The organism is Nocardia harenae NBRC 108248, from assembly GCF_001612885.1.
GTDB lineage: Bacteria > Actinomycetota > Actinomycetes > Mycobacteriales > Mycobacteriaceae > Nocardia > Nocardia harenae.
The window spans coordinates 283989-341659 of sequence record NZ_BDBH01000001.1 but is presented as its reverse complement, the minus strand read 5'-3'; the positions used below and the strand labels follow the sequence as shown (position 1 = coordinate 341659).

At 72.2% G+C, this 57671-nt stretch carries 42 protein-coding genes and 2 pseudogenes (2 of these 44 cut by a window edge); 28 read left to right on the top strand and 16 right to left on the bottom strand.

What is annotated here, in order from left to right; genetic code table 11:
- From NH2_RS01470 to NH2_RS28510, 8 genes are all read left to right on the top strand, one after another.
- Positions 1–3798 carry the 3' portion of a non-ribosomal peptide synthetase gene (locus tag NH2_RS01470; protein WP_067647632.1) on the top strand. It extends 2280 nt beyond the left edge of the window, so 3798 of the gene's 6078 nt are visible here — the last part of the coding sequence; its start codon lies beyond the left edge, outside the window; it ends in the stop codon at positions 3796–3798.
- Between the two features lie 17 nt (positions 3799–3815).
- Positions 3816–4571: a thioesterase II family protein gene (locus NH2_RS01465; protein WP_067646891.1), complete on the top strand. Its 756-nt coding sequence runs from the start codon at positions 3816–3818 to the stop codon at positions 4569–4571.
- Positions 4568–5884 (top strand): beta-ketoacyl [acyl carrier protein] synthase domain-containing protein, encoded by a 1317-nt coding sequence (locus tag NH2_RS01460; protein WP_067646889.1) that lies wholly within the window; start codon positions 4568–4570, stop codon positions 5882–5884. Before NH2_RS01465 ends, NH2_RS01460 begins: the two co-directional genes overlap by 4 nt.
- The gene (nbtC, locus tag NH2_RS01455) at positions 5877–9044 is read left to right on the top strand and encodes a nocobactin polyketide synthase NbtC (protein WP_084505126.1); all 3168 of its coding nucleotides are present in this window, start codon (positions 5877–5879) and stop codon (positions 9042–9044) included. The genes NH2_RS01460 and nbtC overlap by 8 nt, the downstream gene beginning before the upstream one ends.
- 50 nt (positions 9045–9094) lie before the next feature.
- On the top strand, positions 9095–10057 hold the full coding sequence (locus tag NH2_RS01450; protein ID WP_067646887.1) for a daunorubicin/doxorubicin resistance ABC transporter ATP-binding protein DrrA: 963 nt from the start codon (positions 9095–9097) through the stop codon (positions 10055–10057).
- A complete protein-coding gene (locus NH2_RS01445; RefSeq protein ID WP_067646884.1) occupies positions 10054–10824 on the top strand; it encodes an ABC transporter permease in 771 nt (256 codons plus the stop codon). Before NH2_RS01450 ends, NH2_RS01445 begins: the two co-directional genes overlap by 4 nt.
- On the top strand, positions 10821–11585 hold the full coding sequence (locus NH2_RS01440; protein WP_067646881.1) for an ABC transporter permease: 765 nt from the start codon (positions 10821–10823) through the stop codon (positions 11583–11585). The genes NH2_RS01445 and NH2_RS01440 overlap by 4 nt, the downstream gene beginning before the upstream one ends.
- A gap of 184 nt (positions 11586–11769) precedes the next feature.
- Complete coding sequence (locus NH2_RS28510; protein ID WP_157103554.1) at positions 11770–11940, top strand: hypothetical protein; 171 nt, start codon at positions 11770–11772, stop codon at positions 11938–11940.
- Between the two features lie 12 nt (positions 11941–11952).
- Here the strand turns inward: NH2_RS28510 and NH2_RS01435 are convergent, their stop codons facing one another.
- The gene (locus NH2_RS01435; protein ID WP_067646879.1) at positions 11953–12852 is read right to left on the bottom strand and encodes an ABC transporter substrate-binding protein; all 900 of its coding nucleotides are present in this window, start codon (positions 12850–12852) and stop codon (positions 11953–11955) included.
- 69 nt (positions 12853–12921) lie between these two features.
- Between NH2_RS01435 and NH2_RS01430 the strand changes: the two genes are divergently transcribed.
- Entirely contained in the window at positions 12922–13674 is a 753-nt protein-coding gene (locus tag NH2_RS01430) for a class I SAM-dependent methyltransferase (protein ID WP_067646878.1), read from the top strand.
- Here the strand turns inward: NH2_RS01430 and NH2_RS01425 are convergent.
- Positions 13661–15691 (bottom strand): M13 family metallopeptidase, encoded by a 2031-nt coding sequence (locus tag NH2_RS01425; RefSeq protein ID WP_369690020.1) that lies wholly within the window; start codon positions 15689–15691, stop codon positions 13661–13663. The genes NH2_RS01430 and NH2_RS01425 overlap by 14 nt on opposite strands.
- A gap of 363 nt (positions 15692–16054) precedes the next feature.
- On the opposite strand from NH2_RS01425, the gene rplN reads away from it, so the two are divergent.
- The 4 genes from rplN to NH2_RS01405 all read left to right on the top strand — a co-directional run bounded on the left by rplN (position 16055) and on the right by NH2_RS01405 (position 17575).
- Positions 16055–16423: a 50S ribosomal protein L14 gene (gene rplN / locus NH2_RS01420; protein WP_067646869.1), complete on the top strand. Its 369-nt coding sequence runs from the start codon at positions 16055–16057 to the stop codon at positions 16421–16423.
- A 78-nt stretch (positions 16424–16501) separates the two neighbouring features.
- A complete protein-coding gene (gene rplX, locus NH2_RS01415) occupies positions 16502–16819 on the top strand; it encodes a 50S ribosomal protein L24 (RefSeq protein ID WP_067646868.1) in 318 nt (105 codons plus the stop codon).
- Between the two features lie 2 nt (positions 16820–16821).
- Entirely contained in the window at positions 16822–17385 is a 564-nt protein-coding gene (gene rplE / locus NH2_RS01410; protein WP_067646867.1) for a 50S ribosomal protein L5, read from the top strand.
- A 4-nt stretch (positions 17386–17389) separates the two neighbouring features.
- Entirely contained in the window at positions 17390–17575 is a 186-nt protein-coding gene (locus NH2_RS01405; RefSeq protein WP_067646866.1) for a type Z 30S ribosomal protein S14, read from the top strand.
- A gap of 67 nt (positions 17576–17642) precedes the next feature.
- Here NH2_RS01405 and NH2_RS01400 read toward each other — a convergent pair whose 3' ends face one another.
- From NH2_RS01400 to NH2_RS01335, 11 genes and pseudogenes are all read right to left on the bottom strand, one after another.
- The gene (locus tag NH2_RS01400) at positions 17643–17927 is read right to left on the bottom strand and encodes a hypothetical protein (protein ID WP_157103553.1); all 285 of its coding nucleotides are present in this window, start codon (positions 17925–17927) and stop codon (positions 17643–17645) included.
- A 796-nt stretch (positions 17928–18723) separates the two neighbouring features.
- A complete protein-coding gene (locus tag NH2_RS30435; protein ID WP_067646861.1) occupies positions 18724–19251 on the bottom strand; it encodes an SUKH-4 family immunity protein in 528 nt (175 codons plus the stop codon).
- Positions 19252–19354: 103 nt separating this feature from the next.
- Positions 19355–20128, bottom strand: a pseudogene (locus NH2_RS30430) (toxin glutamine deamidase domain-containing protein); the annotation flags it as partial.
- Positions 20129–20640: 512 nt separating this feature from the next.
- Positions 20641–21168 carry an SUKH-4 family immunity protein gene (locus NH2_RS30425; protein ID WP_067646856.1) on the bottom strand — a complete coding sequence of 176 codons (528 nt, stop codon included), beginning with the start codon at positions 21166–21168 and terminating at the stop codon, positions 20641–20643.
- A 100-nt stretch (positions 21169–21268) separates the two neighbouring features.
- Positions 21269–24586: pseudogene (locus NH2_RS30060) on the bottom strand (toxin glutamine deamidase domain-containing protein); the annotation flags it as partial.
- Positions 24587–24589: 3 nt separating this feature from the next.
- A complete protein-coding gene (locus NH2_RS01360; protein ID WP_067646847.1) occupies positions 24590–24907 on the bottom strand; it encodes a hypothetical protein in 318 nt (105 codons plus the stop codon).
- Positions 24904–25374, bottom strand: a complete 471-nt coding sequence (locus NH2_RS01355) for a YbaB/EbfC family nucleoid-associated protein (RefSeq protein ID WP_067646840.1) — start codon at positions 25372–25374, stop codon at positions 24904–24906. Before NH2_RS01355 ends, NH2_RS01360 begins: the two co-directional genes overlap by 4 nt.
- A gap of 65 nt (positions 25375–25439) precedes the next feature.
- The gene (locus NH2_RS01350) at positions 25440–26204 is read right to left on the bottom strand and encodes an ESX secretion-associated protein EspG (RefSeq protein ID WP_067646837.1); all 765 of its coding nucleotides are present in this window, start codon (positions 26202–26204) and stop codon (positions 25440–25442) included.
- Positions 26201–27574: a hypothetical protein gene (locus NH2_RS01345; RefSeq protein ID WP_067646833.1), complete on the bottom strand. Its 1374-nt coding sequence runs from the start codon at positions 27572–27574 to the stop codon at positions 26201–26203. The genes NH2_RS01350 and NH2_RS01345 overlap by 4 nt, the downstream gene beginning before the upstream one ends.
- A complete protein-coding gene (locus NH2_RS01340; protein ID WP_067646830.1) occupies positions 27574–27960 on the bottom strand; it encodes a hypothetical protein in 387 nt (128 codons plus the stop codon). The genes NH2_RS01345 and NH2_RS01340 overlap by 1 nt, the downstream gene beginning before the upstream one ends.
- Before the next feature lie 6 nt (positions 27961–27966).
- Complete coding sequence (locus NH2_RS01335; RefSeq protein WP_169811434.1) at positions 27967–28482, bottom strand: DUF3558 domain-containing protein; 516 nt, start codon at positions 28480–28482, stop codon at positions 27967–27969.
- Between the two features lie 387 nt (positions 28483–28869).
- On the opposite strand from NH2_RS01335, the gene NH2_RS01330 reads away from it, so the two are divergent.
- Complete coding sequence (locus NH2_RS01330; protein ID WP_067646824.1) at positions 28870–30045, top strand: aminotransferase class I/II-fold pyridoxal phosphate-dependent enzyme; 1176 nt, start codon at positions 28870–28872, stop codon at positions 30043–30045.
- A gap of 10 nt (positions 30046–30055) precedes the next feature.
- On the opposite strand, the gene NH2_RS01325 is transcribed toward NH2_RS01330, so the two are convergent.
- Entirely contained in the window at positions 30056–30709 is a 654-nt protein-coding gene (locus tag NH2_RS01325) for a Uma2 family endonuclease (RefSeq protein WP_067646821.1), read from the bottom strand.
- Between the two features lie 225 nt (positions 30710–30934).
- Between NH2_RS01325 and rpsH the strand changes: the two genes are divergently transcribed.
- The 11 genes from rpsH to NH2_RS01270 all read left to right on the top strand — a co-directional run bounded on the left by rpsH (position 30935) and on the right by NH2_RS01270 (position 39474).
- Positions 30935–31333, top strand: coding sequence for a 30S ribosomal protein S8 (gene rpsH / locus NH2_RS01320; RefSeq protein ID WP_067646818.1), 399 nt, complete (start codon positions 30935–30937; stop codon positions 31331–31333).
- A 13-nt stretch (positions 31334–31346) separates the two neighbouring features.
- Positions 31347–31886 carry a 50S ribosomal protein L6 gene (gene rplF / locus NH2_RS01315; RefSeq protein WP_067646816.1) on the top strand — a complete coding sequence of 180 codons (540 nt, stop codon included), beginning with the start codon at positions 31347–31349 and terminating at the stop codon, positions 31884–31886.
- Positions 31887–31888: 2 nt separating this feature from the next.
- The gene (gene rplR, locus NH2_RS01310) at positions 31889–32308 is read left to right on the top strand and encodes a 50S ribosomal protein L18 (RefSeq protein WP_067647626.1); all 420 of its coding nucleotides are present in this window, start codon (positions 31889–31891) and stop codon (positions 32306–32308) included.
- Positions 32309–32378: 70 nt separating this feature from the next.
- The gene (gene rpsE / locus NH2_RS01305) at positions 32379–33044 is read left to right on the top strand and encodes a 30S ribosomal protein S5 (protein ID WP_067646813.1); all 666 of its coding nucleotides are present in this window, start codon (positions 32379–32381) and stop codon (positions 33042–33044) included.
- Positions 33044–33238, top strand: a complete 195-nt coding sequence (gene rpmD, locus NH2_RS01300) for a 50S ribosomal protein L30 (RefSeq protein WP_067646809.1) — start codon at positions 33044–33046, stop codon at positions 33236–33238. The genes rpsE and rpmD overlap by 1 nt, the downstream gene beginning before the upstream one ends.
- Entirely contained in the window at positions 33235–33678 is a 444-nt protein-coding gene (gene rplO / locus NH2_RS01295) for a 50S ribosomal protein L15 (protein WP_067646807.1), read from the top strand. Before rpmD ends, rplO begins: the two co-directional genes overlap by 4 nt.
- Before the next feature lie 165 nt (positions 33679–33843).
- Complete coding sequence (secY, locus tag NH2_RS01290; RefSeq protein ID WP_067646805.1) at positions 33844–35172, top strand: preprotein translocase subunit SecY; 1329 nt, start codon at positions 33844–33846, stop codon at positions 35170–35172.
- On the top strand, positions 35169–35714 hold the full coding sequence (locus tag NH2_RS01285; protein ID WP_067646802.1) for an adenylate kinase: 546 nt from the start codon (positions 35169–35171) through the stop codon (positions 35712–35714). The genes secY and NH2_RS01285 overlap by 4 nt, the downstream gene beginning before the upstream one ends.
- Positions 35714–36514 carry a type I methionyl aminopeptidase gene (gene map, locus NH2_RS01280; RefSeq protein WP_067646799.1) on the top strand — a complete coding sequence of 267 codons (801 nt, stop codon included), beginning with the start codon at positions 35714–35716 and terminating at the stop codon, positions 36512–36514. Before NH2_RS01285 ends, map begins: the two co-directional genes overlap by 1 nt.
- Before the next feature lie 108 nt (positions 36515–36622).
- The gene (locus NH2_RS01275; RefSeq protein WP_067646796.1) at positions 36623–38683 is read left to right on the top strand and encodes a PPE domain-containing protein; all 2061 of its coding nucleotides are present in this window, start codon (positions 36623–36625) and stop codon (positions 38681–38683) included.
- Entirely contained in the window at positions 38680–39474 is a 795-nt protein-coding gene (locus NH2_RS01270; RefSeq protein ID WP_067646793.1) for an ESX secretion-associated protein EspG, read from the top strand. Before NH2_RS01275 ends, NH2_RS01270 begins: the two co-directional genes overlap by 4 nt.
- A gap of 1 nt (position 39475) precedes the next feature.
- Here the strand turns inward: NH2_RS01270 and dtd are convergent, their stop codons facing one another.
- Complete coding sequence (dtd, locus tag NH2_RS01265) at positions 39476–39907, bottom strand: D-aminoacyl-tRNA deacylase (protein WP_067646791.1); 432 nt, start codon at positions 39905–39907, stop codon at positions 39476–39478.
- Between the two features lie 13 nt (positions 39908–39920).
- Positions 39921–41414, bottom strand: a complete 1494-nt coding sequence (locus NH2_RS01260) for a hypothetical protein (protein WP_067646788.1) — start codon at positions 41412–41414, stop codon at positions 39921–39923.
- 320 nt (positions 41415–41734) lie between these two features.
- On the opposite strand from NH2_RS01260, the gene NH2_RS01255 reads away from it, so the two are divergent.
- The 3 genes in view from NH2_RS01255 to NH2_RS01245 are tightly spaced (at most 14 nt apart) and all read left to right on the top strand, a layout consistent with a single transcriptional unit that may run on beyond the window.
- On the top strand, positions 41735–42049 hold the full coding sequence (locus tag NH2_RS01255; RefSeq protein ID WP_067646785.1) for a hypothetical protein: 315 nt from the start codon (positions 41735–41737) through the stop codon (positions 42047–42049).
- Between the two features lie 5 nt (positions 42050–42054).
- A complete protein-coding gene (locus NH2_RS01250) occupies positions 42055–42564 on the top strand; it encodes a YbaB/EbfC family nucleoid-associated protein (protein ID WP_067646782.1) in 510 nt (169 codons plus the stop codon).
- Positions 42565–42578: 14 nt separating this feature from the next.
- Positions 42579–57671, top strand: the 5' portion of a protein-coding gene (locus NH2_RS01245) for a WXG100-like domain-containing protein (protein WP_067646780.1). The gene runs 7041 nt beyond the window's last position; the window shows 15093 of its 22134 coding nt (coding positions 1–15093); its start codon is at positions 42579–42581; the stop codon falls past the right edge of the window.

Genomic DNA, 57671 nt, shown 5'->3' with positions numbered 1-57671 from the left:
CTGGGCGGCGAGGCGGTGCCGCCGACGCTGGTGGCCGAGGCGAGCCGGGTCTTCGGCGGCCGGGTGCTGGGGCTGTACGGCCCCACCGAGGCGTCGATGGACATCATGCACGAGGACTTCGCGGGCGCGCTGGCCCGGCCGGAGTGGTTCCGCTCGGCGCTCATCGGGCAGCCGGAGTGGAACTCCGACGTGCACGTGCTGGACGACCGGCTGCGGCCCGCGCCGATCGGGGTCGCGGGCGAGCTGTACCTGGCCGGGCCGCAGCTGGCGCAGGGGTACCACCATCGGCCGGGGCTGACCGCGGGCACCTTCGTGGCCTGCCCGTTCGCCGACGAGCCCGGTGCGCGGATGTACCGGACCGGCGATGTGGTGCGCTGGCATCCCAGCGGCAGCCTGGAGTACCTGGGCCGCGCCGACGACCAGGTGAAGATCCGCGGGCACCGGATCGAGCTCGGTGAGGTGGGGTCGGTGCTGCGGCAGGTGCCCGGCATCGGCTCGGCGGCCGCGGTGGCGCACCGCTGGGACGCCGACGTGGCGCTGGTCGCCTACTACGTGGCGGAGCCGGGGTCGGCGTACGCCGCCGGTGACGGCGCGGCGCACGCCGCCGCGCTCCGCGCCGAGCTGGCGCTGCGGCTGCCGGAGTACATGATCCCGGCCGCGCTGGTGCGGCTGGACGCACTGCCGCTCACCGCCAACGGCAAGCTGGACAAGCGCGCGCTGCCCGAGCCCGACCTGGGCGCGAGCAGCGGGCGGGGGCGCGAGCTGCGCGGCGCCGCCGAGCAGGCGGTGGCCGCGGTGCTGCGGCAGGTGCTCGGCATCGCCGATGCGGTCCCGCTCGCCGCCGAGGACGACTTCCTCGCGCTCGGCGGTGATTCCATCAGCGCGATCCGGATGGCGTCGGCGCTCAAGAAGCGTGGGCTCGCCATCACCACCAGCGCGCTCTTCGAGGCGCGGACCATCGCCGCCATCGCGGCCGCCACCGGCGCGATCGCCGAGTCCGGCGGGGCCGCGCTGGTCGAGGTGGGGGACGGGACCGGCTGGATCCCGCTGCAGCCGATCGCCGCGCTGCTCACCGAGCAGTCCGCGGCGTACGCCGGGTACAGCCAGGGAACCGCCGTCGTCACCCCCGCCGACGCCGATCTCGACCGGCTCACCGCCGCCTGGCACCGGGTCCTGCGCGCGCATCCGCTGCTCCGCGCCCGCCTCACGCCCGCCTCGCCCTCGGGGACCGACCCGCTCGGGTACCTGATCGCGGCCGCTGACCCCGAGCTCCCCCCGGTCCTCGACATCACGATCCCCGCCGCCGAGTGGGACGCCACCGCGGGCGCGACCCTGCACGCGCAACTCCGCACGCTGAGCGCCGATTTCGCGCCGGCCGACGGCCGGATGGCAGCCGCCGCCTGGGTGCACCCGGACGACGGCGGCGCCGGGCGGTTGCTGCTGGTCCTGCACCACCTGGTGGTGGACGGCGTCTCCTGGCGCATCCTGCACGACGACCTGCGCACCGCCTGGCAGGGCGACCCGGTCGATCCCGAGATCACCTCGGTGCAGACCTGGAACGCCGCCCTGCACCGGCTCGCCGTGCGCGAAACGGTCACCGGGCAACTCCCGTTCTGGCGCACAGTGCTCGAGCCGGAGCCGCCGCTCGGCAGCCGCCCCTTCGACCCGGCGGCGGACCGGGTCGAGACGGTCCGCGAGGTCACCGCCGAGCTGGACGCCGACGACACCACCTTCCTCATGACCACCGCCGCCACCGCTTTCGGCTGCGACTTCCTCGACATCCAGGTCGCCGCGCTCGCCGTCGCCACCGACCGCTTCCGCCGCGCCAGGAACCGCGGCACCGGCGCCATGCGCCTCACCATGGAGCGGCACGGCCGGGCCGAATCGCTCTTCGCCGGCGCCGATCTGGCGAACACCGTCGGCTGGTTCACCACCACCTACCCGGTGACGCTGCGCACCGGCGGCGACATGGTGGACGCGGTGCGCGCGGTCAAGGAGCAGCTGCTCGCGGTGCCGGACAGCGGCATCGGCTGGGGCCTGCTGCGCAGGCTCAACCCGGCGACCAGGGCCGAACTGACCGGCCCCGAACCGCAGATCGGCTTCAACTACATGGGCCGCTTCGAGGTGCCTGCCACCGCGCGGGACTGGGACGCCGCCCCTGAGTTCGGCTACCTCGGCGGCCATGCCGACCCGGCCATGCCCGCCCCCGCGCTGCTCGACGTGAACACCGTCGCGCTGGTCGACGACGCGGGCCCCGCGCTGCGCGGCTCCTTCCGCTACGCCTCCGGCGCGCTCACCGAGCCGGAGGCGCGCGAGCTCGCCGACCGCTGGGCGGGCGCGCTGCGCGAACTGGCCAAGACGGTGCGCGAGGACCCGCGGCGCAGGCTCACCCCGAGCGATGTGCTCGCCACCGAGGTCACCCAGGCCGACCTGGACCGCTGGCGGGCCGGGTACGGCGACTTCGCCGACGTCTACCCGCTGGCCCCGCTGCAGGCCGGGCTGTACCTGACCGCCGTCAGCACCGCGGGCCGGGATGCCTACACCGTGCAGACCACCATCGGGGTGCGCGGCGCGCTCGACGTCCCTCGGCTCGGCGCCGCGCTGAACCGGGTGCTCAACCGCTACCCGAACCTGCGCGTCTCGTTCGCGGTCTCGGCGGCGGGCGAGCCGTACGCCATCGTGGCCGACCGGATGGAGTTCCCGGTCGCCGAGCTCGACCTCACCGGCAGGCCGGAGCTCATGCCGACCTTCCTCGACGCCGACCAGGCGGGGGTCTTCGACCTCGCCCGCGGCCCGCTCATGCGCGCCACCGTGGTGCACCTGCCCGGCGACGAGCACACCCTGGTGCTCACCTCGCACCACATCCTCACCGACGGCTGGTCCGGGCAGCTGCTGCCGCGTGAGATCTTCGACGAGTACGCCCGCCCCGGCGAAGCCGAGCCGCTCGGCAACCCGGGCACCTTCGCCGAGTTCCTCACCCTCACCAGGGCCCGCGAGGCCGCGACCGAGGCGGCGTGGGAGCGCTACCTGGAGCCGGTGCGGCCGTGCCTGGTCGCCCCGGCGCGGGTACCGGGCGGGAGCGCGCCGGTCATGCACCGCTTCCCGGTGGAGCCGGAGGTCGCGGACGGGCTGGCGGCGCTGGCCGCCGAGGCGGGCAGCACCGTGAGCGCGCTCTGCCAGCTGGCCTGGTCGAGCGTGCTGCGCGAGGTCACCGGCGAGCCGGGCACCGTCTTCGGCGAGGTGGTCTCCGGCCGCCCGGCCGACCTGGACGAGGTGGACAGCGCCGTCGGCTGCTTCGTGAACACCGTCCCGGTAGCGCTCCGGCTGGACGCCGAGCGCACGTGGCGCGAGCTGCTCACCGGGCTGCAGCGCAGCCGCATGGAGCTCATGGAGTACCAGCAGTACCGGCTGACCAGCGCGAACAAGGCCGCGGGGGCGCGCAGGCTGTTCGACAGCATGTTCGTCTTCCAGTCCTACCCGTCGGGCCGCGAGGAGCTGGTCCGGCTGCTCGCCGAGCGGCAGCTGGAGCTGGTCTCGTTCGAGGGCCGCGGCGCGACCGACAACGCGCTGCTCGTCATGGTCTTCCCGGCCGACCTGCTGTTCCCCGGCGAGCCGCTGCAGGTCGTCGTCTTCTACGCGGAGGACTCCTTCGACGCCGGCGACGCCGAGATCATCGAAACCGCTTATCGCAACACGCTGCGCGCCATCGCCACCACGCCGGACCGCACGGTCGGCGACACCGAGGTCCTCGACGACGAGGACCGCGCGGTGCTGGTGATGCGGCGGATGTGGCAGTGAGGCAAGGGAGAGAACCAATGGCAACCGCACCCGGATGGATCCGGAAGTTCCACAGGCCGCGCAGCGCGGACGCCACGCCGCTGGTGATCTGCCCGCACGCGGGCGGCGGCGCCTCCACCTACCGCCCGTTCTCCAAGGCGCTGAGCGCCAACTTCGACGTCGGGCTGCTGCAGTACCCGGGCAGGCAGGACCGCGGCCACGAGCCGGTGGCGACCTCGATCGAGGAGCTCGCCGCGGGCGCCTTCGCCGAGTACACGACCTCGCCGCTGAACACCGGCGCCCCGCTCACCGTGTTCGGGCACAGCATGGGCACCATGGTGGCCTTCGAGTTCACCCGGCTGGCCGAGCGGGCCGGGCTGCCGGTGCGGCTGCTCGGGGTCTCCGGCGCGGTGGCGCCGTGGCAGGTCGCCGATATGCCGCCGCACCCCACCGAGGACGAGGAGCTGCTCGACCACCTCAGCGGGCTGCAGGGCACCGGCGCCGAGGTGCTCGGCAACCGCGAACTCATGCGGATGTCGCTGCCCGCGCTCAAGGCCGACTACGCCGCCTTCGACGCCTACACCTGCGACAAGGACGTCACCGTCGGCAGCCACCTGCACGCCATGGGCGGCAGCGACGACGAGTTCGTCACCATCGGCCACCTGTACTCCTGGCAGCAGCACAGCGACCGGGAGATCGAGGTCTCGCTCTTCGACGGCGGCCACTTCTACCTGCACGACCACGTCGCCGATATCGCCGAGGCGCTCACCGCCGAGCCGGGTGACCCGAGATGACCGAGCAGGATCCGGTCGTGGTGGCCGGCATGGCGGTCGCGGCGCCGGGCGGCGTCGACACCCTCGGCGGCTACTGGGCCGCGCTCGCCGAATCGCGCGACCTCACCGGCCCGTTCCCGCGTGACCGCGGCTGGAAGATCGGCGAGCTGCTGCGGCTCGGCGAGCGCGAGGGGTGGGGAAATGTGGCCGACGCGGGCGGGTTCCTCGCCGACGCAGGCGATTTCGACCCCGCCTTCTTCGGGCTGACCCCGCGCGAGGCGGTGGCCATGGACCCGCAGCAGCGGGTCGGGCTGCGGGTGGCCTGGCGGGCGCTGGAGAACGCCGGGATCGATCCGGCGAGCCTGGCGGGCGCCGAGGTCGGCGTCTACATGGGCGCCTCGCACACCGACTACGGGCCGCACGGCGCCGAGGTCAACGAGTACACCGGCTACCGGGCCACCGGCTCCGCCTACGGCGCCATCCCCGGCCGGATCTCGCACGCGCTCGGGCTGATCGGGCCCTCCATCCACACCGACACCGCCTGCGCCTCGTCGCTCACCGCGGTGCACCTGGCCGCGAGCGCCATCCGCGCGGGGGAGTGCGAATGGGCGCTGGCGGGCGCGGTCTGCGTGCTCGGCTCGCCCGCCGGGTTCTACGAGTTCTCCAAGGCCAACGCGCTCACCCCGGACGGCCGCTGCATGCCGTATTCGGCCGAGGCCAACGGCACACTCTGGGGCGAGGGCGCGGGCGTACTGGTGCTGGAGCGGGAATCCAGGGCCCGCGCCGAGGGGCACCGGATCTACGGCCGGGTGCTCGCCACCCGGGTCAATCACAATGGCGGCGGCGCCCCGATCGCGGTGCCGAGCAGCGCCGCGCAGGAGCGGCTGATCCGGAGCACGCTGGCGGCGGCCGGAATTCCGGCCGAGTACGTCGCCATGATCGAGGGCCACGGCACCGGCACCGCCGTCGGCGACCCGCTCGAGCTCGAGGCGCTGACCGCCGTCTACGGCGCCGGAGGGTCGGCCGAGGACGGGCCGCTGCTCGGCTCGGTGAAGTCCAACGCCGGGCACGCGCAGGCCGCGGCAGGCATGCTCGGGCTGATCAAGGTGCTGCTCAGCGGCCTGCACGGCGCGATAGCGCCGACCCGCTACGCCGAGAACCCGACGCCGGACGTGGACTGGGACGCCACCAGCCTGCGGCTCGCCGCGAAGCTCCGGCCCTGGACCCCGATCGACGGCGTGCGCTACGCCGCCGTCTCCTCGTTCGGGGTCGCGGGCACCAACGCACACGCGATCGTGGCCATGCCCGCGCTCCAGGAGGACCCCCGTGGCTGACTACCGGCTCCCCGACGGCAGCACCCCCGTGCTGCTCTCCTCCGACGGCGCGGAGACGCTGCGCGCCGAGGCCGCCGCGCTGCGCGGCTACCTGCTCGCGCACCCCGAGGTCACCCCGGACGCGGTGGCGGACATGCTCTTCCGCACCAGGACGCCGAGGCGGCACCGGGCGCTGGCCATGGCCACCGGCCGCGACGAGCTGCTGGCCGCGCTGGACGCGGTGGCGGCGGGCAGCGCGCACCCGGCGGTGGTCGCGGGCGGCAAGCCGGCGATCGCGCGCCGGGTCGGGTACACCTTCCCCGGCCAGGGCAGCCAGCGCGCGGGCATGGGGCGGATGTACTACGAGCTCTCGCCGGTCTTCAAGGCGGCGGTGGAGGAGGCCGAGGAGGTCTTCAACCGGCTCTTCGACATCTCCCCGCTCACCTACCTGCTGGACGAGAGCCAGGACGGCGAGGAGCGGCTGCGGGTGGTGCAGCCCGCGCTCATGATGCAGATGCTCGGGCTGGCCGCCATGTGGCGGGCCGCCGGGGTGGAGCCCGCCGCGACGGTCGGGCACAGCCAGGGCGAGATCGCGGCGGGCGTCATCTCGGACAGCTTCACGCTCGCCGACGCCGTCCGGGTGGTCACCCTGCGCGGCACCCTGGTCGACGGGCTCGGCGTGCGCTTCCGTGAACAGCGGCAGTGCTACTCCATGGCGGTGCTCGGCGTGGACCGGGACACCTGCGAGGCGCTGCTCGCCCGCACCACCGGCTTCGCCGAGCTCTCGGTGATCAACTCGGCGCACGTGCTGGTGATCGGCGGCGACCAGCCGGTACTGGCCGAGATCGTCGCGAAGCTCAATGCCGAGGGCACTTTCGCCAAGGAGATCCGGGTCGCTTACCCAGCGCACACCTCGGTGGTCAGCGAGTTCCGCTCGACCTTCTGTGATCCCGCGCTGGTGGCCGAGTTCGACCGGCCGTCCTTCACCGAGGGGCCGGTCGAGTGCATCGGCGCCACCCTCGGCGCCGCGCTCACCGCGGACCTGCCGGTCGGCGACTACTGGTACTGGAACCTGCGCAATACCGTGCGCTTCGACCAGGCCGTTCGGCTCGCCGTCGAGCGCGGCATCGACACCTTCGTCGAGATCTCCGAGCACCCCACCCTGGCGCTGGCCATGATGGAGAACCTCGGCACCGCCGCGGTGCAGCGCGACTTCCAGGTGCTCGGCACCTCCCGGCGCACCGCCACCGACCTCGGCGAGTTCACCCGCGCGGTGGCGCAGGTCGCCGTCTCCGACACCGGGTACCGCTGGGACGCGCTGCGCGTCGACGGCCCGAAGCGGCTGCCGCTGCTCGACTTCCCGCACACCGTCACCGGGGGCAGGCACCTGTGGGCGGTGCACGGCTACAGCGCCGAGCCCGCCGCGCCGGAGCCCGCAGGCGCGCCGGTGCACCGGCTGGTGGAGCGCTGGCAGCCGCTCGGCAAGCGGAAGCTGGTGCCGCCGCGCACCATCGCGGTGCTCGACTACAGCGGGCGCTGCGGTGACCTGGTCGCCGCGCTCGAATCCGCCGCGCCCCGGCACGGCGCGACCGTGGTCGATCGCGCCGCGAGCGCGTACGACACGCTGGTCGTGCTCGTCCCGCCCGCGGAACTCGCCGCGGACGCGAAGGCCGCCGCGAACGCGGGTGCCGCGACCGGGAGCGCCGCCGGCAGTGCGGCCGTCGAGGCGCTCGCCGAGTTCACGGCGCTCCCGGGGCTGCTCGCCGAGCGCGGCCCGGCCACGGACATCTGGCTGGTCACCGCCGAGGGCGAGGCCGTCCTGGACGGCGAGACCCCTGACCCGTTCCACGCCGCCGCGCAGGCCGCCTTCCGCTGCCTCGCCGCCGAGCACATCGGCACCGCGCTGCGCCACCTCGACCTGCCCGCAGCGGGCACCGCGGCCGAGCAGGCGAAGGCGATGGTCGGCGCGGTGCACGCGGCCGGTGAGCCGGAGCTCGCGGTGCGCGCGGGCAAGGTGTACGCCAAGCGCCTCGTCGCCGCGGACGCCGCCGAGCCGCTCGACCTCACCGCCCGCACCGAGGTCGTGATCATCGGCGGCACCGGCAAACTCGGCCTCGACTTCGCCGAGCGGTTCGCCGGCGCGGGCGCGAAGCGGGTCACCCTGGTGAGCCGCTCCGGCGGCTCGCCGCAGGCCAGGGCCAGGGTCGAGGAGCTGCGCGGACTCGGCGCCACCGAGATCGCGATCCGCGCCTGCGACGTCACCGACGAGCGCGCGGTGCGCGAGTTCGCCGCCGAATTCGACGGCAGGCCGGTCGATCTCGTGGTGCACGCCGCCGTCGACTACGACGCCGCCGCCACCGCCCCGACCCCCGCGGCGATGCGCGCCGCCGCACTCCCGAAGAGCGCCGCGCTCGTGCACCTGGTGCGGCACCTGCCGCGCACGGCGGACGCGCGCTTCGTGCTCTGCTCCTCGCTCTCCGCCACCATCGGCGGCCGCGGCCACTTCGTCTACGCCGCGGTGAACCGGCTGCTCGACGCCGCCGCCGCGGGGTACCGCGCCGATGGCATCGCGGTCGGCTCGGTGCAGTGGGGGCTGTGGCGCGCGGTCGGCGCCGACCGGGCCGACGCGCTCGCCGCCATCACCGGCACCGGGCTGCTGCCCATGGACCCGGCCGCCGCCACCGCGGCGGGCTTCACCGCCGACCCCGGCAATGCCCTGGTCGCCGCCGCCGACTGGCACCGCATCGGCGAACTCTTCGGCCTCTTCGGCATGGCCCCGCTCTTCGCCGAGCTCGAGATCGACGACCCGGCCCCGGCCGGACCGGATTCCGGCGCGTCCGGGGCCGCGCCCGGCGGTCCAGGAGCCGCGCCCGGCGGCCCGGCGGCCGTGTCCGGCGTCCCGGGCGGCGTGGCCGGTGCGGCTGCGCCGCACGGCGCAGCCGGAACAGCCGACGCCCCCGCCGACACGGCGGAGACCGTGCGCATCGCCCTGCGCACGGTCATGGGCATGGAAGCGAACGACGACATCGACGGCACCACCCCGCTGGTCGCGCTCGGCCTCGACTCACTGCAGGCACTCGACCTGCGCAAACGTATCGAAGCCGACCTGAGCCGCGACCTCCCGGTGACCGCCATCCTCGGCGGCGCCTCGCTCGACGAGGTGGTCGCCCTGCTCGGCTGAGCAGCCCCCGGCCGGAGCGGCCGGGACATTTCCGACAAGGGGAGCACGACGTGACAGCAAGGAGCCAGAGCGACCCGGCCATCGTGGTCGACTCGGTGCAGAAGCGCTTCGGCGACGTCCACGCGCTACGCGGGATCAGCTTCAGTGTCCCGGCGGGCACCGTGCTCGGCGTGCTCGGGCCGAACGGCGCGGGCAAGACCACCACCGTCTCGGTGCTCTCCACCCTGGTCGTCCCGGACTCCGGCCACGCCACCGTCGCCGGGTACGACGTGGTGCGCGAGGCCGACGCGGTGCGCAACTCGATCATGCTCACCGGCCAGTACGCCGCGCTGGACGAGATGCTCACCGGCCGGGAGAACCTGGTGCTCTTCGGCAGGCTCATGGGGCTGCGCCGCAAGGCCGCCCGCGCGAAAGCGGACGAGCTGCTGGCCCGCTTCGACCTGGCGGAGGCCGCGGACCGGCGGGTCGGGCAGTACTCCGGCGGCATGCGCAGGCGGATCGATATCGCCTGCGGCCTGGTGCGCCCGCCCAAGGTGGTGTTCCTCGACGAGCCGACCACCGGTCTGGACCCCGTCTCCAGGCAGAGCCTGTGGACGCTGGTGCGCGAGCTCAAGGAGCAGGGCATCACCATCCTGCTCACCACCCAGTACCTGGAGGAGGCGGACGTGCTGAGCGACCGCATCATCGTGGTCGACAAGGGCACCGTGATCGCCGAGGGCACCGCCGACCAGCTCAAGGCGCGCTCCGGCGCCAGCCTCTGCGAGGTGGTCCCGGAGGACATCACCCAGCTCGCCGCGGCCACCGAGGTACTCGCCGGGCTCGGCACCCCGACCGTCGCCGAGACCGCCGACCGGGTCTCCATCCCGGCCCCGGATGGCGCCGCCACCCTCTCCGAGGCGCTGCGCAGGCTGGAGGCCGCCGGCATCCCGCTCATCGATATCGCCCTGCGCCGCCCCTCGCTGGACGAGGTCTTCATCGAACTCACGAAGAAGCCCGCCGAGGTGCCCGCGTGACGGCCGCGCTGCAGCGGGTGCCCGCAAGCCTGCAGTGGACCGCGCTCAGCGAGCGCGGCATCAGGGCCGCGCTGCGCGAGGGCGACCTGATCCTCGCCTTCGCCTCCCCGCTCACCTTCTTCGTCTGCATCTACGTGCCGCTGCGCCGCTCCATGGAGGCGGGCGGCATCGACTACGCGCAGTACCTGGCGCCGCTCATCGTGGTGCAGGCCATGTTCTTCACCGCCATGTTCGCCGGCGACCGTGCGGCCCGCGAGGTGCAGGGCGGCATGGGCACCCGGCTGCGGGCCATGCCGGTGCGCGCCTGGGTGCCGCCCGCCGCGCGCATCTCCGCCAACCTGGTGCGCGCGATCGCCGCGCTGGCCGGGGCGCTCGTGGTCGGCTCGCTCTTCGGGTTCCGCTTCCACGGACTCGGCCACACGCTCGCCTTCGTGCTGCTCACGCTGGCCTTCGGCACCGCCGTCATCCTGGCCGCCGACGCGCTCGGCACCGCGACCGCCAATCCCGAGCTGGGCGCAACGGTGCTCTTCGCGCCGCAGCTGCTGCTGCTCATGATGTCGACGGGGTTCGTCCCGGCGGAGGGGTTCCCCGGCTGGATCCAGCCCTTCGTGCGCAACCAGCCGGTCTCGCAGGTGGCCGGTGCGCTGCGCGAGCTGGCCGCCGGCAGCGCCACCGCGACCACCGCGGTGGCGGTGGCCTGGGTGGCCGGGCTGGTGGTGCCCGCCGCCGTCGCGGCGGTCCGAGTGGAGCGGAGGCGCGGGCGATGACCACCCTGATCGATCAGAGCCTGATCGAGACCGGCAGGCTGCTGCGGCGCTGGAGCAGGCAGCAGGAGGTGCTCACCACCACGCTGCTGCTGCCGATCCTGCTGCTGCTCATGTTCGAGCTGGTGCTCGGCAAGTCGCTCACCCCGCCCGGCGGCGCCGAGCCGATCTACGGCTTCGTGCCGATGATCGCGGTGGCGGGCGCCATGTACGGCGCCACCGGCACCGGGCTCTCGCTCTACGGCGAGCGGCAGAGCGGGCTGCTCCGCCGCTTCTGGGTGCTGCCGATCAGCCGCTCGGCCGGGCTGGTCGGGCGGTTGCTCGCCGAGTGCGCGCGGGCGCTCGCCGCCACCGCCGTCGTCATGGTGATCGGCGTGCTGCTCGGGCTGCGCTTGCACGAGGGCGTGCTCGGGGCGCTCGGCGCGCTATTGGTCCCGGTACTGGTGATCGCGGGCTTCACCCCGATGGTGATCGTGGTCGGGGTCAGCGCCATCGGCGACAAGGTGGTGCAGATCTTCGCCGCCGTGCTGCTGCTCGCCATGTTCTTCAACTCCGGCTTCGTGCCGGTCGAGAACTACCCCGGCTGGTTGCAGCCGATCGTGCGCGGCCAGCCCATCAGCTGCGCGGTCGAGGCCATGCGCGGGCTGCTGCTCGGCGGGCCGGTCGCCACCCCGCTCGCCCAGACCGTCGCCTGGTCGGTGGGGCTCACCGCGGTCTTCGGCCTCCTCGCGGTGCGCGGCTACCGGGCCGCCGCCCGGAGCTGAGCGCGGGCGGGGTACGCGCCGGAGGCCAGGAAGCGCCGCGAGATCGTGCAGCGCGTCTACGAACGCGCGTACGCCGATGCCATCGACTCGGGTAATCCGTTCGCACAGCCGGAGGCGTTCATGAGCCGTTTCGACGCCTTCACCGAGGAGAGCAGGTTCGAGCAGGTGGTCGTCACCGAGGACGGTGAGCCGGTTCGACCACGGCGACGTCGCGGAGTTCACCACCGAAGACGGCACGCGCACCTTCGCGCTCAGCGACATCATGATGGCGAAGTCGCACACCGGCAGGGGCATCGCGCGGGCGCTGCACGCCCTGATCCTGCCGCTCCCGCTCCGCCGCTCCGCGATCGGGTGAGTACCGCCCCGCTCAGTTCGCGGCCCGCCGCAGGGCCGGTTCGATGCGGTCGAGCAGGTAGGGGACCGAGAGCGCGGTCGGGTACTCCAGCCCGGCCAGCTCGACGGGGCCGAGCAGCACGGCGCTGTCCTCCAGCCCGTCGTAGCCGGGGAGCGCGGTGGCGTCCAGCCCGGTGCCGGGGGAGTGGCCGATCACCACGACGTCGGCCCGCAGCTCGCCGAGCCGGTCCGCCGGGAGGACCGTCCGGCCCTGGTCGGCGGGGAGCGCCGCGAGCGCGTCCGGCAGCCGCATGCCGAGCCGGGTGAAGATCTCCAGGGCCGGCGCGGCCGGGTCGGTGGGCACGATGAGCTGGCCTGGCCCGGCCAGCCACGCGACCGCTACCGTTCGGCCGCGCACCCCGCCCACCTGCGCCAGGCGGCGATCCACCGCCGCGATCACCTCGGCGGCCTCGTCCGGCTCGCGCAGCACCGCGCCGAGCACGCCGACCTGGTCGCGCCAGCGTCCGACCGGCGCGGTGTCGAGCGCAGGGACGGTCGGCGCGATCCCGCTCATCTGCCGATACGTGCGCGGCGCCGCCAGCGCGCCCTCCAGCAGGACGAGATCCGGCCGCAGCTCCTTCACCTGCTGGTCGAGCGGTTTCGCCGGGTCGACGACGGTGGTCGACGACCCGGCGGCAAGCTGCCAGGGCGGTGCCGTCCCCGCCGCGTCGGTCAGCTGCCCGACCGGTGTGACGCCCATGGCGATCGCCGCGTCGGTCCACTGCGGGCCGAGCGCCACCACCCGGACCGGGGTCCGCTCGACCACGGTCGCGCCCTGCGCGTGCGGCACCGTGACCGCCCGCTGAACATTTCGCTCCGGCAGCTGGCAACCGGCCAGCAGCAGGAGCGCCGCCACGAGCACCGCGATGCGCACCGCTTCTCCCTCCGTTCCGGGCGGGGTGCCCGGTGCTCCCGCCCGTATGCGCCGTGTTTCACTCCGTCGATGGCAGAGGCTCGCTACGACCGCACCGGCCGCACCTACACCGCCACCCGCCGCCCCGATCCCCGGATCGCCGCCCGGCTGCACGCCGCGCTCGGCTCCGCGCGCAGCGTGCTGAACGTCGGCGCGGGCACCGGCTCCTACGAGCCGCCCGGCACGGTACTGGCCGTCGAGCCGAGCGCGGTGATGATCGCCCAGCGCCCGCCCGGTGCGGCGCCCGCGGTGCGCGGTGTCGCGGAAGCCCTTCCGCTGCCCGACGATTCGGTGGACGCCGCGCTCGCGGTACTCACCCTGCACCACTGGACCGACGTCGCCGCCGGGCTGGCCGAGCTGCGCCGGGTGGCCCGCGAGCGGGTCGTCGTGGTCACCTGGGACCACGCCGTCACCGCCGACTTCTGGCTGCTCCGCGACTACCTGCCCGGCGCGGCGGCCACCGACGCCGCGCTCGCGGTGCCGATCGCCGAGGTCGCCGCGCGGCTCGGCGCGGCCGTGCACCCGGTGCCGGTGCCGTGGGACTGCGCCGACGGCTTCGCCTGCGCCTTCTGGCGCCGCCCCGAGGCCTACCTGGACCCGCTGGTCCGCGCGGGCGCCTCCATGTTCAGCCTGACCCCGGAGCCCGAGCTCCGCACCGGCCTCGACCGGCTCGCCGCCGACCTCGCCGACGGCAGCTGGCACCGCCGCCATGCCGCCCTGCTCGACCGCACCGAACTCGACCTCGGCTACCGCCTGCTGATCGCCGAGCTCAGAGCAGGCTGACCCGCTGGTCCTCCGGCAGGAAGAGCATGTCGCCGTCCTTCACCTCGAAGGTCTGGTAGAACTCCGCGACATTGCGCACCACCTGGTTGCAGCGGAACTCGCCGGGCGAGTGCGTGTCCTGCAGCATCCGGACCGAGACCGCCTCGGTCAGCTTCTCCCGCCAGTTGCGGGCCCAGGAGAAGAACATGGTGCGGTAGTCCGGCTGCTGCCCGGAGCGCTCGGCGGCCAGCCGGTAGGCGACGAAGGCGATCTGCAGCCCGCGCACGTCGGCCAGGTTCTCGCCGACGGTCAACCGGCCGTCCACGTGCTGGCTCGGCTCCAGCCCCTCCGGCACGAGCACGTCGTACTGGGCGACGAGCTGGTCGGTCTTGGCCTCGAAGGCGGCCAGATCTTCCGGGGTCCACCAGTCGCGGCGGTTGCCGTCGCCGTCGTACTTGGAGCCCTGGTCGTCGAAGCCGTGGCCGATCTCGTGGCCGATGGTGGAGCCGACCGCGCCGTAGTTCACCGCGTCGAGCGCGTCCTTGTCGAAGAACGGCGGCTGCAGGTAGGCGGCGGGGAAGACGATCTGATTGGTGGTCGCCGAGTAGTAGGCGTTCACCGTCTGCGGCGACATGGCCCACTCGCTCTTGTCCACCGGTGTGCCGAGCCGGGCGAAGGCCCGCTTCACCTCGAAGGCGTTCACCGCGAGCAGCGATTCGATCAGCTTGCCGCGGGTGATCTCCAGTGTCGAGTAGTCGACCCACTTGTCCGGGTAGCCGATCTTGGTGTCGATCTTGGCCAGCTTGGCCAGCGCCTCCTTCCTGGTCGGCTCGGACATCCAGGACGAGTTGGTGAAGGTGTCCCGGTAGGCCGCCATCAGGTCGTCGACCATGACCAGCGCGCGCTCCTTGGCCTCGGCCGGGAAGTGCTTCTCCACGTAGAGCTTGCCGAGCTGCTCGCCCAGGTTGGAGTCGACCACCCCGACCGCCGACTTCCACATCTCCGGCTTCTGCTCCAGCCCGCTCAGCTGCTTGCCGAAGAAGTCGAAGCGGGCATCGGCGATGGCGGCGGGCAGGAACCTGGCGTACGCCTGGATGACGCTCATCTTCAGGTACTCGCGCCAGACCGCGATATCCACCTCGGCCCAGAGCGCGCCCGCCGCGGTCACGAAGGAGGGCTGGCCCACCACGACCTTCTCGAAGAGCGACCTCGGCCGATCGGTGTTCCCGGCCAGCCACGGCTCCCAGTCGAACTGCGGCGCCAGCGCGGTCAGCTCGGTCCAGGACATGAGGTTGTAGGTGGCGTCGGTATTGCGCAGCCGCACATTGTCCCAGTGCGCGGCGGCGATCCGCTTCTCCAGGTCGAGCTGGCGCTGGGCCAGCCCGGCCGGATCGGGCAGCCCGGCGCCCGCGGCGGCCTTCCGCAGGTAGGTTTGGTAACCGGCCAGGTCCTCGGCGAACTCCGGCTTGCGGTAGTACTGCTCGTCCAGCCCGAGCCCGGACTGCCCGATGCTCGGGATGTACTGGGTGGAGTTCTTCCGGTCGATGCCGATGCCCATGCCGATCAGCCCGCCGATCGGCAGCGCGGCCATGACCTTCGCCAGCTCCGGCTTGCCGGGCGCGCTGTCGATCTGCTCGAACAATCCGGCCAGCGGGGTCAGCCCGAGCCGCTCGATCTCGGCCAGGTCGAGCCGCGCGTCGTAGAGATCGCGGATCTGCTGCGCCTCGGAGCCGGGCGCGGGGTCGGAGATGCCCTCGATGAGCTCGCGCAGCTGTAGCTCGGTGCGCTCGCTGGCCTCGGTGATCGCGCCGACCTGCGCCTTGTCCGGCGGCAGCTGGAACTCGCGCAGCCAGCGGCCGTTGACGTGCCGGTAGAGGTCGTCCTGCGGGCGCACCGCCTCGTCCGCGCCGCCCATGTCGACTCCGGTCAGCCGCACCGGCTCGGACTCGGTCGCGCAGGACGCCAGGTAGACGGCCGCGGGCACGACACCGAGCGCGACCAGGAACGCGCGCCGGTCCAACCGGCCGGATGCACTCACCAGGATTCCCCTATCCGATGCGGCCGCCCGCCGCATCCCGTCATCGGCGCCCGACCGGCGCACCCTTCCCGCGCGAGGCTACCCGCTATCGCCCCCCGGACCAGGGCGGCTGCTGATTCCGCCAAGCTCCCCACGCCCCCGGCGCCCTCGCGACCCCCGATTTCGACCCCCCAGGTGTTTCCCATACACTAGACCGGTTGCCTGCGGAGGCCGTGGCCCCCGCAATTCGGCGGTGAACCCCCAGCGGCGGCTCCGGATCATCGGAGAAACCACTGGCAGGCGCGCGCCGGAGGGCAGCCGACCATGCCCGTCGGGTCGGAAATCCGGCGTGCTTCATGTCCAGGTCAACGAAAGGTTGCTGAAGTGATTCAGCAGGAGTCGCGGCTGCGCGTCGCCGACAACACGGGTGCGAAGGAAATTCTCTGCATCCGCGTGCTCGGTGGCTCGTCGCGCCGCTATGCCGGTATCGGCGACATCATCGTCGCCACCGTCAAGGACGCCATCCCCGGCGGCAACGTCAAGCGGGGTGAGGTGGTCAAGGCCGTCGTCGTGCGCACCACCAAGGAGCGCCGCCGGCCGGACGGTTCCTACATCCGCTTCGACGAGAACGCGGCCGTCATCATCAAGGCCGACAACGACCCGCGCGGCACCCGCATCTTCGGCCCCGTCGGCCGCGAGCTGCGCGAGAAGCGCTTCATGAAGATCGTCTCGCTGGCTCCGGAGGTGCTCTGACATGGCTGAGTCAGGCGCGGAGAAGGTAGCGCAGCGTAACCGCGCAGCGCTCTCGGCCATGTCGAAGGGACACTGATCATGAAGGTGCACAAGGGCGACACCGTGCTCGTGATCTCGGGTAAGGACAAGGGCGCGAAGGGCAAGGTCATCCAGGCCTTCCCGCAGCAGAACCGGGTCCTCGTCGAGGGCGTGAACCGGATCAAGAAGCACGTCGCGAACTCCGCCAACCAGCGCGGCGCCTCCTCCGGCGGCATCGTCACGCAGGAAGCCTCCATCCACGTCTCGAACGTGATGGTCGTGGATTCCGACGGCAAGCCGACCCGCATCGGCTACCGCACCGATGACGAGACCGGCAAGCGCGTCCGCATCTCCCGTCGCAACGGGAAGGACATCTGAGCATGACCACCACCGAGAAGACCCAGCCGCGTCTGAAGCTCCGCTACCGCGAGGAGATCAAGGACGCGCTGAACAGCGAGTTCAACTACGCCAACGTCATGCAGATCCCCGGCGTGGTGAAGGTCGTCGTCAACATGGGTGTCGGCGACGCCGCCCGCGACGCCAAGCTGATCAACGGCGCCGTCGACGACCTGGCCCTGATCACCGGCCAGAAGCCGATCATCCGCAAGGCCACCAAGTCGATCGCGCAGTTCAAGCTGCGCGAGGGCATGCCGATCGGCGCCAAGGTGACGCTGCGCGGCGACCGCATGTGGGAGTTCCTGGACCGCCTGGTCTCCATCGCGCTGCCCCGTATCCGCGACTTCCGCGGCCTCTCGCCGAAGCAGTTCGACGGCAACGGCAACTACACCTTCGGCCTCAGCGAGCAGTCCATGTTCCACGAGATCGACGTGGACCGCATCGACCGCCCGCGCGGTATGGACATCACCGTCGTGACCACGGCGACCAACAACGAAGAAGGCCGTGCCCTGCTCAAGCACCTCGGCTTCCCGTTCAAGGAGAACTGAGCACATGGCGAAGAAAGCTCTGGTCAACAAGGCCAACGCGAAGCCGAAGTTCGCGGTGCGGGCCTACACCCGCTGCCAGCGGTGCGGCCGCCCGCACGCGGTCTACCGCAAGTTCGGGCTGTGCCGCGTGTGCCTGCGCGACATGGCGCACAAGGGCGAGCTGCCCGGCGTGCACAAGAGCTCCTGGTAAGCGGTAGCTCCTCAGCTCGCAGCGATGCGGTGGTTCGTCGATCCGACGGACCACCGCATTTCGCGTCTCAGCTCGGTGAGTGGTACTCGACCCGGATGCGCCCGGTGTCGAGCCCCTGCCGGGCCAGGCTGTCCACCACCTGCGCCGTGAACCGCCGCGCAGGCCGGTGGTGGCTGCTCTGATCCGAGATCAGCAGCACCTCGCCCGCGCGCACCGCGATCTCCCCGCCCCGCCGCGGGGGCGCCGGCCATGAAGCTCGAGTGGTGGAACTCGCCGAGGAGGTGGTACGGGCCGAGTACAGGGTTCCGTACTCGTCCATCACGAAGATGGCGCGGCCCCCTGCGGAGTCCACAGTGACTCCGGGCCAGTACTCGATCACAGCTGCTGCTTCGTCACGAGGTCCTCGGTTTCCTGTCGTCATCGCCCGCCGGTCGTGCGGGTTCGGTCCGCTGCCGATAGAGAGTGCAGCCATTCGCGCAACGGACTTCAAGGACCCCCAGTTCGGGAATGCCGGTCACGGTCAGAGTGCCGCCGCATGTCACGCAGGTGGCCGTCACTTCTTCACCACTACTGTGCTGACGCAGTGCCTGCATGACGGCCGGCATCTCGGGGTGCTTCCTGCGGACGAACTCGGGGATCTCGTACGGGTCGCTCGGCGTGGGCATATCAGTACGTTCCGGTCTGTCTCATGTGTCGGATCTCCCGCTCCATCTCGGCGACTTCGGACTCGGTAATACACCACGCGTCGCGATTGGCGATGATGGTCTCGCGCGCTGCGATCTCGTTCTCGACGATATTGCCGCCGCCGACTCCGGCCGATACCTGTCCCGCGGCATTCTGACGACAATGGAGCCATTCTTCCCGGAGAATGCGCACATCGGTGGCATGCTCGGGCCGGATCATGATCAAGTCGGATCCCAGGGTGACAGCGTGCATCTGGTGTGGCTCCAGCCCCTGCATCCGTGCGCAGTAGTCGAGGTAGGCCTCGGCCTCCGCATCGGCCCTGATCTCTATGCCGTCGCGTTCGATGTCCTCGAGGACCTCCGCGAGGGCATGCTGCCGTTCCGGGGAAAGTTCGGCTTCCCCGCCATTCGGCTCTCCATCGTTCCGAGCCAGATGGAACATCGGAGGATCCGGCAGATCCCCCGCTAGTCCTCGATGATTCCGCTGGCCGGCCAAATCCCCTTCAGTCGGCTGCGTTGTTCCGCCTGTGCCAGCACCAGGGAGTCCATCGGACCCCGCGGGCTCCGCACGAACGTCGTTTTGTCGATGGTCGTGCGATATATCGCGGGAGGGGTGGAAGGGTTCTCGAGCGACGACACTGTCACCTGGTAGGTGATCGTTCTCGCCTCCTCGTCGAGGCGTTCGTAGGTTGCTCGACGTCGTTTCGGGTGCACCTGTCGTCCCTGGACCGGCTGGCCCGTCTCGATCGCCTGGTCGAACATCTCGCCGATCGTCCAGGGGTGCAGGCTCGGGTGCACGGTTATCACGCCCGTCTGCTTGTTCGCTACGTAACTGGTCAGACCGAGGCCCTGGCCCGCCGCCGTCTCCTCCGGTGTCAGCTCCGGTCGGCACACCCAGCCGAAGCGGAACTCGATCAGCGAGAAGGTCCGGCCCGGGAAGGCCTGTGCCAGGAGATTCTGAACCTGTTCCCTGGTGGTCAGTGGTTCCGGCATAGGGGACTCCCGAGGTATCGACTGTCATCGACCAGAGATCGACCGAATTGGCGGTAAGAGCGGGTGGCGGAGTCGCGGAGAACGTGGAAAGTTGCGGATCCCACCAGACCGGGCCCGCGGCACCGTAGGGATAGACCACGACGGTAGCGTGGCTGCCCGCGACTCGCGGTGATCCGTCCGGCTCGTAGAGCCGTTCCCCGGTCACCGGATGTCGGGCGTACCAACTGTTGACGACCAGCGCGGAGGAGCCGGGGCCGAGTTCGCTGATCCGGTCCTGCAGTGCTTGGAAGCGGGCGGCGACGGAGAGGCCGGGATCGCCGGACTGCCACGTTCCGCCCAGCCACTCGGTGGCGCGATCGATCCCGCCGGTTTCGCCGGTCCGCACGTCGATGGAGCCGTCGAGCGTGAGGTCAGGGTAGCGAGGAGCCCCGACCTCGGGTCTGCCGTTGAAGGACGACAGAGCAGCCAGCGAGCCGTCGAGGCAGTTGTTGCTTCGTCCCTGTTCCAGCGGTCCGCCGTCATTGATCAGCCTGCCGTAGTCGTTGTGTCGGGGGTCGGCACCGACCAGAAAGCTGTTGCCGTTGCGGAGGGCATCCTCCACAGCGGGCTGGTAGGACGCCAGCTCGATGCCGTCCAGGCGCGTGGGACCCTCGAGGCGCGTGGAGCGGAGACCGTCGAGCGCGGCAGGCGTATTCGCCTGCGCGATGCTGTTGCTGAGGTCGCGGAGGTCGACAGAGTCAAACTCGTTGCTTCCGCTCGCGTCGAGCCCGATCTGTTCGCGTAGCAGCGATCCGACCTGCTCCAGGTCGTGCACCGATTCGGGAGTGAGGATGATGTCCGCTGCGGCCGGATCGGTGAGCGGAACGAGATCGATCATCAGCCAATCTCCGGACAGGAGCCGCGAACCGCCGTTGTAGAACAGATCGATGGCGAATTGCGCTCGCTCGATTACGGAATGCGCGAGCGCGGGATCCGCGAGGTGCGGGTCTGCGGCGATTCCGATCCGCAGGACGGATACCGGCGTGGCGAAGGGGGCGGTCTATCGCGTCCACGTGAAGCGGCGCTGTCCATCGGGTGCGGCAACGTTCTGTATCCCCCCATCCGGGGCGTGATCGCGGAGGTGATCGCGCGCAAGCCGCGCTTGGTTGGCGTTGTGCACCTGCTGTGGTGTCGGTGCGGCGGCGGGGAAGCCCGCAGGCTGGGCGGGAGAAGCTCCGTCGTCGAAGATCGGGCTCGTGCCGGGGTTGCTCGGCGGTGACGGTGGTGCGATGCCGGAGTCGGGCGCTGGCGCAGAGGCCGGCCGTACCCGATCCGCCGTCGCCTCGGTGTGTCTGTCCGGTGGCGTCGGGGTACCGGAATCGGGAGTGGGTGCGGTCTCGGCTGATCGGCCTACCTCTCGAACGACCCTTCCTGCGGCCAGGTCCCCGTACGGCGGGCCTGATCGTAGGCCCACGAGGTCGCTTCCGCCGCGAGGCGGTCGCTGGGTTGATGCCGGATCGGTTGTTTGGTGATCTGCATCTGCAGAGTCAGCTCCGGGCTCCGCGGGTTGCCGAGGTCCGTCTGGCGTACCTGGTACTCGATCGTGTTCTCGGTCTCGGACAGCTGGGTCAGGTGAATGCGGTGCTGTTTGGGGTAGACCTGGAAGCCGGGTGCCCGGTTGCCCGCCTCGATCGCCGCGTCGAACATCTCCGCTGTCACCTCGGGTGGCAGGCTGCTGTGCGAGGTGATCACTCCCGTGTGCTTGTTGATCATGAGGCTGCCCAGGCCGAGGCCGTATTGCCGCGCCTGTTCCGGGGTCAGGATGTCCTGGCAGACCCAGCCCTGCCGGCTCTCCCGGATGGAGAATCGTCGGTTGGGGCCGTAGACCTGCGATATCAGTTGCCTGGCTTGTTCCAGCGTCGGTACCGGCTCCGGCATAGGGAGTTCCTCCGTTCGAGTCGATCGGTATGCATTCCATGCCGACGGCGCGGTCCGCGAGATAACTGGGCGGCGCGTCGGTGGTGAAGCCGTGCTGAGGGTCCCACCACACGGGTCCGTCCGCACCCTGCGGATGGACGACCACGGTCGCGTGGCCGCCGCCGATCACGGGCCGGCCGCTCGAATCGTGGACGATGTCGCCATTCTGGTCCCGCTGGGGGAACCAGGTCGTGACAAGCGCGGCCGAACCAGGTCCTAGACCTGCTACGTAGTCGTGCAAGGCGTCGAATTGGGATCGCACCGGCATACCGCTGTAAGACAGCCACGGGCTGCCGAGCCACTGCGATGCCCGAGCCGGTCCGCCTCGTTCGCCTGATCGGGTGTCTACTTCGGTGTGGTCCGGGTTCTGCGGATCGGGATGAACCGTGTCCGGCCAGCGTGGAGCCGAGACCTGCGGGACGCCGTGGAAGGACGCCAGCGCGGAGAGCGAGCAGTCCAGGCAGTTGTTGCTCCTGCCGGGGACCTCCGGTCCGCCGTCATTGACCAGGCGGCCGTACGGGTGCGTGCGCGGGTCGGCGAAACGATCGAAGCCGTTGTCGTTTCGCAGCGAGTCCTCGACATCGTTCTGAAAGGTGGGGGACTCGATGTCAACCAGACGATGATGATCGAAGACGCGGGTGTACTCGGGATTGTCGACAGGGCTGTCGGTATTGGCGCGGGCGATGTCATTGCTGATCTCGCGCAGTTCGAGCGCACTGAGCGGGGAGAACGCGTCCGCGGGGAACAGTCCCAGATGCTCGCGAAGGCTATTGGTGATCGTGCCGATTGGCCGGTCGGCGCTCACACCGAGGCCCGGAGTGCTCGCGTCGGCGGTGAAGCGCACGTCGATCAGCAGTTGGTCCCCGCTGAGCAGACGGCTGCCGCTGTTGAAGACCGCGTCGACGGTGAACTGGACGCGCTCCATCGCTTCCTGGAGAGCTGCGGGCGGGAGGAGGTGGGCGTCGATGACGTGCGCGTCGATATCGACGACGGTGACCCACTGACCGCCGCCCAGGTCGAAACGCCGGATGCGGTAGGCAGGCTGGCGCTGGGACCACGGGTTCCTGTTCACGTCGATCGCCGGATTGCGGCCGTCGTGCGCGGGAAGGTCGCGGAGCGATTCGCGGAAGGTTCGGGTCGGGTCTGGATTCGTCGTAGTAGGTGGGCCGGGGTGGGTGTTCGCAGGACCGAACGGGGCGGGTGAAGTCGGGGGCGTGCCCGGTGTTGGGAGTGATGACGGTCCGCTCGGCGAGCTGACCTGTGGTGTGCCCGTCGAGGACAGGGCCGGGGTGGTCGTGCCCGGGGATGGTGTGGCTGCCGGTGTCGTATCAACCGTTGCCCGGAAGGTGGGAGTGCCCGGCGCCGCAGGGTGGGCCCGCTGATCACCTGGCTGCCTTGGCGCCGATGGGGTGCGCTCCGCTGCGCTAGACGTCGTATTCGTGGCTGATTCGCTCGCAGTGGGCCTGCTCTGGGTTGGTCGATTGCTCGCTGCGGCCGGGGTGGACGCGGTGTTATCTGAGGTGGTTGCCCGCTGGTGCGCGGGGGCCGGTGCGGGCGTGACCGGAGGCAATGTGGTGAAGCCGGTGGAGGAGTTCGTGAACGCCGGTGTGCTCGCCGTCGGTGGGCTCGGGGAGGTCGTGACCGGGGACGACGTGGCGGCTGTTGTCGTATCGACCGACGTTGGGGATGACGACGGAGCGCCGGGCGTGGTCGGTGCGGATTGCACAGGGGTGTCGCCCGGCGTGGTGGAGACAGGCAGGGCAGCCGCGATGTCCGTCGGTGCGGGGGGTAGCGGCGGGGTCGGTTGCGGGCTGGTCGAGGCGCTCGGAGGGGCCGCAGCTTCGGTGGTGACGGGTGCCGGGGTGGGCGGCGGGTCGGTCGCGTTGTCCGGGGTGGTCGGCGCGGCGGTGGTCGGATCGGCCGGCGAGATCGGGGCAGTGGCCGGGGGCGCGTCCGACGGGGTGTCAGCGGTAAGCGGGGCGGCGTCCGGGGCAGAGGGCCGAGTCGGCTCGGGGCCGGTGTCGGTGTACGGTGTCGGCGATTCCGGAGTGAAGGAACTCGGCGGGCTGCCGTCCGGTACGGGAGTGCTCGCCGCGTCGTTTGGTGCGGTGGACGTGTCGGTCTCCGGCGGGCGAGGTGGCGCGTCGGTATCGTGCGACGGCGAGGCCTCGGTATCTGTCGGCGAGGCGGTGGTGTCGGCATCGACAGGTGCGGTGGGGATGTCGGCGCGGGGCGTGGCGTCGGTACTCGCGGGTGAGTCGGCGGTGTCAGGTGCGGTCTGAGGACTCGCGGGTGAGGTGGCGGTGTCGGCGGGAGGAGTGTCCGCGTCGGGCGGGGTGTCGGCATCGGGCGCGTAGTCGGCGTCCGGCGATCTCGACTCCGTCCCCGTGGGAGAAATCGAGGTGTCGGTGGAGTCGGTGTCGGTGGGCGGGGCGGGATCGTCGAGATCCGGGGTGCTGGGGGCTTCGGGATGCCCGCTCGACTCGACGGCGGACTGGATTCCGCCCGCTCCGGCGCTGGTGAAGGTGTCGAGCCCGATCTGGAGATCTTGGCCGGTGATGGCTGCGGCGGCCGCTTGGGCGGAGATGTCGGCGGCGAGTTCGGTGCCGGTGCCGGTGGCGGTGTCGGTGGCGAAGCGGCCGAGTTTGCTGGTGGCGGCGTCGGAGAGGCCGTCGAGGTTGGCGCCGAGGCCGCCGCCGACCGCGCCGCCGACGGCGCCGGCGAAGGTGGCGAGGCCGAGGTCGGACCAGCCGAACTCGTCCATTCCGCGGTCGCCCTTGCCGACCTGGATGGTGCGGGCGATGGCGTCGATGCCGCCTTCCTCTAGTGCTTCGAAGCAGGCGCCGCGGAGGGCGGCGCGGGCGGCGGCCTTCAGCGCGCCGCGGGTGAGCATGCGGGCGATGAGCTGTTTGATGGCGATGCGGACGGAGACCTGGGCGGCCACCCGGGCGGCGATGCCGGCGGCGGCTCCGACGCCGGTCCAGGCGGTGGCGAGCGCGACGCCGATCTCGACGGCGGCCACGATCATGGTGCCGATGATGACGAGCTTGGTGTGCTCGATGTCGTTGGCGCCGTCGTCGAGGAGTTCGGCTTGGTAGCGGCAGTATTTGGCGATGGCGGGGAAGGCGGCCTCGTCGCCGGCGAGGAGTTTGTCGCGGTAGGTGGCGAGCGCGGTGTGGGTCTCGCCCTCGGAGATGGCGGTGAGGGCGGCGTTCAGCGCGGCCGCGGCGTCGTCGTCGACGGTGTCGAGGGTGTCGGCCATGGAGTTCCAGGCGTCGGCGAGGCGGCGCATGGCGGTTTCGTCGCCGTCGGGCCAGTCGCCGGCGCCGAGGATGTACTTGGCGACCCACTGCAGCGAGTCGGGGATTTCGATACCCACGGGTCAGCGGTTCGTGGACTGGTCCAGGCCTGCGGCGGCGGCGTCTTCCTGGGCGGTCACCCGGTCGGCGATGGTGACCATGTTCGCGCCGAGCTGGGTCATAGTGCTGGCCAGATTCGTCACCGATGTCTTTCCCTGGTCGACGCCGGAGGTGTAGTTCTGGGCGAAGGCCTGGCCGGTCTGGTCGTTGCCCCAGCACGCGCCCTCGGCGGCCAGCGCCGCGGTGAGCTGGTTCGCGGCGGTGGTGATCGCGATCGCGGCGGCGTCGAAGGACGGCCGGGTGGCGCGGAGGGCGTGGGGATCTACGCGGACGGTGCTCATCGCAGGTAGCCCTGGTTTCGGAAGTACTCGTCCTCGTCCTCGATCGGTGCCGGGTCCGGCGCCGTTCGGCTCAGCTGCGCGAGGACGTCTGCGGTCGAGGGCGCGCCGGGGACGAGGTCGGGGAGGTCGGGGAGGGGCAGTTCGGTGAACGGCGCCAGTGCCTCGGCCTGCTGTGCGGCCGCGCGGCTCGCCGCTTCGCGCAGCGCGGCCGTGATCACCGGGCCGAGGGACGCGGGGGTGGACCGCTTGAACGCCTCGGGCTCGAGGTGCACCTCGACGACCCCGGCGACGGTCGCCGTGACGCGCACCAGATTGTCCGGCGACCAGACGGTGACCGGCTCGAGCGCGTGCTGCTGCGCGGCGACCAGGGCCGATCGCTGCTGCTCATAGGACTCGAGCATCGACTCGACCTGCGCGCGCAGTGCGTCGTTGCCCGCCCGGGCCGCGCCGGGCACTTCGTCGGCCATCTGGGCTCCTTTCGCGTTCGACAGGTCGCAAGACTTGGACGCGCGCGGGAGGCTCGCGGTTCCCGCTACCGGCTACCGGCCGGACGCCGGGTGAACATGCCGATGTGGTTGGCGATGCGCTGCCGGAGTTCGTCCGGCGGGCCGGGGATGACGGTGAGGTCGTCGCCGTTGGGGTGGTGCTGGAGTAGGTAGCGGCCGTCGTCCGGGTAGTCCAGCCAGAGAAAGGCGCGGCCGTCCGAGGTCGGGCGGGCATCGAGCTGGTAGCCGGGGTAGACGGTGATCTCGCCGGTGCCGATGCGGGGGCGGCGGAAGAAGCGCTGCACCTGTTCGGTGGGGGAGAGCCGGGTGGGGTGCCTGCCGTAGACGGGGGCGTCCAGGTCGCTGCGCCTGCCCTCGAAGCGCGGGGTGCGACCGCCCGGCGCAGGTGGGAGGTAGGCGACGATGCGGTCGGCAAGCGCGGCGGGCGGCAGCGCGCTGATGGTGACCGGGCCGCCGGAATCGCGGTCCGCGCCGGGTGCCTGCACGGCGAGCGCGCACCGGTCACCGGCGATGCCCGCGTAGAGGCGCACCACCCCGGATTGCGCGGGGCCGTGCAGCCCCTCGATCTCGACGCGCACCTGCGGCTCGAGCAGCACTCCGAAGGCCGCGTGCAGCCTCGGGTCGTACACCCGCAGGATCTCCTCCACACCGAGCTGCCTGCGCTCGCTGTGGACCAGCTGCGACTCTGCGAATTCGGGGCGGAAGGTCAGGGGGTAGGGCAGCCGGTCGCGGCCGTGGGCTTCGAGCGCGAGGGCGAAGGCGTGCGCGCTCAGTGTCCAGCGTTCGCTCACCCGCCGATCACTCCGCCCGGTGGCAGCGTCGGCGGCAGCTCACCGATGAGTTCGTGCTCGCGGTCCCGTACGAGGTAGTCGGGGATCTTGTGTTCGCTGTCGTCGTCGCCGTTGGCGCCGCGGCCCACGCCGCCCATCATGCCGGGCATGCCGTAGGCGCCGCGGCCGGTGGTGGTGGCGTTCCGGGTGGCCGTGGTCGTGGCGGGGGTGCCGGTCGCGGTCGGCGAGCCGGGCACGCTCCGGCCCGGGTCGGGGGAGGTGGTCGTGGTCGGGGTTCCGGTGTTGGTGGTGGGGCTCGGGGTGCCGGTCCTCGGGTCGATCGTGGTGGTCGGGCGGTCGGCGGTCGAGGTGGGGACCGTGCTCGCGGGGACCGTGCTCGTCGGGGTGGTGCTGGACGTATCGGTGCTGGTGGGCGAGGTGTTCTCGTCGTCGTCGGAGGTGCTGGTCGGATCCGGCTCGGCCGTGCTGGTGTCGGTCGGGTCTTCCTGGGGAGTCCCGGGCTCGTCCTTCGGGCTGCTCTGCGTGTCGGTGGGGCTCGGCGAACTGGTCGTGCTCGGCTGGTTGCCGCTGTCCGTGGAGCCCGGGGCCGGGGTGCTGGCCGGTGCGTCGCCGGAATCACCCACGGTGTTGCGCGGCACCGGGAGGATCGGGGTCTGCCGGTCGACGGTGGCCGACCCGGGCTGGTAGGTGCCGATCATGAAGAGCTGGGCGTCGGCCTCCGCCTCGTTGGCGCGGTGCTTGGCCGCTTTGATCAGCCCGTTGCCGGGTATATGGCCGACGAACTCGTCGAAACCCGAGACCTCCTCGGGCTGTGGAATGGCGATCTTCGCCTGTCCGAGCAGTCCTTCCATGTAGTCGATGCCATTGGCGACCATCTGGAACGCGGTGGGAAGATTCGCTGCCTCGGCGGCGTAGCCCTTGATTCCCTCGATCGCGGCGTTGCCGGAGGCGCCCGACCACTTCTCGGCCAGGACCCGCTCCATTCCGGCGCGGTAATCCTGCACCGCGGTGCGCGTGCCCTCGGTGAGCCGGCGCCAGCCGTCGGCGCCCGCATTCACGTCGCCCGCGCTCACGCCCGGTTCGGCTCCGCTGCCGTTCAGGGCCTCCCAGATCTGGCGGTGTGACCAGGTGCTGAATGCTTCCGGTGCGGTGACGGCCTCCTTCGCCATCGCCACCGTGGCGCCGTTCTGCAGCCGGGACCATTCGCTACTGATGATGTCGCGGTCGCCCTGCCAGGTTTGTTTGCCCTGCTCGTCGAGGGTGGCGCGGTCATTGTCCGCAGTGCTGGAGCGGTCGTAGTTGTCCACGATCTTGAAGACGCCGAGGGTGCCGACGTGACTGAAGAATTCGCCGATATCGCTGAGGCCCATCAGAGTCCTCCGTTCCTGAGGGGGTCGGCCGATTGCTGGTCGGTGGTGTGGAGTCGGCCGATGGCGGCGAGGAAGGTATCGCGTTGATCGCGGGCGATGGATATGTGCTGGTCGAGGCGTTTGACAGCGGAATCTTCGGGGTCGTCGGCGCTGGCCGCGACGGCCTTGAACTCCAATTTCTGGCGGATTGCCTGGGCGGAGGGGAGTCCGCCCCAGCCCGTCAGATGGTCCAGCCTTTGCGCTTCGGCTTTCTGGAACTCGAGTTCGGTGATGTATTCGGCGATGACGGCCGCGATCGATTGACCGAGATCCACGTCGATTCGGATGATGCCGTCGATGGCCTGCTGTTTCAAGTTCCGCCAGTACGCGGCTTGGTCCTCCGTCACCGTTGCTCACTTCGGTAGGTGCGGTTCAAGCGCTGCCGCATACTGCTGTGCCATCTCGCAGGCGTCGCCGACGCGGGCACCCTCGGTACTCAGCCACGCGGTCTGCACTTCGAACATGCCTTGCTCGGCCTCGAACGACACGTAACAACTGTCGGGATCGGAGTTCTCTCGGGCGACGAATCCCGGACGACCGTTGACCGTGGTGTCGCGGAGAACCGTCAGGCTGTCCTTCTCGCGACCTTCATCGAGCGTGTGGCTCGTCGAGAAGACGGCGATGCTCCGGCGACCGGACCCGTAGCGATCGTCCAAAGGTTGCCAGCTGCAGACCCGCCATGAGGAGATTCCGGTGGGCGGGTCGGTGGTGATTCTCCGGGTTGCTGGATCGAGCCCGGCTCCCCGCAGCACCTCGTCCGACAGCGCTCCCCGGCACGGGTTGAAGATCTCGATCTCGTCCAGATTCCGCACCGTCGTGGTCGGCCCGGCCGAACTCGGCGACCCCTCGCACCCCGCGAGCACCGCCACTCCGACCGCCCCACAGCCCAACGCCCGCAGCACCCCGACACCCCGCACAGCAGCTCCTCCCCGGTCGACCACGACTACCTTCTTGGACGCGCCCCGCTCCCGGACGGTTCCCGTCGAGTGAGTCCCGGGACCATGGAAGCACAAGGGGCGCTCCATCCGCGGCCGCGGACGACCTGAGTTCTGTCCACGCTACGGAGAGCGGTCGCCTGGGCACGGCCGTCACAATTCCGCCAGGGACCCGAGTTGTCGCAGCTCGGGTCCCTGGCGCACGTGGGTGACCCGATGTGAAACCGGGCATACCGAGGCGTTGTTCACGGACCATTCACCTTAGTGACAGTGGCTGTCACTAACTTCCGTCGCAGCACCCGACGCACGCATCGGAGAGTTGTGAACCCACCCCTTTCAGCCACTGCCGAAACGGTTTTCGACGAATACGCCATCGGTGCCCGGCCCCGGCCCGCGGCCGAGATCGGCGAGCTGACCGAGTCCTTCATCGCCGGCATGCTGGCCGAGAAGCCGCGCTTCCTCGGCTTCCCCGCGAACATGGACTTCCGCTTCAGCGAGCTCGCCGGCGTCCTCGACATCTTCGTCAACAACCCCGGCGACCCGCGCAGCGCGGACAAGGCGGGGATCAGCTCCAAGCCGATGGAGTGCGCCGTGGTGGACGCCGTGGCCCGGCTCGCCAACGGCGCACCCGACGAGACCTACGGCTACATCGCCGCCGCGGGCAGCGAGGCCAACCTCTTCGGCCTCGACCGCGGCTGCACGGCGCTGCCTGCGGCCAGGATCTACTGCAGCAGCGCCGCGCACTACTCGATCCGCAAGGCCGCCCGGCTCATGCGCCGCGAGCTGGTGGTGGTCGACGCCGACCCGACCGGCCGCATGGACCCGGCCGCGCTCGCCGCAACCTGCCGTCGGGACGCAGGGCGCGGCGCCATCGTGGTCGCCACTCTCTCCACCACCATGACCGGCGCCGTCGACGACGTGGACGCGATCATCGCCGCGGCGAGCCCGGCAGGCGAGGTCTACGTGCACCTGGACGCGGCGCTCGGCGGGCTCATCGTCCCGTTCACCGAGTACGGCCCCACCTGGGGTTTCGCCCGACCCGAGGTCGGCAGCATCGCGATCAGCATGCACAAGGCGCTCGGCACGCCGGTGGTCTGCGCGCTCGCCCTGTGCCGCGCCGGCCTGGTGCACACCGCCGTCGAGGGCGACTACGTCGGCGCCACCGACGCCACCCTCGGCTGCTCCCGCTCCGGCCTGGCCGCAGTCCTGCTCTGGTACGCCCTCGCGGGCAAGGGGCTCTCCGGCCTGGAGGCGGATGCGCACACCGCCCTCGCCACCGCCGCCTACGCCGAGCGCGCCCTCGCCGCCGCGGGCACCCACCCGCTGCGCCACCCCGCCTCGGTCACCGTCGTCTTCGACCGCCCCGCCGATGCCGTCTGCCGCCGCTACCACCTGGCCACCGAGGGCGACCGGGCGCACGTGATCACGCTCCCGCACGTGCGCGAGGCCATGATCGACGAGCTCTGCCTGGCGATCACCGAGCAGCGCGGGATGTGAGCGCCGCTGGTCAGAACTGCAGGTCGGTCCAGGGGATGCGAATCGGGAAGGGAAAGTCGGTGCTGACGGCGTCGGAATCGGCGGGTATCCAGCGGCCGGCGGGCACGTAGTTGGCCGGGTAGAGCGGGTGCACACCAGTGGGCAGCCGTCCGTGCCCGGTCTCCAGGACGTGGGCATCCACCGTGGCGATGGCGCTCTCGTGCGGTTTCAGGGCGACCTCCCAGTACCAGGGGATCCCGGCCCTGGCGTACCGCGCCTTCTTGCCTTCCCGGTCACTGTGCGAGTTGGCGGGCGAGAGAACTTCGCCGACCAGCAGTACCTGGTGTGCCCGGACGTCCTGGTAGGGCTCGGGGAGGCACTCGTGGATCAGGAAATCCGGCGTGACGAAGTCGGACTTCCCCGTCGGGCCGAAGAAGATGTTCGTCTCGGTGTGCACGCGCCAGCACTGTTCCGGTTCGCGGTCCATGTACTCGCGCGCGCACCGGCGCAGGCCGCTCCACATGAGGTTGGTGAACTCCTGGTGCTCGGCGGGCCCCCGCCGCAACCACACCACCCGCCCCTCCCACAACTCGATCCGCGCCGCGATCTCCTCGGGAAGCCGCTCCAGCTCTTCCCAGGTCATGAACTCGGGAAGATCGGGCCGATCGACGGGTGCCAGCGCCATGGATCGATTCTAGGGCGGAGGCGACCCGATTTTGTCCAGGCAAAACGCGCCCTTACACTAGAGCGGTTGCCTGGGCACAGCCATGTCTTCCGTGTGCGCACCCGGTGGCGAGAACTCACCCGGCCGGCAAGTGCCGACCGGACCAGCCGAATTGTCGTAGGCCCACGGTCCGCGTGAGCGGGCGTTGCATGGGAACCGCGGCGAGAAAGGTGTCGAGGTCTAACCATGACCATGACCGATCCGATCGCAGACTTCCTGACCCGTCTGCGCAACGCCAACTCGGCGTACCACGATCAGGTGAAGGCTCCGCACTCGAAGCTCAAGGCGAATATCGCCGAGATCCTCAAGCGCGAGGGCTACATCTCCGACTACCGCACCGAGGACGCGACGGTGGGCAAGACCCTGATCGTCGACCTCAAGTACGGGCCCTCCCGCGAGCGCAGCCTCGCCGGGGTGCGCCGGGTCTCCAAGCCCGGTCTGCGCGTGTACGCGAAATCCACCAACCTGCCCAAGGTCCTGGGCGGCCTCGGCGTGGCGATCATCTCCACGTCCTCCGGCCTGCTGACGGACCGGCAAGCGGCACAGCAGCGCGTGGGCGGCGAAGTCCTCGCCTACGTCTGGTAAGGGAGGCAGAGACATGTCGCGTATCGGCAAGAAGCCCATCGCAATCCCGGCCGGGGTCGATATCACCGTCGACGGCCAGGTCGTCTCGGTGAAGGGGCCCAAGGGCACCCTGTCGCACACCGTCGCCGAGCCCATCACCGTGACCCGCGGCGAGGACGGCCAGCTCGAGGTCGCCCGCCCGGACGACGAGCGGCGCAACCGCTCGCTGCACGGCCTCACCCGCACGCTGATCTCGAACATGATCACCGGCGTGACCCAGGGGTACGAGAAGAAGATGGAGATCTTCGGCGTCGGCTACCGCGTGGCGGCGAAGGGCTCGAACCTCGAGTTCGCCCTCGGCTACAGCCACCCGGTGCCGGTGGAGGCCCCGGAGGGCATCACCTTCGCGGTGGAGACGCCTACCAAGTTCTCGGTCTCGGGAATCGACAAGCAGAAGGTCGGCCAGATTTCGGCGGTCATCCACGGTCTGCGCAAGCCCGACCCGTACAAGGGCAAGGGCATCCGCTACGCCGGCGAGGTCGTGCGCCGCAAGGTCGGAAAGACGGGTAAGTGATCATGGCTAAGACAACGGCAAGCCAGGAGCGGAAGCAGGCCAAGCGGATCCCGCTCGGCAAGGATGTGTCGACCCGGCGTCGGCTCTCGAAGACCCGCCGCCACTTCCGGCTGCGCAAGAAGCTCGCGGGCACCACCGAGCGCCCGCGCCTGATCGTGCACCGCTCCGCGCGGCACCTGCACGTGCAGCTGGTGGACGACTCGATCGGCAAGACCATCGCCTCGGCCTCGACCATCGAGGCGGACGTGCGCGGCCTGGAGGGCGACAAGACCGCCAAGGGCGTGAAGGTCGGCCAGCTGATCGCGGAGCGTGCGAAGGCCGCGGGCGTGGAGGCCGTGGTGTTCGACCGCGGTGGCCACGACTACCACGGCCGGATCGCCGCGCTGGCGGACGCCGCTCGTGAAGGTGGGTTGAAATTCTAATGAGCGGAGCTTGCGGAGCGAACATTCAGCACAGCTCCAAATTCGATATCGTCAACGGAAGGAACGTCTGATGCCGGGACGTCAGCGGCGTGACGGCGGAAACGGACCCGCCGGACAGAACAGCAGTGGTGGCCCCGAGGGCGGGCGCGACAACCGCAGGGGCGGCGGCAACGACCGCCGCGGCGGCGATCGGCGGGATAATGCCGCCGAGAAGAACCAGCTCGAGCGGGTCGTCGCGATCAACCGCGTCTCCAAGGTCGTGAAGGGTGGCCGGCGCTTCAGCTTCACCGCGCTGGTCATCGTCGGCGACGGCAACGGCCTGGTCGGCGTCGGCTACGGCAAGGCCAAGGAAGTTCCCGCGGCCATCCAGAAGGGTGTCGAGGAGGCGCGCAAGGGCTTCTTCCGCGTCCCGATGATCGGCTCGACCATCGTGCACCCGGTGCAGGGCGAGGCGGCGGCCGGTGTGGTCATGCTGCGCCCGGCCTCCCCTGGTACCGGTGTGATCGCCGGTGGCGCCGCGCGCGCCGTGCTGGAGTGCGCCGGCATCCACGACATCCTGGCGAAGTCGCTCGGCAGCGACAACGCGATCAACGTCGTGCACGCGACGGTCGAGGCCCTCAAGCAGCTGCAGCGCCCCGAAGAGGTCGCGGCCCGTCGTGGCCTGCCGCTGGAGGACGTCGCCCCCGCGGGCATGCTGCGTGCGCGCGCCCAAGCAGCGACGGGAGGTGCCAGGTAATGGCAGATCTCAAGGTGACCCAGATCAAGTCGTCGATCGGGTCCAAGCAGAACCAGCGCGACAGCCTGCGCACCCTCGGCCTGCGCGGCATCCGCAAGTCGGTGGTCCGCCCGGACAGCCCGGAGAACCGCGGTCTGATCAATGTCGTGCGCCACCTCGTGACGGTCGAGGAAGTCGAGGAGGGCTCGCGATGACCATCAAACTGCATCACCTGCGCCCCGCGCCGGGTGAGAAGACCGCCAAGACCCGCGTCGGTCGCGGCGAGGGCTCGAAGGGCAAGACCGCGGGCCGCGGCACCAAGGGCACCAAGGCGCGCAAGAACGTCCCCGCGGCGTTCGAGGGCGGCCAGATGCCGATCCACATGCGGCTGCCGAAGCTCAAGGGCTTCACCAACCCGTTCCGCACCGAGTACCAGGTCGTGAATGTGGGCCGGATCGCCGAACTCTTCCCCGATGGCGGCGAGATCGGTAAGGACGAGCTGGTGGCGGCGGGCGCGGTCCGCAAGAAGCAGCTGGTCAAGGTCCTCGGCGACGGGGAGATCTCGGTGGCCGTGCAGGTCACCGCCGACAAGGTGACCGGCTCCGCCAAGGAGAAGATCACCGCGGCCGGCGGCTCGGTCACCGAACTGGGCTGACGCTCGCTCTGCACCCCGGTGGCACCGGACGAGTGAATGGCTCGTCCGGTGCCACTGTTAGAGTTCAGTAGTTGTCTGCCAAAGCCGTCATGGGGCTCGGCGTCTCCGCTGTAGGACACCGCTGGAATATCCATGGCACAACCGTGTCGTTCGCCAGGAGGATCTGTGCTTTCCGCCTTCGTATCGGCCTTCCGGACTCCGGACTTGCGGCGGAAGATTCTCTTCACGCTGGGGCTGATCGCGCTGTACCGGGTCGGCGCCGCGCTGCCGTCTCCGGGCGTCGACTACCGGGCGGTGCAGGAATGTATCGACCTGGTCTCCGGCGGTGACAACGCGGGTATCTACCAGCTGATCAACCTGTTCTCCGGCGGCGCGCTGCTGCAGCTGTCGGTGTTCGCGATCGGCATCATGCCGTACATCACGGCGAGCATCATCATCCAGCTCCTCCAGGTCGTGATTCCGCGTTTCGAGGAATTGCGCAAGGAGGGGCAGTCCGGGCAGACCAAGCTGACCCAGTACACCCGCTACCTCTCCATCGCGCTCGCGATCCTCCAGGCCACCGGCCTGGTGGCGCTGGCGGCGCGGGGGCAGCTGCTGCAGGGCTGCCAGCAGGACATTCTGGCCGACACCGGCATCTTCGGCATGATCACCATCGTCGTCGTGATGACGGCGGGTGCCGCGCTGGTGATGTGGTTCGGTGAGCAGATCACCGAGCGCGGCGTCGGCAACGGCATGTCGCTGCTGATCTTCGCGGGCATCGCCGCCCGCATCCCGTCCGAGGGCAAGGGCATCCTGGACAGCCGCGGCGGTATCGTGTTCACCCTGGTCTGCGTCGCCGCGCTGCTCATCATCATCGCGGTGATCTTCGTCGAGCAGGGCCAGCGCCGGATTCCGGTGCAGTACGCGAAGCGGGTTGTCGGCCGCAAGATGTACGGCGGCTCCTCCACCTACCTGCCGCTCAAGGTCAACCAGGCGGGTGTGATCCCGGTGATCTTCGCCTCATCGCTGCTCTACCTCCCCAACCTCATCGCTCAGCTCACGGGTTCGACCACCGCGACCGAGCCGAGCTGGTGGCAGGAGATCATCCAGAAATACCTGGTGAACCCCAGTAGTCCGGTCTACATCGCGATCTACTTCGGGCTGATCGTCTTCTTCACCTACTTCTATGTGGCCATCACCTTCAACCCGGAGGAGCGCGCCGACGAGATGAAGAAGTACGGCGGTTTCATCCCCGGCTACCGTCCGGGCAAGCCGACCGCCGATTACCTCCAGTTCGTCCTGAGCCGGATCACCCTCCCCGGCTCGATCTATCTGGGTCTGGTCGCCGTGCTGCCCAACCTCTTCCTGGAAATCGGCAACTCCGGTGGTAGCGCCATGCAGAACCTCCCGTTCGGCGGTACCGCGGTGCTCATCATGGTGAGCGTCGGTCTCGACACGGTGAAGCAGATCGAGAGCCAGCTGATGAATCGCAATTACGAAGGGTTCCTGAAGTGAGAGTTGTACTGCTCGGTCCGCCGGGTGCCGGCAAGGGCACTCAGGCCGTCCTGCTGTCCGAGAAGCTGGGCGTTCCGCACATCTCCACCGGGGATCTGTTCCGCGCCAACATTGGTCAGCAGACCCCGCTCGGCCGCGAGGCGCAGAAGTACATGGACGCAGGCGACCTGGTGCCGAGCGACGTGACCAACCGCATGGTCGAGGCGCGGGTCGCCGAGCCGGACGCCGCCAACGGCTTCGTGCTCGACGGCTACCCGCGCACCGTCGACCAGGCCGACGCGCTGGAGAAGATCCTGCGCGAGCTGGACTCCAGGCTCGACGCGGTGCTCTGCTTCGTGGTCTCCGAGGAGACCGTCGTGCAGCGCATGCTGGCCCGCGGCCGCAGCGACGACAACGAGGACGTCATCCGCAACCGGCTCCGGGTCTACCGCGAGGAGACCGAGCCGCTGCTGCAGCACTACGACGGCCTCGTGGTGACCGTGGACGGCGTCGGCGACGTGGACGACGTGAACGCCCGCGCGCTGCGCGCCCTCGGCCACTGATGGTCTTCGGCCGCAAGAGCAAGAAGGTCGTCCCCTTCCGGACGGCGGGTGAGCTGGACGCCATGGCCGCGGCGGGCGCCGTCGTCGGGCGGGCGCTGGTCGCGGTGCGCGAGGCCGCCAAGCCCGGGGTCTCCACCCTGGAGCTGGACGCCGTCGCCGAGCAGGTGATCCGGGAGGCGGGGGCGGTGCCCTCGTTCAAGGGCTACCACGGCTTCCCCGGCTCCATCTGCTCGTCGGTGAACGACCGCGTGGTGCACGGCATCCCGATCGCCGAGGAGATCCTCGCCGAGGGCGACCTGGTCTCCATCGACTGCGGCGCCATCCTGGACGGCTGGCACGGCGACTCCGCGTTCACCTTCGGCATCGGCGCCGTCATCGAGGCGGACGCGCTGCTCAGTGTGGCCACCAGGCTCTCCATGGAGGCCGGGATCGCGGCCATGCTGCCGGAGAACCGGCTCACCGACGTCTCGCACGCCATCGAACTCGGCACCCGTGCCGCCGAGGCCGCGCACGGCCGCGAGTACGGCATCGTCGACGGCTACGGCGGGCACGGCATCGGCCGGGAGATGCACCTCGACCCGTTCCTGCCGAACGAGGGCGAGCCGGGCCGCGGCCCGCGGCTGGTGGTCGGCTCGGTGCTCGCCATCGAGCCCATGCTCACGCTCGGCACCACCGAGACCACCGTGCTCGGCGACGATTGGACCGTCGTGACCAGCGACGGCAGCCGGGCCGCGCACTGGGAGCACACCGTCGCGGTGACCGAGGACGGCCCGCGGATCCTCACCCCGCGCCCCGAATAGCCGGGGCCCCGCGAACCGCGACGTTCACCGGACTGGCCTACACTCGCCTGTCGGCAGGCGGGTCACGGGGAGTGCCGTCTGCGGTCGCGAGCGTCGAGGAGCGTTCTCATGGGGTACACCAGCCCGTTTTCCGAGCATCGGCGGCAGGCCGGGCAGGGGCACGTCAAGATCGAGACTGAGATCGCGGTCTACTGCGCACTGGCGTGTGAGGACGCGATCGAGCAGCTGCGTGCGCTCAAAGAGCTGCTCGGCGAGACCACCTACAGCACGATCGGACGTTTCGCGCCGGAACCGCTGCCGAGCGGAGCGCTGCTGCCACGCTGGTTCAGCGACAAGGCGTTGCAGTTCAACGGCAGGCTGGACGAGCACATCACCCTGCTCCAGGATCTGACCGAGACCTTCATCGCCGCGGGCAACACCTACGCGGAGGCCGACGAGACTTCGAGGGACCACCTCGGAGCGCTGAACGCGGTCAGCTCGGACCCGGCCGCCGCCGATTACGGGGACTTCCATCCGGAACAGTTCAGCCCGCCCGTCGAATACGACAGGGAGACCGACCGGCCGCAGGTGCCGAGCCAGTTCCTCGCGACCGGAATCCTGACCATGGAGGGCTACCGGGACTACCGGGAGAACCACACGGCGCTCTCGCCGGAGGAACTGGTCGCCCTGCACTTCAGCATCGCACCCGAGCGCGCCGCCAATGCCGCCGAGGGCTGGCAGTACGTCTACGAGAAGCTCGAGCGCGAGGCCTCGGAGTTCGAGCGGAACATCGCCCGGCTCGTCGAGGGCTCCTGGGAGGGGTACGGGGCCGAGAGCGCCGTCCAGGCCGTGCACGGCTGCGGCGCCTCGATGCGGACCCTCGGCAGTACCGCGAATCTCGTCTACACGAATCTGGTCTACGTCTCGCAGTGGCTGCAGGCGACAAAGCTCGAGATGCCGGACAACCTCCACGACGCGGGGTGCGACCTGCAGGAGTATCAGCGGCGGTTCAACGAGGTCTACAACGCCGGGCTGGACGCCAGCTGCCGGGCGTTCCCGGAGATGCCGGTGACGCTGCCGCCGCCCGCACAGCCCGCCGTCCCGCCCGGCGACAGCGGCGGGGGTACCGGCGGGGGTGGCGGGAACGGCGGGGGCGGAACCGGCGGCGGGGGCAGTGGCTCCGGCGGGGGTAGTGGTTCCGGTGGCGGGTCGGGCTCGGGCGGCGGCTCCGGGGCGGGCGGGTCAGGTACCTCGAACCCGACTGGCGGCCAGCCGCAGCAGAGCCCGTACGCGGACGAACTGCAGGCGGCGAGCGAGCAGTACGCCGGCGAGGCGCAGGCGGCCGCCGGGCAGGCGGCGGGGTTGGGCTCCGGGGCCGGGCAGGGCGGGCAGTCCGGCGGGGCCGGGCAGGGCGGATCGCCCGGCGCGCTCGGCAGTCTCGCGGACCTCGGCCAGCCGGGGGCGGGCGGCCAGCCGGGCCTCGGCCAGCTCGGCGCCGGGCTCGGCAGCGGTGGACAGGGCGGCGGCGGGCAGGGCAGCGGTGCTTCGCAGGGCATGCAGGCGCTGATGGGGCTGCTGAACCCGCTGCTCACCTCGCTCTCGCAGGGCGTGCAGGGGCTGGCCCCGGTCCTCGCGCAGCTCGCGCAGCACGGCGGGTTGCCCGCGCTGCCCACCCTGCAGGAGCTGCTTGGCGGGTTGCCGAGCGAGGTGCAGACGCTGCTCGGCCGGGTCTTCGACGGCTCGGCGCTCGCCGATCTGCTGGCCGGAAAGGACCTCACCGAGGTGCTCGGCGGCCGTGACGTCGCGGAGATCCTGGCGGGCAAGAGCGTGGCCGACATCCTCGGTGCGCGTGACCTCTACGACCTGCTGAACCTGCCGCATCCGGACGAAGCGATCGCCGGCCGCGCGTCGGTGCCGGGGCCCGCCCTGCCCGGCACGCCGTTCGCTGCCGCGCAGTGGGGCGCCGGGGTTCCGGGTGAGGTCGTGGACAAGCCGTTCGCGCTGTCCTTCGCCGCCGGGAACGACGAGGGCGGTGGGCCCGCCGGGCTGCTGCGCGCGGCCGGGGCCGGGGAGCGGGACGAGGTGCTGCGGCCCGGCGTGCCGGTGGGGCCGGACGGCGAAGACGACGCGGCGGATGTCGCCTTCACCCTCGGGCTGCCCGCCGCGGCCCGTCCCGGGGCGAATTCGTGAACCGGAGCTGGGATCTCACCGATCTCGAGTTCGCGGTGCTGTGGGAGCGGATCAACCGCAGCGACCTCCCGCGGCCGTTCAGCTTCATCAGCCGCACCCGCAAGCTCAGCGACTACGAGCGCGAGAAACTCGAGGTCTGGGACCGGATGCGGCCCGAGGTCGACGACTGCCTCCGCGACGTCTTCGTAGCCATGCACCGGCCGGAGGCGTACGTGGTGGTGCTCGGCTGGTGCGACCACGACACGCAGAACCCGGCGAAACGGGTGCGGGCGCGGGCCGTGCGCTCGGCGACCCACGGCTACCTGCTGCGGCAGCTGCCGGGGGAGACCGTCTGGCACAGCGGGGGGTTCACCATCGAGGAGTGCGGGCCGCACGGGATCGCCGAGGCCGTGGTCCGGATCCTGCCCGAGCGACAGGCCGGGCGGCTCGGCTCCATCCCGATCCTCACCGACCAGGTCGACGACCACGAGCGGTTCCGGTCGGTGCCGGACTCGCGGGTGACCATGCCGAACCAGGACAGCCCCGCGGACCGCAGCGCCAAGTTCTTCGCGCTCCCCGCCGAGCTGACCGGGGCGATCACAGTGCACCAGGGCTACTCGGCGTTCGGCCCGCGCGGCATCCTGGAGCAGGCCATGCTGTGGCGGGACCTGCCGGACGACGGCCGCTACGTCATCGTGCTCGACCGGGCGCCGACCGCGATGGGGATCGGCACCCGCAGGCTGGTCGCGCTGATCGACGCCGCGGTGGAGCGGATGCGCGACCGCGCCGATTCGCACTGGGAAGCGGGCTGACTCAGCTCTCCAGCAGCAGCGTCACCGGACCGTCGTTGACCAGCTCGACCCGCATGTGCGCGCCGAAGCGGCCGGTCGCGACGGTGGCGCCGAGGCCGCGCAGCGCGGCCGCGAAGGCCTCGACCAGCGGCTCGGCGACCGGGCCCGGCGCGGCGGCGGCCCAGGAGGGGCGCCTGCCCTTCGCGGTGTCGGCGTACAGCGTGAACTGACTGATCACCAGGATGGGTGCGCCGACGTCGGCGGCGGAGCGCTCGCCGGTGAGGATGCGCAGCCGCCAGAGCTTGGCGGCCAGCGCCTCCGCGTCGCCGCCGGTATCGCCGTTGGCGACCCCGACCAGGGCGACCAGCCCCTGCGGGTGGGGGGCGATCCGGCCGACGGTCTCGCCGTCCACCGTCACGGCCGCACTGGTCACCCGCTGCACCAGGATTCGCATGCGGGTGATCGTGTCACGCGGAGCGGAAGAACAGCACGTCCTCGCCGTACTCGGCCAGCGCCCGCGCCTCCGCGGCCTGCCGGATCCCGCTGCTCGGCAGCTCGGTCAGCTTGGCGAACATGGCGGTGTTGCCGAAGGCGGCGCGCACCTGGGTCTCCGAGGCGTAGTCGGCGCCGTAGTCGGCGAGCACCGCGAAATCCAGGGGCGCCAGCGGGATGTCCAGGGTGACGGCGCCGGCCGGGCGGCCGAGCGCGGCGTACTGGGTCGGCGCGCCCTCCTCGTACCAGCACAGCTCGTAGGACATCTGCTCGGTCGCGGTCACGCTGACCACCGGCCAGCGCTCGGCGAGCCGCAGCGCCAGCGGGTGCCGCCCGGTCGGGGCGACCTCCCAGGCCAGGCTCCTGACCGCGACCCAGGAGCCGGAGGTGCGCTCGACCAGCACCACGTCGTCGCCGAGCGTGGCCTCCTCGTTCAGCTTCGGCGCGGGCACCGCCCAGTGCTTCTCGTGCACCCCGAGGTAATTGGAGCTCTGCACCCGGCGCGCGCCGTCCGCCTCGTAGGCGGCCAGCACGGCGTTGCGCACCTGGGCCACCGCGTCCGGCGCGGAGCAGCGTACGCTCAGCGCGCCGAAGCTGGTGGCGATCTCCATCGGCCGGGCCGGCGGATCGGGAAGTGCCCCTGCGGCCAGCGGTTTCAGCCCGACCAGCGCCAGCTTCCAGTTGATCTCCTCGATCGTCGCCAGGTCGCCTGCGCTCTGGTACAGGATCTGCTGCTGGGTGAGGCGCCCCGCGCCCTGCAGCGTGCGGCAGTCCAGCTTGGTCAGCGCCGCGAGCGCCTTGCCGGTGAGATCCAGCTCCGCGATCTTGAGTTCGCGCAGCTGCTGGGTCATCTCGGTGGTGGTCCAGGCGGAGTAGCGCTCCCGGTACATGGAGAGCGCCTGCTTGCGCTGCCTGCCGATGGTGAGTGTGCGCAGCAGGGTGTTCAGCGAGGCCAGGTACTTGCTCGCCAGCGTGGGGTCGGCGGCGAAGAGCCTGCCGCGGATCGCGGCCGCGTCCTCGGTGGCGGCGACGGCGCTCCCCGGGTCCAGCCGGAGCAGCCAGACACCGCACTTGGCGAGCGCGTCGGCGCACATGGCGGCGCCGTGTGGGTGGGTGCGCGCCACCCGCCGGTACGCCTCGCAGGCCCGGCGAATCGTGGTGGTGGCCAGCTCGCGGTGCCCGACCGCCCGCGCGGCCTGGTCGAAAATTCGCAGCGCGTCCTGGATCTCGCCGGCCAGCCGCGCCGTGACCAGCCCCGCGGTGAACCAGTGCAGCCGGATCTCCACGGCCTGCTGGGAGGGTTCGAGCGCCTCGGCGGTACGGTCGCGCGGGCCGTCGGCACGGGTCGCGACCAGTGCCTTGGCCAGCTCGCAGAGCGAGGTGGCGAGTTGCAGCTCGGCATCGGCGGAGCGGTCGACGGCGGCCCTGCGGTCCGACACGACCCGGTTCTCCAGGACGGTCAGATCCACGGTTCCGCCGAATCCCGCGCATTCACGGCCGACTCCGCCTTTCGCCGACGATTGTGCGACGAGTCTGCCACAAACGGCAGGCCGCCGTCGCCTTCTCGGATCCCGGACCGGTCGGTCTGTCGACAGTCTCGCGGGCCGTCCGGATTCACGCGGACCTCGGTGTCGGGGGCGGCCCGAGCCGACGCGGCCGACCGGGGCCGCTTCACTCTGCGTTCACTGCGAATCCACGAACGGGCCGCATCCTGCTGCCACCCTTGCGAACACACAGGTTGCCGTGCCGGGGTCGGGGGACCGGCGGAGGCAGCGGAGGGAGCGACGACATGGGTGACAGGCTCGAGGTGTACGTGGACCGCCTGCGGTTCGCGGCGACCACCACCGACCGGGTGCGGGACCGGATCAACGAGGTGGTCACCACGCTGACCGCCACCATCGAGGGCCGCGGCGCGCCATGGGGCGACGACGCCGTCGGCAACCAGTTCCTGAACGGCAGCGACGGCAACGGGTACGCCGCTGCCCGCACCGCTCTGATCGACGGCTCCGGGAACATGGCCACCTCCTTCGGCAACTTCTCCGACGCGCAGAACAAGGCGGCGAACGAACTCGTGGCGATGGACCACGACCACGGCTTCGCCTGACGCGGATGCCGAACGAACACACCAGGGCCGAACTGCACGCGGTCATCGAGCAGGTCGGCCAGCAGTTCCGCACCATCGCCCAGATCCAGCGCGACCGGGCGGATCTCACCGCCAGCGCCACTGTGCGCAAGCGCGTCACGGTGACGGTGAACGCCGACGGCATGGTGATCGAGACCAAGTTCGCGGGCACCATCGCCGACCTGGAGTACAGCGAGATCGCCAGGGCCGTCACCGAGGCCGCGCAGCAGGCAGGCGCCGAGGTGGCGCGCAAAGTTCAGGCGCTGATGGAGCCGCTGAACGATCAGCGTGCCCGGATGCCGAAGCTGACCGACCTCATCGAAGGCATACCGGAATTCGCCGCGAACCCGCCGGGGCCGGTGCCCGCGTCCACCGCGCCGCCGAGCGCACCCGAGCGCGCGGTACGCGAGGGCGCCGCCGCAATGGAATTCGACGACGTCGAAGTGGCGCGGCCGGAGGGCACGCGCGACCGCGGGGTCACGGATTCCGGTTGGTGAACCGGTTCTGACCCATGGCTGATCAACCCGGCTGGCTCGTGGCGCTGGAGTTGCTCGTCGGTGTCGACTACCCCGAGGGCGACCCCGACGGTATGTGGGGCCTGGCCGGGGACTGGCGCAGCGCGGCCGCCGAACTGCGCGAGATCCTGACCGAGATCGACGCCGCCAAGTCCGCGTCCATGCGGGCCTACCCGTCGGGTGAGGGCGTCGAGCAGATGGCCACCGCCTTCGACAGCCTGCGCGTCGGGCCGCAGTCGGTGGAGGCGCTGGCGGGCGAATTCGAGAAGATCGGCGATATGGCCGACTCGGTCGGCACCGAGATCGAGTACGCGCAGCTGATGTTCTACTCGTCGCTCGCGCTGCTGGCCGCGGAGATCGCCGCCTCCTTGATCTTCCCGCCCACCGCACCGGCGGTACAGGCCGCCGCGGTCGGCTTCACCCGGATCGCGCTGCGGATCTTGATGCAGAATTTGATGAACCGGATCATCTCGCTGGTCGCGCGGTTCGTGGGGCGGCGGGTCGCGACATTCCTGGTGCGGCACATCGCGATCGATACCCTCATCGGCACCGGGCAGGAACTCGGTGTGCAGGGGTACCAGGTGGGGGCCGGGCATCGCGACAACGTCAACTGGGAGCAGGTCGGGATCACCGCGATCAGCTCGGCGGCCGGTGCCGCCGCCGGTGAGTTCGGCGGCAAACTGGTGTCCAGGTGGGTGCCGGACCGGGCGCCTGCCTGGGCCAGCGGCGGGGCGGTCGGCGCGGGGGCCGGGTTCACCGGCGCGGTCGGCGGCTACGGCGCGAGCCTCGCGGTGCCGTACCTGGCCACCGGCTTCACCGAGGGGTGGGACGCGGCGAATCAGGAACTCGCGCAGTCGCTGGGCCAGTTCGATCCGCGCACTATCACCGGTGGTATCGGCAGCGGGGCGCTGACCGGGATGAGCCGCGGGGCAAGCGATGCGTGGTGGCGGCGGAATCATTCGAATCTGTATCCGAGTCCGCCCGCGCCGATTCCGCGGGTCGGGGAGGCGGGGTTCGGGGGTGGGGATCTCGGTGGGGCGGATGGGGGGTCGGCGAACGGGGGTTCGCAGGGCGGTGCCGGTTCGCCGGGCGGTGCCGGTGGTCGGGAGGGGGCTGGTTCGCCGGGCGGTGCCGGTGGTCGGGAGGGGACTGGTTCGCAGAGTGGGGCTGGTTCGCAGAGCGGGGCCGGTGGTCAGGACGGGGCTGGTTCGCAGAATGGGGCTGGTTCGCAGAACGGCGCTGGCTCGCCGGACGGTGCCGGTTCGCCGGACGGGGCCGGGGCGGGGGAGCAGCGCGGTGGTGATGCCGGCGAGAGCCGGGCCGGGCTGCCCGGTGAGCCGGCCGGCTCCGGGGGCGAAAGCGGCTCGCGCGGTGACGGCTCCGACGCACCCAGCACCAGCCCGGCCGCTGCCGAACCGCGCCCCGACGGGTCGGCCGACCAAGGCTCGTCCCGCGCCGGCGACGCGGGGACCCAGCAGCGCCCCGAGCAGCCCGTAGCCGCGGGCAGCGACCCCGGCCGTGGCGCCGATGGCGGCGGCGAGGGCAACGCGGGCCGGGCGGCCGACTCCGCGCCGTCATCGAACGGCCCCTCCGCGGCGGCTACCGCGGGCGAGTCGTCGGGTGCCGGCACGTCCGCGGATACCGGCGGGACGCAGGCCGCGAGCACCCCCGGCAATTCCGGGGGCACCGCCGCGCCGGGCGCCGTCGCTCCCGGTGCTGTCGCTCCCGGTGCTGTCGCTCCCGGTGCTGTCGCTCCCGGTGCTGTCGCTCCCGGTGCTGTCGCTCCCGGTGCTGTCGCTCCCGGTGCTGTCGCTCCCGGTGCGGCCGCCCCCGGTGCCGCTGCGCCCGGTGCGGCCGCCCCCGGTGCCGCTGCGCCCGGTGCGGGTGCCGACGCCAACGCTCCCGCCGGCGCCGGTTCCCCGAGCGGTGCTCCCGCCTCCTCGACAACGGGCACGCAGAGCGGAAGCAGCGCCGCGAGCACCCAGACCTCCGGCTCGGACCCCCGCGGCAACCCCGCCGGCCAGCAGAGCCCCCGCCCCGCCGAAGGTCCCCGGGTCGCGGGCGCCGAGCCCCGCCTCGGCGAGACGAGGGCGGGCAACCCGGGGGTCCGCGCCGACGGCGTCACCCCCCACCGCTTCGAGGGCCGCGCCGGCGTGGCCGACGCCCCCGCGGCGGGCACCGACAGCCCCGTCCAAACCCAGCGCGGCGGTAGCGAAGCGCCGCGCACCGACACCGAGACGGGACGCCAGACCCAGGTCCGCAGCGAAGGTGATTCGCCGACCCGAAGTACGGAACCCACCGCGCCGCGCGGTGATTCGGGCACCGCACGCCCAGGCGACGGCGCGGGCACCCGTCCCGGCGACGGTGCGGGCACACGCACCGGGGAGGGAACGGCTCCCCGGACCGGGGACGGCACTCCTCCACGGACCGGGGACGGGACCCCCGCTCGCACCGGCGACGGCCAGCCCACCCGAACCGGGGAGAACACGCCGGCCCGTCCCGGCGGCGACACCGCGCCGATCCGCCCGACCGACCCAACCGCCCCGCGTACCGCAGATTCGACGGCCCCACGTACCGGCGACCCAGCCGCCCCAAGGCCGGGCGACAGCACCGCCCCGGTGCGCAATGACGGCGACAGCCCGCGCCAGGACTTCCCGGACACGGGAAACACCCGCCCGCCCCATGCGTCCGACGGCCCCCTTCCCCGGCACCCGGACGAGAGAACCCGCCCGGACACCGTCCGCGACCCGGCCGACACCCCACCGGCCCGCACGAACCCGACCGGCGCGGACCCGCGCCCCCCGCGCCGCGCCGCCGACCCGGACTACGACGGCGTGGTCACCGTCGTCCCGCTCGCCGACGGCCCGATCGCCCGCCCGCAGGACGGCGATGCCCCGCGCCGCCCCGACCCTGCGGCCCCCCGCGACCCGGACGCCCCGGCTCCGCGCCCGGACGAACCGGCGGAGCCGAACGAGCCGAGGGACCGCGGCGAATGCGTCCCGCTCGCGCTCCGCGAGATCCAGGACGGCACCGGCAGCACGCACATCAGGGCGCCGGAGCAGGTGGGCCCGGCGGGGATGTCGGCCGCCGAGGTCGCGGCCGCCGCGGGCGCCCCGCTGCGGGGCGTCCCGCCTGCCGAGGGCGACCGGCCTCCGCACCAGAACCTCGCCGACGAGCTGCTCCGCCTCGGCGAGGGCGCCCGCGCCCTGGTCGTCGATGTCTACGCCGGTCCGGTGGACGAGCACGGCGTCGGTGCGCACGCCTACGTCATGACCGTCCGCGCCCGCCCGGACGGCGAGCTGTACCTCGAGGTCTCCGACCCGTCGCAGCGCGCGAGGGGCGAGTACCCGCACACCCTGACCCGCGATCTCGCCGATATCGCTGCCGTGGTGTACGACCGCGACGGCGTACCGATCCGCCCGGAGGGGGACGCCTGGGCCGTCCGCACCGACCCGGCCGATGTGTTCGCCGAGACCGGCCGCCGCATCGGCACCTCGCTGGACGACCTCCCCGACCAGGTGCGCGCGCTGCTCGCGGAGACGGCGGTGGGCCGGGAGGCGCTGGAACTGCTGAACGAGCACCGGATCCGCGAGGGGTACCACCCGCACCACCCGAGCGCGGCCGGCCTGTTCGACGGCCGCGCCCTGATCGCGCACGTCTTCACCGGCGGCCGCGACCACCTCCAGCAGGCGATCACCCTGATCCACGAGGCGGTGCACGCCGAGTTCGACATCACCGGCCGCGGGTCGAACAACGACGGCCCGCGGGCGAACCTGGACCGCGACGCCTACATCGCCGCCATGGTGCGCGAGGAGACGGAGGCCTTCGGCCGACAATACGAATTCACGCGCCAGCTCCGCGAACTCGGCCACATCCTGCCGGAGCCCAGGTTCGAGGGCATCTATCACCGTGCCTACGACGCGGCGCTGGAGGCCGCGCGGACCGAGGACCCGGGCGGGAGCGAGGCCGATCATCGCGACCGCGCACGGAGCGCGGCCATCGACGCGCTGGCGCCGCACATCGGCCCGGAGAAATGGGGTGGCGGCTTCGTCTACAACGAGTACTACCGCTCTGCCTGGGACCGGCTGCACGCGAACCCGCTGCCGAACTACGAGACGATCGACGGGCCCGCAGGCGATCGGATTCGCGAGCTCTCCCTGCTGCTCAGGGAGGCGGGCACCACCGCGGACGAGCAGTACCGCCGGATCGAGCGGCTGGCCGCCGCGCTCGGCCTCGATCCGGGCGACGCCCCGTCCCGGATGCGCAGCGACGCGTTCGACGCATTGCAGGACGCCAGGGCCGAACTCGCCGCGCTGGCGGAGCGGCTCGGCCTGGAATACGCGGATCTGGCCACCGAGAACCTCTCCGAGGGCGACACGCTGCGCCGCGTCGACCTTCTGCGCCGGGAGTTCGACGCCCTGGCCCTGTCCGACGCCCTCGACCGCAACAGCAACGCGCTGAACACCCTGAACCGGGCCTGGCAGGATGCCACCGACATCGCGACGCGGCACCTCGTCGACGAGTACCTGGGCGGGCGGGCCGGGCAGAGCCGGCCGATCGGCGACCGGGCGATTCTGGTGCCCGGCGACCCGCCGGAGATCGTGCTGCTCGGGCATGCGCACACCTCCCACATCGAGACCGAGCTGCGGCAGCATCCCGAGGCCGCGGCGCTCCTCGACGACCCGCGCACCACGATCACCCGCCTGGCGATCGAGGTCACCCGCGACGGCAGCGTGATCGTCCAGCGCCTCGGCGCGAGCGACGTCCCCGCGCCCGCGACCTCCGGCCGGCTCCCGCCCCTGGCCAACGCCTTCGAGTGGCCGGCGAATCGAGTCGGCGCGTACACCGACCAGCACATCGGGGCGGTCCGGGAGCTGCTCGGGCAGACCGACGTCGGCCGGTGGGTCAACGAGGTGTTCGACACCGCCGGGACCACCGTCCGGTACGAGACCGGGGCGGAGACTCGCTACCTGCCCGCGCAGCGGGTGGTCGTGCTCGACCCGGGGCTGACCCGGCTGGAGCAGGCGCGCGAGCTGGCGCACGCCGTCCTGCACGCCGAGAACTCGCACTTCGCGGAGTCCGCGGGCACCACCCGGCAGCGGCTGGACCTGCCGCGCAGCGAGTACATCGAGGCCATGCTGCGCGAGGAGGCGCGCGCGCACGCCGTCGAGATCGAACTGCGCAAGCAGCTCAGAGAGCTCGGGTACGACTCGCCGACCGACCGGTTCGAGCGGATCTACGACACGGCGTACCGCAGCGGCGTCGCCGCGGCGCTCCGGGCCGATCCGGGGAACGCCGCGAACCACTGGGAACTCGGCGTGGCCGAGGGCACCGAGGCGCTGGCGCGGCTGCTCGGGCGCGGCCCGTCGCCGGACGGCGTCGACTACCGCGCGCTGTACGGCGACGCCTGGGATCGGGCGCACGGGGCCGCCGACCCCACCTCGACCATCCGGGAGCCGTCGCAGCCGCCTCCGGTGCACCCCGGGGCCGAGGCGCCCGCGACGCCGCGGATGGACGGCACCCCGCAGGAGCCCGGCCCGGACCGCGCCTGGCCCCGCCCCGAATTGGAACCGCCCGCTCCGCCCGCCGCCGAGGACCGCGGCGGCAACCCCCCGCCGGGCGGGCCGCCGACCCCGCCGACCCCGTCCGACCCGCCCCCGGGCTCGCCGGACGATTCCGGGGACGGGAACGATCCGCGCCGCGACATCCAGCAGTTCCTGGACGAACTGGCGGCGGTGCAGAACGGCGACGAGAGCCTGACGACGCCCGCCGAGCGGGAGTACCTGCGCCGGCTTGGCGAGGCGCTGGGGCTCGGCGATGCGCTGGCCCGGATGCCGGACCCGCGGACGGCGCTGATCGAGCTGGCCGAGCTGGCCCGGGCGCACGGGCTGCTGGAGCCGGAGACGCTCGGGCAGCAGCGGCCGGACGAGCCGGTGCGGCCGCTCCGCTACCCGGACGACTTCGGGCCGCTGGACGTGGACCAGGTCTACGGCAGCGAGGAGTTCTGGCGGTTCGAGGACGGGCCGGACGGGCCGGTGCCGCAGCCGGATTCGGCGGTGCCGGGGCGCTCGGAGGGGCTGTTCGACGACGGGACGATCCGGCCGGAGCCGATCGCCGAGACCCGGGACCGGCTCGCGGCGCGGCTCGGGGTCGATCCGTCCGAGCTGGATCCGGCGAACCTGGCGCGGCTGGAGGCTCAGGAGCAGTACCGGAACCTGTTGCGCGCGGCGGCGATCGAGGCGCTGGCGGACGCGGTGCACCGGCACGAGCAGTCGACCGACCCGGAGCACCGGGCGCAGATCGCCCGGGTCAGGGACGAGTGGGCGCGGTTGCTCGGGGTGCCGCCCGGTGAACTACTGCCGTTCAACCAGAGCGACACCATCGCGCGGTTGCGCGGGGATGTGCTGGCCCGGGCGGAGCGGGTCGGCGATCTGGCGGATGCGGCGCTGGCGGCGCGGAATCAGCCGGAGGCGCAGGATACGGTGCCGCTCGAGCGGGGTCGGGCGGACGAGACGGTTCCGGATCGCACCGTCACCCGGCCCGACGGCGACGAGACGACGCGGGTCGACCTCGAGCGCACCGTCCCCGCGAGCCGCTCCGACACCGTCCCACTGGACCGCTCCGACACCGTCCCACTGGACCGCACCACCGCCCCCGTCGACCGCACCGACACCCCGACCCAGCCCGGCACCGTCCCCCCGCCGACCACCTCGGCCGTGCGCCCGGACAGCTCCCCGGAGACCCGCCGCTACACGCTGAACGTGGACGACCAGCGCGTCCCGGTGCGGCTGGTGGCGGACGGCGCGGGCGGCTGGCGCGTCGAGACCCCGGAGCGGCTCCGCCCGGAGACCGCGGACCGCCCGCCCGCGACCCCGGACACCACCGACAACCGGAAGAAGCCCGGCCTGTTCCGCCGCCTCTGGCAGCGGTTCCGGTCCGGATTCCCGGGGTTCAACCCGAAGTACCCGTCCGGGTCGGGAGTGGACAGCGCGGGCCAGTCGATGCTGGCCAACGCGGCCGGACTGCCGAACACCAGCACCTACTACCCGCCGGACCATCCGGTCACCGGTGCGCCGCAGGCCCCGGTGGAGATAGTGCAGACCGACTTCAGCCCGGCCAGGATCGCGAAGGAGGGCGTGCTCTTCTGGCAGCGCAGGGAGCTGATCCCGTTCCTGCGCCGCTTCACCTCGCGTATCCCGGACCAGGCGGGCGACCATGTGCCGCTGCGCAATCCGGACGGCAGCGAGTACCGCCCGTGGATCGACGAGGCCGATCCGGCGCTGGTCGCCGAGGTCGAGGAGCAACTGCGGCGGGCGGGCCGGGAGGATCTGCTCGACCCGGATCGCCGCGAACCGGATGCCCCGCCCCCCGAGCTGCCCGCCCGCCCGGACGCCGACGACACCGGCCGCCCCGAGCCGGACGGCTCGCTCGACACCACCGCGGCGGACGCGGCGTGGGCGCGCGAGGTCGCGGAGGCGCTGCGCGAGCGCGCCGCGCTGGCCGAGGCGGTGCGGGAGCTGGCGGACCGGCTCGGCATCCCGCTCACCGACGCGAGCCCGGAGGGGCTGCGGCGCGCGCTCGACGAGGCCGAATACCGGAACCTGCGCCGCGCCGCCGCGATCGAGGGGCTGCTCGCCGCCGCCCAGCGCTACCTCGCCGAGGACGCCTGGGTGCCGTTCAGCGACCAGATCGACTACACCGACCTGGATCCGATGACGCGGTTCCTGCGCGAGGTCGCGCAGGCCAACGGGGTGCGCGCCGACCTGCTGCGCTGGGATCCGGTGAACAACGGCGGCGAGCCGGGCCGGGACTTCGGCGATTTCGGCCCCGAGCGGCCGGACGACCGCGGCCTGCCCGCCTACTTCGAGCACGCGCTGCGCCGCGGCCAGCTGCTGGAGGAGCTGGCCAACTGGGCGCACATGCTGGAGGTCGGCCCGGACGAGCTGCTGCACCGCGACGGCGACCGGGAGCGCAGGCTGCTCGACCTGGTGGAGCAGCTGCGCGCCGAGGTCCTCGGCCGCGCCGCCGACCTCACCGACCTGACCGGGCGGGTCGACGAGCTGCTCCGCGCCGACAACGGCGACCGGGTGCTGCTGCTCGACGGCGACCCGCAGCGGCTGGTGATCGTCGACTCCGAGCTGAACCACGACCGCGTCCTCGCCGACCTGCTCCGCGCGAACCCGGAGCTGGCCGCGCGGGTGAACCGCGGCGAGGTGGTGCCGGACTACCGCGTCGTCCGGCTCGACCGCGACGGGGTGCCGAACGTCTACGAGGTGGGGCGCCCCGAGGTCAGGCATTTCAGCGGCGACGTCGAGGGCCGCAGGCTGGACGTCACGCTCGTCCGCGACGACGACGGCACCTGGCGCGCGGTGCCCGATCCGGCGCCCGGACCTCGCCCGCCCGCGACGGAACCGGCAGGCCCGCCGCGCGACGCGGATACGGTGCGGGCCGACGTCGACGAGCTGGCCCGGCGCCTCGGCGTCCAGGAGCCGGAGCGGCTGAGCCCGCGCGAGCTGGACGAGGCCGTCGCCGCGCTGCGCCGCGACCTGGAGCTACGCGCGGCCCGGCTGGAGGCGCTGGCCGACCTCGCCCGCACGAACGACACCGTCGAGCGGTGGCACCGGCTGGACTCGCTCCGCCACCAGCTGGCCGCGCGGCTCGGGCTCTCGCCCGACGAGCTCACCCCGGAGCGGGTCGCGGCCCGGCTCGCGGATCCGAGAACCCCGAGCGCGCTGCGGAGACAGCAGGTCAAGGACCTGATCAACTATTTCAAGGAGCTGCGCGGGCTCGATTCGGCGACGGTGCTGGGCGCCGCCGACCAGCTGGCCGCCGAGCTCGGGGTGCCCCGCGAGCAGCTCTACCCGCAGAAGTACGGACCGGACCCGGATTTCCGGCCGCTGAATCCCGACGGCGTAGATCCCGAAATCCTGCGGAGACTCATCGACCTGCGCGGGGCCGAGCCGGAGACCCGGCCGCCGCTGCTCGAGTCGCTCGCCGAGTACCTGCGCTCGCTGGACGCGGTCCCGCGCGACGCGGCAGGCGACCGGATGCGCGAGCGGCTCGGCAGGCTGCTGCGGCTCGCTCCGGGGGGCCGCACCCCCGAGCGGATCGCCGAGGCCCTGGCCGACCCGAGGACCAGGGACAGCCGCAGGCTGCGGCAGCTGCGGGCACTCGTCGACTACGCGGACGCGGTGCGCGGCGCCGACCCGGACGCGGTGGTCGCGGCCCGCGACGCGCTGGCGCGCGGCAACGGCCTCGAACCCCGCCACCTGGCGCCGCCCGAGGTCGCGGAGAAGATCTACCAGCCGGACAAGAAGAGCGTCGACTCGGACGAGCTCAGCTCGGTGATCCGGAATCTGATGAACCGCTCCGGCGAGCGGGCCGGGCTGCTCGGGGCGCTCACCCGATTCCTGGAGACGCTGGACTCGGTCGATCCGTTCACCGAGGGGTTGCGGCGGCAGGACGACCGCGAGCCGCGCGGCGACCTGCCGGTGCACGACCTGGCCGCGGCGCTGGACTTCCTGCGCGAGATTCTCGGCGGGCCGGTGCCGGAGGGCACCCCGCCCGACACCACGGACCCGATCGACCGCACCGCCGATCGCGATTGGGCGCGGCTGCTCGGCATCGACCTCACCAACGCGACCCCGGAGCAGCTCGAGCGGGTCTACGAGATCTTCCGCGACGGCCGGATCGAGAGCCACGAGCGGCCCTCCGCCGAGCAGCTCGCGCGGCTGCACGAGGAGCTGCGGGCGGAGATCAGGGCACGGTTCGCCGAGCTCCGGCGGCTCGCGGAGCTCGCCGGGGAGTACCGGCGGGCCGGGGACGCGGACACCGCGCCGAACGGCCGTGGCGCGGATGGTCCGACGGTCCCGACCGACCGCGGGGCCACCGGGCTGGACAGCCCGACCCGGCCGATCGTCGTCGGGCCGGACGCACCGACGGTGCGGATCGACCGGGGTACGGACGGCGACCCCACGCCCGCCGGCCGCGGCCCGGACGATCCGACGACGCCCGACCGCGGGGCCGACGGCGCCACCCTCCCGATCGACCGGGACGCTGACACCCCCACCGCGCCGATCGACCGGTCACCTCTGGACGACCCAGACCCGGACGACGGCGCGACCCCGGGCGAGCGCCTGGTCGAGCAGGTCCGCCGCGACCTGGAGGCGCTCGCCGCCACCTGGGACGCCGACCGGGTCGAGGCCGCCGCCGAGCATCGCCGCCTGCTCGACGACTTCGAGGAGGCCAGGCAGCAGCTGCTGGACGAGTTCGACGCCATCGGCCAGGACATCCGCACCGCCGACGGCCCCGCTTTCGCCGAGCGGCGCGCCCTGCTCGACCGCATCGAGCAGCTGCTGCGCGACCTGGCCCCGCCCCCCAACCGCTACGACCAGGCGGTCCAGCGCGAACTCGCCCGCTTCGACGCGACCGCCGCCCGCAACGAGGACGCCGCCGACGCCAGGCACCGGGAGGCCATGGAGCGCCTCGACCGGATCGCCCGCGAACTCACCGACCCCACCGACCTCGACCCCACGGACCTCGACCCCAACGACCCCGGCCACGCCGACCCGGAGACCGCCGCCCGGCTGGCGGACGCGGTCCGCCGCCAGCTGGCGGCGCTGGACGACGCCTTCGCGCGCAACGAGGAGGCGGCCGCCGCCGAGCACCGCAGGCTCATGCGGCACCTGGACGAGGTGCTGCGCGGCATGGAGTCCGGCACCACACCGCGCACCGATACCGGCCCCGACCCGGTCGAAGCGGCTCTGCGCCGCGAGCTGGACCGGATGAACGAGGCGTTCGACCGCGCCGACGCGGCAGCCGACGCCGCCCACCGCGCCACCATGCGCCGGCTCGAGCAGCTCCTCGCCGACCTGCGCGGCGACGGGGAGGCGCTGCGCGACGGCGAGCTCCGCAGGCAGCTCGACGACTTCGACGAGACCACCCGCGCCTGGCGGGAGGAGACCGCGGCCGACCACCGGCGGCTGCTCGAGGAGTTCGACCGCACCAGCGAGCGCATCCTCGGCCGGTTCGACGACCCGCTCGACGGCGGGCGCGGCACCCTGGAGCCGGCCGAGTACGGCCGCAGCGACCCCGGCTCCGCCGATGACGGCGCCCGCCCGCCGGAGGAGCAGGGCGCGCCGCGCGCGGACGAGCCGGCGGCGCGCCCCGCCGACCGCGGCCGCTGCGCCGAACTCGCCCTCGACCTGATCCGCAGGCTCACCGGCAGCCCGGTGATCCGCGGCTTCGGCCGCGAGGTCGACCCGGCGGGCGTCACCCCCGAGGAGCTCAGCGCGGCGGCGGGCAGCCCGCTGCACGACGTCGACGGGCACGAGGACATCGCCGACGCCCTGCTCCGGCTCGGCGACGGCTCCGTCGCGCTGGTGGTGGATGCCTACGTCGGGCCGGTCGACGAGCACGGGGTCGGCGCGCACGCGTACGTCATCGCGAACGAGAACGGACGTCTCGTGGTGCGGGATCCGGCGACCGGCCGGGTCACGCCGTTCCCGCCGGAGGTGCCGCGCGGAGTGCGCCGGACGGTCGGCGTGCTCTACGACGCGCAGGGCGTTCCGGTGCGGCCGGACGACGTCCCCGGCCGCGCCGTCCCGCGCACCGGCCGCAGCACCGAGTTCGGGTGGTTCGACGCGGGGGGCGCCGACGGCCCGGCGCGACCGATCCGGCCCGACGCCGAGTCCGTCCGCCCGGCCGAGGCGGAGCAGCCGACGCGACCGATCCGGCCGGAGGAGGACGGGCAGCCACTCCACCCGGACGACGAGCGCACCGCCGCGCTCCGCCCGGACGATCAGGAGCCGCTGCCCCGGATCGGCGCGGTGTACGACGACATCCCGGACCAGGTGCGGGATGTGCTGCGCCGCACGGCCGTCGGCCGCGAGACACTCGCCGCCCTGGAGCGCGCCGCCGTCGCCGAGAACTACGTCGACCGGTTCGCCGACGGCACCGCGGGCGACTTCCACTCCTCGCACACCGTGGCCCGGATCGACCTCGATGGCGACCCGCTGGTGCAGCAGGCGTGCACGCTGGTGCACGAGGGTGTGCACGCCGAGTGGTCGCTGGCCGGCCGTACCGCCACGTTCGCGGACCAGAACGCGCTCGGCCGCGACGGCTACCTCGACGCCATGGTCCGGGAGGAGGCTTCGGCCTTCGCCCGCGAGTACGAATTCGCCAGGGAGCTGCGCGAACTGGGCATCCCGGTGGGCCGGGACCGGCTGGAGGAGGTGTACCGGCTCGCCGTCGACGCCGCGGCCGACACGCAACGCGCGCAGTCCCCGACGCTCTCGATCCGCGAGATCTGGGCGGCCGCCCGCGAGGCGGGTATCGACGCCATCCAGCGCGACATCGGCACCGGACCGCAGGAGGGACGCGATGACCGTCCGGACGGCGTCGACCGCGCTGAGCAGGCACCGCGGGGGCGGGACCTGGATCGAGGCGCAGAGCTGAACGATCCCCGGCAGTCCGGCGGTCGTTTCGGCGAGCCCTCCGAGTGGTACCGCGCCCAGCAGCTCGAGCAGGCGCGGTGGAATGCCAGGATGGCGGCCGAGCACGCCGACTGGGTGCACCGCATCGCCGACGCGGAGCAGGCCGCCGGGAACCCGGCGCACCCGTGGACCCGGATCCGAGCCGCCATCGCCGACGGGCACGCCGATTTCACCACCGAGCAACTGGCCCGGCGCTACGAGGCGCTCGGTGACGCGGCCGCCGCGGAACGGGCCCGGCAGGGTGCGGCCGATCGCAATGCCGCTCGCCCGCAGCTGGATCCGGACCAGCCCCGGCCGGTCACCGACCCGGACGAGACGCCCACCGGTCGGCTCGACGACCCCGGTGACGAGCAGCCCACGGTCCGGCTGGACGGGGACGAGGACGAGCAGCCCACGGTCCGGCTCGACGGCCCCGGCGGCGACCGGCCCACCGTCCCGAACCTGACCGACCCCGCGACGGCCTCCGCAGACCTGGCCCCGCGCCCGGACAACACCTCGTCCCGGGAGAGCGAAACCCCTGCTCCCGAGACAGATCCGGCTCTCGACCCCCTGCGCGCGATCCGCGACTTCCTCGCCGACGTCACCCGCGACGACGCGTTCGAGGCGACGACCCCCCGCCCGGAGCACGAACAGGCGCACGCCCGCCGCCTCCTGGAAACCCTCGGCCTTCCCGAGCTCACCCGGCACCCGGACCCGCTCGCGGTCCTCGCCGAGATCGCCCACCTCGCCGTGCTGCGCGACGCCGTCGACGACGGCATCGGCCCGGTGCGCCCGATGCGCCCCGATGACTTCGCCCCGGCCGACCCGGAGCAGCTCTACGGCGCGGAGCCGTACTGGCGCACCGAGGCCGACCCGGCCCGGCTCGCCGAGATGGATGCCGAACTCCGCCGCATGGGCCTGGACGGCGACGGCACCGAACCGCCGCGCGCCCTCGACCCCGCCGCCCGCGGCGAGGCCGAGCCCGGGCAGCAGGACCTGCCCACCGGATCCCGGCTGGAATCCGCCGCCGAAGCCGCCGAACGGCTGCGCGCGCACTTCGGCCTCGACCCCGCCGCGCTCACCCCCGAGCGCCTCGCCCGCACCATCGCCGACCTGCGCTACCGCACCCTGCTGCGAGCGGCGGCGGTCGAGGCGCTGGCCGACGCCGCCGCGCAGCACCGCACCGCGACCCCGGACCGCGCCCCGCACACCGCGGAGAACCTGAACCGCTGGTCCCGCCGGCTGGGGCTGGACCCGGCCCGGGTCGCCGCCGACCCGGCCCGCGCGCTCGACGAGCGGCGCGCCGCCGTCCGGCGGGAGGCCGACGCCGTCGCCGACCTGGCCGACCTGGTGCAGGTGGCTCAGTACCCGGACGGCACCTCCCGCCGGTACTCGGCCGAGGTGGACGGCGAGCGGGCACCGGTGCGGCTGGTCGCCGACGGCGAGGGCTGGCGGGTCGAGGAGCGCGACCGGCGCCCCGCCCCGCGCATCCCCGGCGAGCCGCCCGCGCGCCCCGAGGAGCGGTCGAAGTCGCGGCTGCGCCGGATCTGGGACCGGATCCGCGGCCACAGCTACACCGGCCACACGCCCAAGTACCCGTCCGGCTCCGGCCTCGACGCCGAGGGGCAGCAGCAGGTCGTCCACCTCGCAGGCGACATCGCGAACAACGACGTGCTCACCAGCTTCCAGGGCAACCCGGCGCGCATCCTCAAAGAGGGCGCGACCATGTGGAAGAAGCGCGAGCTCGTCCCGTTCCTGCGCCGCTTCACCGGCCGGGTGCCCGACCGCGCCGCCGAGTACGACGTGCCCCGCACCAGGGAGGGCGAGGAGTACCGGTACTGGCTGGACGAGGCCGATCCGGAGCTGGTGCGCCGGGAACTCGGCGTCGAACTCGACGACCTGCGCCGGATGGCGGAGGCCGCCGAGCAGCGGCCGGAGCAGGCGCTGCCGCCCGCCGACACCGCGCACCTGCCGCCGGGCGAGCGGCTGGCACGCTCCACCGCGGAGATCCAGCAGCTGCTGCGCGAGCGGGCGGAGGCCGAGGAGCAGCGCGACGACCGGGCCCAGCGCCTCGCCGACCTCGCCCGCGAGCTCGGCATCGACCTGCCCGACCACACCCCGGAGGGGCTGCTGCGCGCGGTGCACGTGCTGGAGTATCAGCAGGCCCGCCGGATCGGCGCGCTCTCCGGCCTGGCCGAGGCCGCGCGGCGCTACAACGCCGAGGACGCCGAGATCCCGTTCAGCGACGAGGTGACCTTCTTCGACGCCGACCCGATGACCCGCTTCCTGCGCGAGGTCGTCCGGGCCAACGGCGGCGATCCGATGCTGCTGGATTGGCAGGGCGTGAACAACGGCGGCGAGCCGAGCCGCGACTGGGGCGACCTCTACGACACCGACCAGCCAGGCACCGACACCGGGCTGGCGGGGTACTTCGAGCACGCGCTGCGCCGCGACCAGATCAAGGACGAGCGCGCCGTCTGGGCCCAGCTGCTCGGCGCCGACCTGGAGAGCCTCACCCCGGACCGGCTGCGGCAGACCCTGGACGAGCAGCTCGACCGGATCACCCGGCTCGGCGAGCAGCTCACCGAATTCCGCGACACCGCACAGCAGTTCGCG

What these genes read in the sequence shown, in the direction of transcription:
- NH2_RS01465 (WP_067646891.1), top strand. Translation starts at nt 3,816, where the DNA reads ATGGCAACCGCACCCGGATGGATCCGGAAGTTCCACAGGCCGCGCAGC.
- NH2_RS01460 (WP_067646889.1), top strand. Translation starts at nt 4,568, where the DNA reads ATGACCGAGCAGGATCCGGTCGTGGTGGCCGGCATGGCGGTCGCGGCG.
- NH2_RS01440 (WP_067646881.1), top strand. Translation starts at nt 10,821, where the DNA reads ATGACCACCCTGATCGATCAGAGCCTGATCGAGACCGGCAGGCTGCTG.
- NH2_RS01430 (WP_067646878.1), top strand. Translation starts at nt 12,922, where the DNA reads ATGGCAGAGGCTCGCTACGACCGCACCGGCCGCACCTACACCGCCACC.
- rplX (WP_067646868.1), top strand. Translation starts at nt 16,502, where the DNA reads ATGAAGGTGCACAAGGGCGACACCGTGCTCGTGATCTCGGGTAAGGAC.
- rplE (WP_067646867.1), top strand. Translation starts at nt 16,822, where the DNA reads ATGACCACCACCGAGAAGACCCAGCCGCGTCTGAAGCTCCGCTACCGC.
- NH2_RS01405 (WP_067646866.1), top strand. Translation starts at nt 17,390, where the DNA reads ATGGCGAAGAAAGCTCTGGTCAACAAGGCCAACGCGAAGCCGAAGTTC.
- NH2_RS30435 (WP_067646861.1), bottom strand. Translation starts at nt 19,251, where the DNA reads ATGCCGGAACCACTGACCACCAGGGAACAGGTTCAGAATCTCCTGGCA.
- NH2_RS30425 (WP_067646856.1), bottom strand. Translation starts at nt 21,168, where the DNA reads ATGCCGGAGCCGGTACCGACGCTGGAACAAGCCAGGCAACTGATATCG.
- NH2_RS01360 (WP_067646847.1), bottom strand. Translation starts at nt 24,907, where the DNA reads ATGAGCACCGTCCGCGTAGATCCCCACGCCCTCCGCGCCACCCGGCCG.
- NH2_RS01355 (WP_067646840.1), bottom strand. Translation starts at nt 25,374, where the DNA reads ATGGCCGACGAAGTGCCCGGCGCGGCCCGGGCGGGCAACGACGCACTG.
- NH2_RS01345 (WP_067646833.1), bottom strand. Translation starts at nt 27,574, where the DNA reads ATGGGCCTCAGCGATATCGGCGAATTCTTCAGTCACGTCGGCACCCTC.
- NH2_RS01325 (WP_067646821.1), bottom strand. Translation starts at nt 30,709, where the DNA reads ATGGCGCTGGCACCCGTCGATCGGCCCGATCTTCCCGAGTTCATGACC.
- rpsH (WP_067646818.1), top strand. Translation starts at nt 30,935, where the DNA reads ATGACCATGACCGATCCGATCGCAGACTTCCTGACCCGTCTGCGCAAC.
- rplF (WP_067646816.1), top strand. Translation starts at nt 31,347, where the DNA reads ATGTCGCGTATCGGCAAGAAGCCCATCGCAATCCCGGCCGGGGTCGAT.
- rplR (WP_067647626.1), top strand. Translation starts at nt 31,889, where the DNA reads ATGGCTAAGACAACGGCAAGCCAGGAGCGGAAGCAGGCCAAGCGGATC.
- rpsE (WP_067646813.1), top strand. Translation starts at nt 32,379, where the DNA reads ATGCCGGGACGTCAGCGGCGTGACGGCGGAAACGGACCCGCCGGACAG.
- rpmD (WP_067646809.1), top strand. Translation starts at nt 33,044, where the DNA reads ATGGCAGATCTCAAGGTGACCCAGATCAAGTCGTCGATCGGGTCCAAG.
- rplO (WP_067646807.1), top strand. Translation starts at nt 33,235, where the DNA reads ATGACCATCAAACTGCATCACCTGCGCCCCGCGCCGGGTGAGAAGACC.
- map (WP_067646799.1), top strand. Translation starts at nt 35,714, where the DNA reads ATGGTCTTCGGCCGCAAGAGCAAGAAGGTCGTCCCCTTCCGGACGGCG.
- NH2_RS01275 (WP_067646796.1), top strand. Translation starts at nt 36,623, where the DNA reads ATGGGGTACACCAGCCCGTTTTCCGAGCATCGGCGGCAGGCCGGGCAG.
- dtd (WP_067646791.1), bottom strand. Translation starts at nt 39,907, where the DNA reads ATGCGAATCCTGGTGCAGCGGGTGACCAGTGCGGCCGTGACGGTGGAC.
- NH2_RS01255 (WP_067646785.1), top strand. Translation starts at nt 41,735, where the DNA reads ATGGGTGACAGGCTCGAGGTGTACGTGGACCGCCTGCGGTTCGCGGCG.
- NH2_RS01250 (WP_067646782.1), top strand. Translation starts at nt 42,055, where the DNA reads ATGCCGAACGAACACACCAGGGCCGAACTGCACGCGGTCATCGAGCAG.